Annotated in this window: 49 protein-coding genes (2 of these 49 only partly in view); 26 read left to right on the plus strand and 23 right to left on the minus strand. The window is 36.8% G+C overall.

The window, feature by feature from the left end:
* From ACWPWS_RS06695 to ACWPWS_RS06730, 8 genes are all read left to right on the plus strand, one after another.
* A protein-coding gene (locus tag ACWPWS_RS06695; protein ID WP_454045975.1) for a helix-turn-helix domain-containing protein crosses the window boundary here: on the plus strand, positions 1-270 show its 3' end. It extends 291 nt beyond the left edge of the window; only the last 270 of its 561 coding nucleotides appear in the window; its start codon lies beyond the left edge, outside the window; the stop codon is at positions 268-270.
* Positions 271-475: 205 nt separating this feature from the next.
* Positions 476-3,337 carry a heavy metal translocating P-type ATPase gene (locus ACWPWS_RS06700; protein ID WP_454045976.1) on the plus strand — a complete coding sequence of 954 codons (2,862 nt, stop codon included), beginning with the start codon at positions 476-478 and terminating at the stop codon, positions 3,335-3,337.
* Positions 3,338-3,341: 4 nt separating this feature from the next.
* A complete protein-coding gene (locus ACWPWS_RS06705; protein WP_454045977.1) occupies positions 3,342-4,070 on the plus strand; it encodes a DUF72 domain-containing protein in 729 nt (242 codons plus the stop codon).
* A gap of 296 nt (positions 4,071-4,366) precedes the next feature.
* Positions 4,367-5,233 carry a polysaccharide deacetylase family protein gene (locus ACWPWS_RS06710; protein ID WP_209784751.1) on the plus strand — a complete coding sequence of 289 codons (867 nt, stop codon included), beginning with the start codon at positions 4,367-4,369 and terminating at the stop codon, positions 5,231-5,233.
* Between the two features lie 73 nt (positions 5,234-5,306).
* Positions 5,307-5,966, plus strand: coding sequence for a YggS family pyridoxal phosphate-dependent enzyme (locus tag ACWPWS_RS06715; RefSeq protein WP_454045978.1), 660 nt, complete (start codon positions 5,307-5,309; stop codon positions 5,964-5,966).
* Between the two features lie 56 nt (positions 5,967-6,022).
* Positions 6,023-7,207, plus strand: coding sequence for a sigma-54-dependent transcriptional regulator (locus ACWPWS_RS06720; protein ID WP_209784753.1), 1,185 nt, complete (start codon positions 6,023-6,025; stop codon positions 7,205-7,207).
* 99 nt (positions 7,208-7,306) lie between these two features.
* A complete protein-coding gene (locus tag ACWPWS_RS06725) occupies positions 7,307-8,668 on the plus strand; it encodes an MATE family efflux transporter (RefSeq protein WP_454045979.1) in 1,362 nt (453 codons plus the stop codon).
* Positions 8,669-8,770: 102 nt separating this feature from the next.
* On the plus strand, positions 8,771-9,259 hold the full coding sequence (locus tag ACWPWS_RS06730; RefSeq protein ID WP_454045980.1) for a hypothetical protein: 489 nt from the start codon (positions 8,771-8,773) through the stop codon (positions 9,257-9,259).
* A 100-nt stretch (positions 9,260-9,359) separates the two neighbouring features.
* Here the strand turns inward: ACWPWS_RS06730 and ACWPWS_RS06735 are convergent, their stop codons facing one another.
* Complete coding sequence (locus ACWPWS_RS06735; protein ID WP_454045981.1) at positions 9,360-9,863, minus strand: N-acetyltransferase family protein; 504 nt, start codon at positions 9,861-9,863, stop codon at positions 9,360-9,362.
* Positions 9,864-10,355: 492 nt separating this feature from the next.
* Entirely contained in the window at positions 10,356-10,919 is a 564-nt protein-coding gene (locus ACWPWS_RS06740) for a Crp/Fnr family transcriptional regulator (RefSeq protein ID WP_454045982.1), read from the minus strand.
* 76 nt (positions 10,920-10,995) lie between these two features.
* On the opposite strand from ACWPWS_RS06740, the gene ACWPWS_RS06745 reads away from it, so the two are divergent.
* Positions 10,996-11,685: an HAD family hydrolase gene (locus ACWPWS_RS06745; protein ID WP_454045983.1), complete on the plus strand. Its 690-nt coding sequence runs from the start codon at positions 10,996-10,998 to the stop codon at positions 11,683-11,685.
* Positions 11,686-11,857: 172 nt separating this feature from the next.
* Here ACWPWS_RS06745 and ACWPWS_RS06750 read toward each other — a convergent pair whose 3' ends face one another.
* Entirely contained in the window at positions 11,858-14,260 is a 2,403-nt protein-coding gene (locus ACWPWS_RS06750; RefSeq protein ID WP_454045984.1) for a prolyl oligopeptidase family serine peptidase, read from the minus strand.
* 469 nt (positions 14,261-14,729) lie between these two features.
* On the opposite strand from ACWPWS_RS06750, the gene ACWPWS_RS06755 reads away from it, so the two are divergent.
* Both ACWPWS_RS06755 and ACWPWS_RS06760 read left to right on the plus strand, forming a co-directional pair.
* Positions 14,730-15,047: a hypothetical protein gene (locus tag ACWPWS_RS06755; protein ID WP_454045985.1), complete on the plus strand. Its 318-nt coding sequence runs from the start codon at positions 14,730-14,732 to the stop codon at positions 15,045-15,047.
* A 14-nt stretch (positions 15,048-15,061) separates the two neighbouring features.
* Positions 15,062-15,910 carry an IS3 family transposase gene (locus ACWPWS_RS06760; RefSeq protein ID WP_454045986.1) on the plus strand — a complete coding sequence of 283 codons (849 nt, stop codon included), beginning with the start codon at positions 15,062-15,064 and terminating at the stop codon, positions 15,908-15,910.
* A 72-nt stretch (positions 15,911-15,982) separates the two neighbouring features.
* Here the strand turns inward: ACWPWS_RS06760 and ACWPWS_RS06765 are convergent, their stop codons facing one another.
* Together ACWPWS_RS06765 and era are read right to left on the minus strand one after the other, a co-directional pair.
* Complete coding sequence (locus tag ACWPWS_RS06765; RefSeq protein ID WP_105682606.1) at positions 15,983-16,411, minus strand: DoxX family protein; 429 nt, start codon at positions 16,409-16,411, stop codon at positions 15,983-15,985.
* 66 nt (positions 16,412-16,477) lie between these two features.
* Positions 16,478-17,353: a GTPase Era gene (era, locus tag ACWPWS_RS06770; RefSeq protein ID WP_454045987.1), complete on the minus strand. Its 876-nt coding sequence runs from the start codon at positions 17,351-17,353 to the stop codon at positions 16,478-16,480.
* A 226-nt stretch (positions 17,354-17,579) separates the two neighbouring features.
* Between era and ACWPWS_RS06775 the strand changes: the two genes are divergently transcribed.
* The 3 genes from ACWPWS_RS06775 (at position 17,580) to ACWPWS_RS06785 (ending at position 19,573) form a co-directional block, all read left to right on the plus strand.
* Positions 17,580-18,143, plus strand: a complete 564-nt coding sequence (locus tag ACWPWS_RS06775; protein WP_454045988.1) for a Crp/Fnr family transcriptional regulator — start codon at positions 17,580-17,582, stop codon at positions 18,141-18,143.
* A 246-nt stretch (positions 18,144-18,389) separates the two neighbouring features.
* Positions 18,390-18,722 carry a DMT family transporter gene (locus tag ACWPWS_RS06780; RefSeq protein ID WP_045496196.1) on the plus strand — a complete coding sequence of 111 codons (333 nt, stop codon included), beginning with the start codon at positions 18,390-18,392 and terminating at the stop codon, positions 18,720-18,722.
* A gap of 140 nt (positions 18,723-18,862) precedes the next feature.
* Complete coding sequence (locus ACWPWS_RS06785) at positions 18,863-19,573, plus strand: T9SS type A sorting domain-containing protein (protein WP_454045989.1); 711 nt, start codon at positions 18,863-18,865, stop codon at positions 19,571-19,573.
* A gap of 54 nt (positions 19,574-19,627) precedes the next feature.
* Here the strand turns inward: ACWPWS_RS06785 and ACWPWS_RS06790 are convergent, their stop codons facing one another.
* The 5 genes from ACWPWS_RS06790 to gpmI all read right to left on the minus strand — a co-directional run bounded on the left by ACWPWS_RS06790 (position 19,628) and on the right by gpmI (position 24,568).
* The gene (locus ACWPWS_RS06790; RefSeq protein ID WP_209784761.1) at positions 19,628-20,395 is read right to left on the minus strand and encodes a class I SAM-dependent methyltransferase; all 768 of its coding nucleotides are present in this window, start codon (positions 20,393-20,395) and stop codon (positions 19,628-19,630) included.
* The gene (map, locus tag ACWPWS_RS06795; RefSeq protein ID WP_034696736.1) at positions 20,395-21,204 is read right to left on the minus strand and encodes a type I methionyl aminopeptidase; all 810 of its coding nucleotides are present in this window, start codon (positions 21,202-21,204) and stop codon (positions 20,395-20,397) included. The genes ACWPWS_RS06790 and map overlap by 1 nt, the downstream gene beginning before the upstream one ends.
* Before the next feature lie 163 nt (positions 21,205-21,367).
* A complete protein-coding gene (locus tag ACWPWS_RS06800; RefSeq protein ID WP_209784762.1) occupies positions 21,368-21,799 on the minus strand; it encodes a BT0820 family HAD-type phosphatase in 432 nt (143 codons plus the stop codon).
* A 99-nt stretch (positions 21,800-21,898) separates the two neighbouring features.
* Positions 21,899-22,876 (minus strand): acyl-ACP desaturase, encoded by a 978-nt coding sequence (locus ACWPWS_RS06805; protein ID WP_209784763.1) that lies wholly within the window; start codon positions 22,874-22,876, stop codon positions 21,899-21,901.
* 150 nt (positions 22,877-23,026) lie between these two features.
* Positions 23,027-24,568 carry a 2,3-bisphosphoglycerate-independent phosphoglycerate mutase gene (gene gpmI, locus ACWPWS_RS06810; RefSeq protein WP_309512321.1) on the minus strand — a complete coding sequence of 514 codons (1,542 nt, stop codon included), beginning with the start codon at positions 24,566-24,568 and terminating at the stop codon, positions 23,027-23,029.
* Positions 24,569-24,760: 192 nt separating this feature from the next.
* Here gpmI and ACWPWS_RS06815 point away from each other — a divergent pair, with 192 nt between their 5' ends.
* Positions 24,761-25,084 (plus strand): translation initiation factor, encoded by a 324-nt coding sequence (locus ACWPWS_RS06815; RefSeq protein WP_103293686.1) that lies wholly within the window; start codon positions 24,761-24,763, stop codon positions 25,082-25,084.
* 2 nt (positions 25,085-25,086) lie between these two features.
* On the opposite strand, the gene ACWPWS_RS06820 is transcribed toward ACWPWS_RS06815, so the two are convergent.
* Positions 25,087-25,986 (minus strand): leucine-rich repeat domain-containing protein, encoded by a 900-nt coding sequence (locus ACWPWS_RS06820; RefSeq protein WP_209784765.1) that lies wholly within the window; start codon positions 25,984-25,986, stop codon positions 25,087-25,089.
* A 58-nt stretch (positions 25,987-26,044) separates the two neighbouring features.
* Entirely contained in the window at positions 26,045-28,198 is a 2,154-nt protein-coding gene (locus ACWPWS_RS06825; protein ID WP_454045990.1) for an alkaline phosphatase PhoX, read from the minus strand.
* A gap of 378 nt (positions 28,199-28,576) precedes the next feature.
* On the opposite strand from ACWPWS_RS06825, the gene ACWPWS_RS06830 reads away from it, so the two are divergent.
* Positions 28,577-29,005: an XRE family transcriptional regulator gene (locus ACWPWS_RS06830; RefSeq protein WP_454045991.1), complete on the plus strand. Its 429-nt coding sequence runs from the start codon at positions 28,577-28,579 to the stop codon at positions 29,003-29,005.
* Between the two features lie 151 nt (positions 29,006-29,156).
* On the opposite strand, the gene ACWPWS_RS06835 is transcribed toward ACWPWS_RS06830, so the two are convergent.
* The gene (locus ACWPWS_RS06835; protein ID WP_454045992.1) at positions 29,157-30,986 is read right to left on the minus strand and encodes a cytochrome-c peroxidase; all 1,830 of its coding nucleotides are present in this window, start codon (positions 30,984-30,986) and stop codon (positions 29,157-29,159) included.
* Positions 30,987-31,215: 229 nt separating this feature from the next.
* On the opposite strand from ACWPWS_RS06835, the gene ACWPWS_RS06840 reads away from it, so the two are divergent.
* Positions 31,216-31,701, plus strand: a complete 486-nt coding sequence (locus ACWPWS_RS06840) for a hypothetical protein (protein ID WP_209784768.1) — start codon at positions 31,216-31,218, stop codon at positions 31,699-31,701.
* A gap of 27 nt (positions 31,702-31,728) precedes the next feature.
* Positions 31,729-32,583 (plus strand): nucleoside phosphorylase, encoded by an 855-nt coding sequence (locus tag ACWPWS_RS06845; protein ID WP_426478328.1) that lies wholly within the window; start codon positions 31,729-31,731, stop codon positions 32,581-32,583.
* A 797-nt stretch (positions 32,584-33,380) separates the two neighbouring features.
* On the opposite strand, the gene ACWPWS_RS06850 is transcribed toward ACWPWS_RS06845, so the two are convergent.
* Positions 33,381-34,142, minus strand: a complete 762-nt coding sequence (locus ACWPWS_RS06850; RefSeq protein ID WP_454045993.1) for an NAD-binding protein — start codon at positions 34,140-34,142, stop codon at positions 33,381-33,383.
* Positions 34,139-34,567: a MarR family winged helix-turn-helix transcriptional regulator gene (locus tag ACWPWS_RS06855; RefSeq protein ID WP_454045994.1), complete on the minus strand. Its 429-nt coding sequence runs from the start codon at positions 34,565-34,567 to the stop codon at positions 34,139-34,141. Before ACWPWS_RS06855 ends, ACWPWS_RS06850 begins: the two co-directional genes overlap by 4 nt.
* A gap of 163 nt (positions 34,568-34,730) precedes the next feature.
* Here ACWPWS_RS06855 and ACWPWS_RS06860 point away from each other — a divergent pair, with 163 nt between their 5' ends.
* Entirely contained in the window at positions 34,731-34,997 is a 267-nt protein-coding gene (locus ACWPWS_RS06860; RefSeq protein ID WP_454045995.1) for a hypothetical protein, read from the plus strand.
* A gap of 77 nt (positions 34,998-35,074) precedes the next feature.
* Here ACWPWS_RS06860 and ACWPWS_RS06865 read toward each other — a convergent pair whose 3' ends face one another.
* Positions 35,075-36,352, minus strand: coding sequence for a hypothetical protein (locus tag ACWPWS_RS06865; RefSeq protein WP_454045996.1), 1,278 nt, complete (start codon positions 36,350-36,352; stop codon positions 35,075-35,077).
* Between the two features lie 247 nt (positions 36,353-36,599).
* Entirely contained in the window at positions 36,600-37,163 is a 564-nt protein-coding gene (locus ACWPWS_RS06870; RefSeq protein WP_454045997.1) for a DNA-3-methyladenine glycosylase I, read from the minus strand.
* 139 nt (positions 37,164-37,302) lie between these two features.
* Here ACWPWS_RS06870 and ACWPWS_RS06875 point away from each other — a divergent pair, with 139 nt between their 5' ends.
* Both ACWPWS_RS06875 and ACWPWS_RS06880 read left to right on the plus strand, forming a co-directional pair.
* On the plus strand, positions 37,303-37,602 hold the full coding sequence (locus ACWPWS_RS06875; protein ID WP_149388702.1) for a hypothetical protein: 300 nt from the start codon (positions 37,303-37,305) through the stop codon (positions 37,600-37,602).
* A 120-nt stretch (positions 37,603-37,722) separates the two neighbouring features.
* On the plus strand, positions 37,723-38,532 hold the full coding sequence (locus ACWPWS_RS06880; RefSeq protein WP_034697597.1) for an enoyl-ACP reductase FabI: 810 nt from the start codon (positions 37,723-37,725) through the stop codon (positions 38,530-38,532).
* Positions 38,533-38,684: 152 nt separating this feature from the next.
* Here the strand turns inward: ACWPWS_RS06880 and ACWPWS_RS06885 are convergent, their stop codons facing one another.
* The 6 genes from ACWPWS_RS06885 to ACWPWS_RS06910 all read right to left on the minus strand — a co-directional run bounded on the left by ACWPWS_RS06885 (position 38,685) and on the right by ACWPWS_RS06910 (position 49,221).
* The gene (locus tag ACWPWS_RS06885) at positions 38,685-40,124 is read right to left on the minus strand and encodes a glycoside hydrolase family 30 protein (RefSeq protein ID WP_454045998.1); all 1,440 of its coding nucleotides are present in this window, start codon (positions 40,122-40,124) and stop codon (positions 38,685-38,687) included.
* 40 nt (positions 40,125-40,164) lie between these two features.
* The gene (locus ACWPWS_RS06890) at positions 40,165-40,974 is read right to left on the minus strand and encodes a glycoside hydrolase family 16 protein (protein ID WP_454045999.1); all 810 of its coding nucleotides are present in this window, start codon (positions 40,972-40,974) and stop codon (positions 40,165-40,167) included.
* A gap of 94 nt (positions 40,975-41,068) precedes the next feature.
* Positions 41,069-43,291 (minus strand): glycoside hydrolase family 3 N-terminal domain-containing protein, encoded by a 2,223-nt coding sequence (locus ACWPWS_RS06895; protein WP_454046000.1) that lies wholly within the window; start codon positions 43,289-43,291, stop codon positions 41,069-41,071.
* A gap of 9 nt (positions 43,292-43,300) precedes the next feature.
* Positions 43,301-44,725: a glycoside hydrolase family 30 protein gene (locus ACWPWS_RS06900; RefSeq protein ID WP_454046001.1), complete on the minus strand. Its 1,425-nt coding sequence runs from the start codon at positions 44,723-44,725 to the stop codon at positions 43,301-43,303.
* A gap of 3 nt (positions 44,726-44,728) precedes the next feature.
* A complete protein-coding gene (locus ACWPWS_RS06905) occupies positions 44,729-46,288 on the minus strand; it encodes a RagB/SusD family nutrient uptake outer membrane protein (RefSeq protein ID WP_454046002.1) in 1,560 nt (519 codons plus the stop codon).
* 11 nt (positions 46,289-46,299) lie between these two features.
* On the minus strand, positions 46,300-49,221 hold the full coding sequence (locus ACWPWS_RS06910) for a SusC/RagA family TonB-linked outer membrane protein (RefSeq protein WP_454046003.1): 2,922 nt from the start codon (positions 49,219-49,221) through the stop codon (positions 46,300-46,302).
* A 176-nt stretch (positions 49,222-49,397) separates the two neighbouring features.
* Here ACWPWS_RS06910 and ACWPWS_RS06915 point away from each other — a divergent pair, with 176 nt between their 5' ends.
* The 5 genes from ACWPWS_RS06915 to ACWPWS_RS06935 form a co-directional block, all read left to right on the plus strand.
* On the plus strand, positions 49,398-50,582 hold the full coding sequence (locus ACWPWS_RS06915; RefSeq protein WP_454046004.1) for an MFS transporter: 1,185 nt from the start codon (positions 49,398-49,400) through the stop codon (positions 50,580-50,582).
* 16 nt (positions 50,583-50,598) lie between these two features.
* The gene (locus ACWPWS_RS06920) at positions 50,599-51,387 is read left to right on the plus strand and encodes an NUDIX hydrolase (protein WP_309512331.1); all 789 of its coding nucleotides are present in this window, start codon (positions 50,599-50,601) and stop codon (positions 51,385-51,387) included.
* 128 nt (positions 51,388-51,515) lie between these two features.
* Positions 51,516-52,694, plus strand: a complete 1,179-nt coding sequence (locus tag ACWPWS_RS06925) for an acyl-CoA dehydrogenase family protein (protein ID WP_454046005.1) — start codon at positions 51,516-51,518, stop codon at positions 52,692-52,694.
* A gap of 158 nt (positions 52,695-52,852) precedes the next feature.
* Positions 52,853-54,814, plus strand: coding sequence for a T9SS type A sorting domain-containing protein (locus tag ACWPWS_RS06930; RefSeq protein ID WP_454046006.1), 1,962 nt, complete (start codon positions 52,853-52,855; stop codon positions 54,812-54,814).
* A 304-nt stretch (positions 54,815-55,118) separates the two neighbouring features.
* Positions 55,119-57,671: the 5' portion of a TonB-dependent receptor plug domain-containing protein gene (locus tag ACWPWS_RS06935; RefSeq protein ID WP_454046007.1), read on the plus strand. The gene runs 243 nt beyond the window's last position; 2,553 of the gene's 2,796 nt are visible here — the first part of the coding sequence; the start codon lies at positions 55,119-55,121; its stop codon lies off the right edge, out of view.

The following is a 57,671-nucleotide window of genomic DNA, read 5'->3' on the forward strand; positions in this document are numbered from 1 at the left end:
TCAAAACTCCATAAAGACTACAGTTCTCTTTCAAAAACGTTTTCACAAAACGAAAATATCACCTTAGAGCAGTTCTTCATCCTTCAGAAAATTGAAAAGGTAAAAGAACTTCTTCTATATAATGAATTCAACCTTACCGAAATTGCGGGAAAAATTGGTTATAAAAGTGTGCAGCATCTTTCTACCCAATTCCGTAATGTAACAGGATTCACTCCCACAGAGTTTAAAAAACTTAAAGAACACCATCGCAAAGCGCTTGACAATCTTTAATACGTTTGAGAGTTTGAGCGTTTACAGGTAACGGAGTTAAATATTCCAATCACACTTACAAACACTCAAACCCTTACACTCTTATACTCTCCCACTCTCCCACCCTCAAACTCTTTCACTCCACCTAATTTTATAACTATTATCCTTAAATTTATAACAGCCTTAGTTTTCCATTTTGGAAATTTGTACTATAAATTTAAGAATCATGGACCAACAGTATAAAATACTCGGAATGACCTGTTCCGGCTGCCAGAAAAAAATTTCAAATCAACTGAACAGTGTTGATGGGGTTACCGCCGATGTAAATCTGGAAACCAATACCGCAACAATCACCTCTGAGCATGGAGTAAAACTTTCAGTTTTAAATGATGCTTTGGCAGAAATAGGAAAATACAGACTTGAAGATCCCAATCATCCTGAGACAACCTTTGTAAAACCTCAGGACCGCGTATCACCGTCTTCAGTATACTATTGTCCAATGGAGTGCGAAGGAGATAAAGTATATTTCAAACAGGGCGAAAGATGTCCTGTCTGCAAAATGTATCTGGTTCCTATTGAAGAAAAACTGGCCAAAGACCCTAATCACAAACCGACCTATTCCTCAACCCATCTTCCGGAGAACTTTAAAGACAGTATCGGAAAACACTATTGTCCTATGTTTTGTGAAGGAGATAAAGTGTACGATGAAAAAGGTGATTGCCCGGTTTGCCACATGCATTTAGAACCCATCACAGAAGAGCTTATAGAAAAAGCAGGTTCGCATCAACATCATTCTCATTCCCACTCTCATCATGATCATAATCATAGTCACAATCATGAAGCTCCGAAAGTAACTGATGAAATGGCAGGCAGATATTACTGTCCGATGTATTGCGAAGGTGATAAAACCTACGATTCCAATGTAGGATGCCCTGTTTGCGGAATGGATCTTGTAAAGTATCCCGAAAAGAAAACTGCAAAATACACCTGCCCTATGCACCCGGAAATCATCCGTGATGAACCCGGAGACTGCCCGATCTGCGGGATGGATCTCGTAAGAATGCCAGATAGTGGTGAAGATGAAGAAGATGAAACTTATACTCTATTAAAAAAGAAATTCATTACATCATTAGCATTTACCATTCCCGTTTTCATTCTTTCCATGGGTGGAATGTTTATCAATTTCCCTTTTTCCCATCAGGTTCAGGGATTTATTGAACTTGCTTTAACGCTTCCGGTGATGTTTTATTCAGGCTGGTTTCTGTTAAAAAGAGGTTGGGTTTCTTTTAAGACCTGGAATCTTAACATGTTCAGTCTTATTGCTCTGGGTGTAGCTGCAGCATTTATTTTCAGTATTGTAGCATTAATTTTCCCGGATATCATTCCACATGAAATTCGTGGCCATAATCATGAAATCCCTTTATATTTTGAAGCGGTCTGTGTGATTTTAACCCTTGTTATTTTAGGGCAATTGATGGAGGCAGCAGCTCATAAAAAAACGGGAAATGCCATTAAAGAATTGATGAATCTTTCTCCCGATGAAGCCAATCTCATCGTAAATGGTGAGGAAAAGAAAGTTCTGCTTTCTCAGGTAAAAATAGGAGATTTATTAAAAGTAAAACCTGGTGAAAAAATTCCGGTGGACGGAAAAATCATTGAAGGTAATTCTATTGTTGACGAAAGTATGATCACGGGAGAACCTATTCCTGTTGAAAAAAATGTAGATGATAAAGTGTCTTCCGGAACCCTAAACGGCAATCAGGTATTCATTATGAAGGCGGAAAAAGTAGGTGATGAAACCCTGCTTTCACAAATCATTAAAATGGTCAATGAAGCGAGCCGCAGCAAAGCTCCAATCCAGAAGCTTACTGACAAAGTTTCAAAAGTTTTTGTTCCTGTGGTCATCCTTATCGCTGCCCTTACTTTTATTCTGTGGCAGTTTTTCGGTCCGGAAGGAAAAAGAAGTTTATTTGCCTTTGTGAATGCTGTGGCAGTTTTAATTGTAGCATGTCCCTGTGCCCTTGGGCTCGCCACTCCCATGTCTTTAATGGTAGGAATCGGGAAAGGTGCTAAAAACGGAATCCTGATCAAGAATGCAGAAGCCCTTGAACAAATGAATAAAGTGAATGTCCTGATCACTGATAAAACAGGAACCTTAACGGAAGGAAAACCTTCAGTAGAACACATTGAAACCGTAAATGGTGATCAGCATCAGATTTTACAGCTTGCTTTTTCTTTGAATCAGAATTCTGAACATCCCCTTTCCAATGCCGTTATAAAAAGAGCAAAAGAAGAGAATCTTACTGCTGAAAAGGTAGATCAGTTTGAAAACATTTCCGGAAAAGGAGTAAAAGGAAAAATCAATAATAAGACTGTTTACTTAGGAAATGAAAGCCTGTTGACTTCCCATCAGATTACAATTCCTGAAAATTTAAAAAAGAAAGCTGTCGAAGTGCAGTCAAAGGCACATACAATTTCTTACATCGCACAGGATCAGCAGGTGCTTGGATTCATAAGCTTTACAGATAAAATCAAAGAAAGCTCTAAAAAAGCAGTCAAACAGCTGATGAGTGAAGGAATAGACGTTATCATGATGACAGGAGACAACGAGCATACTGCAAAAGCTGTAGCAGATGAATTAGGAATTAAACATTTCAAAGCCAACTGCCTTCCTGAAGATAAACTCAACGAGGTAAAAAAACTACAACAACAGGGTAAAATTGTGGCCATGACCGGAGATGGCATCAATGACTCTCCTGCCCTAGCCCAATCCGATGTGGGAATTGCTATGGGAACAGGAACAGATGTTGCCATTGAAAGTGCTGAGATCACTTTATTAAAAGGAGATATCTTAGGCGTTGCAAAAGCAAAGTTACTGAGTGAAAAACTTCTCAAAAACATTAAAGAAAACCTGTTCTTTGCGTTCATCTATAATGTATTGGGAGTTCCGGTTGCGGCAGGATTATTGTATCCATTCTTTGGAATTCTTTTATCACCCATGATTGCAGCTGCAGCAATGAGCTTCAGTTCCTTGTCTGTGATACTGAATTCATTGAGGCTCAACTCCGTGGATCTGGATATAAAATAACATTATGACAAAAGAAAATCTTTACATAGGATGTTCGGGATTTTATAATAACGACTGGAAAGGGTCTTTATATCCTGAAAATGCCCAAAGTAAAGATTTTCTTTCTTTATATTCAACAACGTTCAATGCCGTAGAAATTAATTCTACATTTTATAGAAAACCAACTTCAAAAACATTATTGAAATGGTATGATGAAACCCCTGATGATTTCAGATTCTTCATTAAAATCCCAAAAGCCATCACCCATCAAAACCGGCTTGAAAATTCCAAAGATGAGATTACCCTATTCTGCGACCATATTCAGAACGGTCTGAAGGATAAACTTTCCGGATTTCTATATCAACTTCCTCCTTCCTTTAAAAACACAGCAGAAAATACAGAGCGGATCATGGACAATATGGATCATAGATTCCTGAACGTCATTGAATTCCGACACAACTCATGGTGGCAAAAAGAAGTATTTGATCTATTAAAAAAACATAATATTATTTTCTCGGGTGTAAGTTTTCCAGGCAATCTTCCCGAAGACCTTATTATTAATCATTCGGAGATACTTTATTATAGACTTCACGGGAAACCTGTTCTTTACAAATCAGAATATAGTAAAGATTTTATGGATGCATTGGCTGAAAAGATTAAAAATACCACCCAAATCTCATTTATTTTCTTCAACAATACCTGGGGAATAGCAGCTATTAAAAATTCCCTGTATTTAAAAAGCATCTTAAAATAAAGATTCTATAAAAATTATCTTTTTTTTGTTAAAATAAAATAATTCTCCATTCAATGAAGAATATTAAAACTTCAACATATATAGAGAAAAACTATTGGTTTCACATTTATAAATGTTAAAAAATAAGGAAAACAAAATCATAAGATTGCAATTCAATTCTTATTGGAAATCGCCTTTAAAATAAAGTTCTTAAAATAAACTTAAAAAGAAAATAAACTGCACAGCATGGCATATAATTTGTTAACTTTCAATTGTTATTTTTAACGATTTTTAACAATTTAATTTCCATTATCTTTATGAGAAAAATTTTTGCGGGAAAGTCAAAAAATGCGACTTTTCTCGGGATGTTTGCATTGATGAGTGCAACTTCGGCTTTATTGTATAGCTGTAATTTTAAAAATGAAGTGAATAACGACCCCGTCGTCAGTTCACAGGAACATCCTTCCGCAGAAATAGTCCCTAAAATGGATGATGAAAGTGTAGACCCGGATAAAAGAGTGATCTACCTTACCTTCGATGACGGCCCCAATCAGGGGACCGAAAATCTTTTAAAAATCCTGGACAAAAGAAATGTTTGTGCAACCGCCTTTCTGGTAGGGAAACATGCCTACGGAAGCAAAAAACAGAAAGATGATCTGCTGCTGCTGAAGCAAAACCCTCTTGTAGAACTTGCCAACCATAGCTTTAGTCATGCCCACAACAAATACACCGATTTTTATAAAAATGCTGAATCAGTAGTCCATGATTTTGATATTGCAAAAGACAGTCTGAAGCTTACTGATAAAATAGCAAGAACTCCCGGAAGAAATATCTGGAGACTCAACAATATTAACGTAACTGATATCAAAAGTTCTACTGCAGCAGCAGATGGCCTTAAGAAAGCAGGTTATAAAGTCATCGGCTGGGATCTCGAATGGAGACCTTCCCAGAAAATGACTTTGAAAGGAAGCCATGAAGCCATGATCAAGAAAGTGGACAGTATTTTCTTAAACGACCTTGAGAAAACTTCCAGACACCTTGTTTTCCTTACCCATGACCAATATCTGAGAGATGCAGACTCCATCAACGAGCTGGATCTGTTTATTGAAAAACTACAGAGAAGCAACAAGTTTGTTTTCAGAAAAATTTCTCAGTATCCTAAAATTAATGAGGTTTTGAATTAATTTCACTGTAAAAGTATAAGGGAAATGTATTCATGACTGGGAACTGTCAGGGAAATTTCGGAAATTTGCATCTATGAGTATTAAAGAAAATTACAACGCTATAAAAGATCAGCTGCCATCCGGTGTTCAGCTGGTTGCTGTTTCGAAAACACATCCGGCTTCTGCAGTTCAGGAAGTGTATGATCTCGGACAAAAAGTTTTTGGAGAGAATAAAGTACAGGAACTGATGGAGAAAGCACCGCTGCTTCCTCAGGATATCCAATGGCACCTGATTGGTCATTTACAAACCAACAAAGTAAAATACATAGCTCCTTTCATAGATACCATACAAAGTGTGGATTCCGAAAAATTATTGACCGAAATCAACAAAGAAGCAGGAAAGAACAACAGAGTCATTAAGGTTCTTTTACAGGTAAAAATTGCCGCAGAAGAAAGTAAATTCGGTCTTGAAATTTCTGAGGCTAAAGATGCTTACCAGCAATATCTTGAAGGTAAGTTTCCCCATGTTGAAATTACCGGCTTAATGGGAATGGCAACATTCACGGATGATGAGCAGCAGGTAAGAAATGAATTTTTAACCTTGAAGAGTCTTTTTAACGAATTAAATCAATTAAAAACTGTAAACACCTTATCAATGGGAATGAGCGATGATTTCCCTATAGCGATCGAGTGTGGTGCTAACTCTGTGAGGGTTGGATCTGCGATTTTTGGGAGAAGAGACTACTCAAAATAGAATATTTAGGTACAGTTTTTGCTAATAATTGAAACAAAAAATTTAAATTTGCAACTATGCAAAAAATCCTTATAGTAGAAGACGAAAAAGCAATCTCGGGAGTACTTCACAGTATTCTTTCGGATGAACTAACCGATTATGAATTTGTTATCGCCGAAGACGGCCTTGAAGGTTACAAACAGGTAGAAAAAGAAGATTTCGCTTTGGTGATTTCTGATATCAAGATGCCTAAACTTTCAGGAACCGAACTGTTGAAGCAAAGTCTTGCATTAAAACCAGAAACTACTTTTATCATGATTTCAGGCCACGCAGATATTGATTCTGCTGTTTCCTGTTTGAAGGACGGTGCATACGATTTTATTTCCAAACCAATTGATATCAACAGACTTATTACAAGTGTGAAAAATGCATTGGTTAAAGAAACTCTGAAGAAAGAAAACAAAAATCTTCAGACTGAAAATAAAACCTTAAAGAAAAAAGTAAGTAAAAAATACCAGATGATTGGTACCTCTCCTGCTCTCCAAAAGATTCAGGATATGATCGAAAAAGTAGCAGTTTCTGACGCCAGAGTTCTAATCACCGGGCCTAACGGTGCCGGAAAGGAATTGGTAGCCCATGCAATTCATAATCAAAGTGAACGTGCAAGAGGTCCTATGGTAGAGGTAAACTGTGCGGCTATTCCATCTGAACTTATTGAGTCTGAGCTTTTCGGACACGTAAAAGGATCTTTTACAGGTGCTATTAAAGATAAGCAGGGAAAATTTGAACAGGCTAACAATGGTACGATCTTCCTTGACGAGATTGGAGACATGAGTCTTATCGCTCAGGCTAAGGTATTGAGAGCTCTTCAGGAAAGCAAAGTTTCTCCTGTGGGAAGTGATAAAGAAATTAAAGTTGACGTAAGAGTAATTGCGGCAACCAATAAAAATATGCAGAAAGAAATTGAGGAAGGAAAATTCAGAGAAGACCTTTACCACAGACTTTCTGTAATTGAAATTTATGTTCCGCCTTTGGATGAAAGAAAAGAGGATATCAAATTGCTGGTTGAACATTTTTCAGGTATGATTGCTGATGAGCATGGTACAGCTACGAAAAAATTTGACGATAAAGCTATTGATGCTTTAAAAGCTCTTTCATGGACTGGAAATATCAGGGAATTAAGAAATGTTGTGGAAAGATTGATTATTCTTGGTGGAAACACTGTTTCTGAAGGTGACGTTGCAAGTTTTGTAAGGAAATAATAAAGTTATTATTTACCATATATAAAAATTTGCAGTGTTACCACTGCAAATTTTTTTTGTCCCTATTTTAATTATAAACTATATGAATCTTAAAATATTATGAACTTTTTAAACAAAAACTATACAAAAGAATGCCTGACTTTGGCTCTGCCTGTGATGCTTACCCAGGTAGGGCAGGTTTCAGTAAATTTATTCGATAATATTATTGTCGGAAAACTTTTGGGTGCCGATGCACTGGCATCCGTTTCATTAGGTAACGCTGTGTTTTTCTCCATATTTGTATTAGCCCTGGGCTTTTCATTTGCAATCCCGCCATTGGTTTCGGAAGCACACTCAAAAGAGGATCATACTACGATTAATTCCGTATTCAGCCACGGTTTCATTATCAATATGTCTGTTGGGATTATCCTTATGGTGGTTCTACTTTTGGGAATGCCACTACTCTATCACTCCGGACAACCAGCCAAGATCATTCCTGATACCGTAGGATTTTTAAGTATAATGGTGATCAGTATGATCCCGTTCATGGCATTTCAGACGCTTCGTGAAGTTTCTGAAGGACTGTCTTATACCATTGGTGTTACGAAAGCTACCATTATTGCCAACATCATCAATATTGCATTAAACTATGTCTTTATCAAAGGACTTTGGGGAATACCTGCAATGGGTGTACAAGGATCCGCTTTAGCAACCTTGATTTCCAGAGTTTTCATGGTGGTTTTCCTGTATTTTGTATTGCTTAAAGAAAAAAGAACAAGACGCTATATCAAGGATTTTTCTTTAAAAATTCAGGATTTCTCAAAGCAAATGTTTGATAAAATGGTAAGACTTGGATTGCCTACAGCTTTACAGATGTTCTTTGAAGTAACAGCATTTGCCGGGGCTGCATTTATCTGCGGACTGATTTCTGCTCATGATATTGCTTCTCACCAGATCGCTTTAAGTATGGCTTCCTTCACCTTCAACCTATGCGTTGGGTTTAGTGTTGCTTCTACAGTAATGATCGGAAGAAAAGTGGGCGAACAGAACTTTGTGGAACTGAGAAAAGTAGGAATCAACAACCTGAAGATTGCTTTTATTTTCATGTGTATCTGTGGATTGGTATTTATTCTAGGAAGAAATATACTCCCTACATTCTTCACGAAAAAAGAAGAAGTGGAAGTCATTACACTGGCCGCAAAACTTATGGTCATTGCAGCTTTATTCCAGCTTTCTGACGGAATTCAGGTGACGGCATTAGGAATGCTGAGAGGGCTTCAGGATGTGAAAATTCCATCTATCTATACCTTTATTGCTTATTGGGTGATTACCATTCCTTTGGGATATTTCTTCTGTGTAACATTGGAAATGGGAGCATTCGGAATGTGGATCGCACTTGGATTAGGACTGACCGTATCAGCCGTTTTCCTGGTGAAACGATTCCTGAATATGTCTGCGAAAAGAATTAAGCAGAATTCATAAATAAAAATATAAGTACATATTGACGCAGAGTTTTTTAGCTCTGCGTTTTTTATTGAATTTTATTATTTTTAATTTAGCAATGATGAAATAATAAAAAAACTGATGGATTTAACTATTGAACAACTTCGGAGTTCTTCAATTAATTTTGATATGGCAGCATCCAGACTGCAAATCATTATCAAAGGATTAAACGATGCTTTGGTATATCTAAGATGTGAGGAACAAGGTATTGACTGGTGGGGAACGATAGATGAAAAATATGAATATGAATCAATATATAATCTAGCAATTCTCGCTTTTGAACACTATCTAAAAACAACCATAGAAGATTATAAACTCGTTAACGAAGAGGACAACTCTCAACTCTACTATTCCGAGCCCAATATTTCATTGATTTTTATTCTGGCGAAGTATATAAAAAATGAGTTGGAGTTTCCGCAAAAAGCTTTAAGTCATTATAATTTAAATATTCATGATTACCCTGTATACAATGGTATTATTGCATTAAACCCTCAAAAAGATCTTGAGGAAATTATAAAACAAATGCAAAACTGGAGAACTAAAATTATTAATATATATTATCAGGAATAAGAACAAAGTAGCTCTAAAGAATACAATTAAAGTGTTTCAAATGCAAACCAGCATCTTTATACTTTCTCACATATCTTACTGGTTAAGCACTATAAGCGCATTAATCTATTCTCTTCCCTAAAATCTTCAGACTTCTCTCCACACCATCCAAGATTGCTACATTAGGAAGGCTTCCCCAATCCTCAAAGCCGAAGTATCTGAACAGCTTCAAACTGGGTTCATTATGAAGAAAAATAAGAGCGACAAGGTTTTTTACCCCAAACTTTCCAGCGTTATCAATACAATACTGAAGAATAGTTTTTCCATATCCTTTTCCTCTGCAGGTTTCATCCAGATAAATGCTTACTTCTACCGTTCCATTGTATGCCGCTCTTTCATGGAATGAACTGAAGCTCACCCACCCTACGGCTTCATTCTGCTCATCTTCAACTACCCAAAGTGGTCTTGTCTGTGGATTGTGCTCCTCAAACCATTTTAGTTTGCTTTCTACAGAAACTTCTTCCATATCTGCAGTCACCATCCTGGAGGCTATTGTTGAATTATATATGGCTACAATTTTATTTAAATCTGCTAGCTCAGCATTTCTGAACTTTAATTTTTCCATTTGACGAATATTCGACTTAATTTTATACAAAAATACTAAATTTCAAAAACACCCCATCAAAATCAACACTTAAATTATTAAATATTAAAATTTAAAACAAAACACCCCTTAAAAACATACCAAAATATCATTAGTAAAAAAAACGAAACTTTTTTTGATATACGCAAAGACGCAATGGAATTTGAAGATCAAATATTTTAAGGCACAAAGGTTTTATCTTCGATAAAATTGAATACTGGTTATTTTTTAATCACTTGAAGATTCTTTTAATTAAGCAAATTCTAATTAAAAAAGGACTAGCACAGTTTCCGCAACTTGCAGAAAAATTCATAGTCATCGCTTGATGAAAATCTTTGATTTTCTTGTGCCTTAAAATTATAAATAAGGATTAAAAAAACTTTGCGTCTTTGCGATTTTCCAACAAAAGAATGATGTTTAAAATTATAAATAAGCATTGAGAAAATCTTTACATCTTTTTGCTTGTCAACGAAATTATTTCAAATCCTTTAAAATTCTATTCAAACTTCTCACTGTAATGCCAAGATAGGCAGCCATATCTTCTTTAGAAATCTGAATACCTTGCTTTGACTGCATGTTCAGTAATTGTGTTACAGTATGTTCTACCGTATACAACTGTTGATAAGATGCCCTGCTGGAAGTATTGATAATTCTTTCCGCAAATGAATCCAATAATAAATGGTTAAGAGCGAGATCATTTTTAATCAAAGATTTGAAATAGGAAACATTGACTTCATAAACGGTCACTTCAGAGACTGCTTTTACCCCACATAAACAGCTGATATTCTTCATCAATTCTACTTCTCCAAGGATTTCCCCATTTCCCAGAAATTCGACAATATATTCTTTTCCGTTTTCTTCAGTAAGATAACATTTGGCAACACCTTCTTTAATCAACATAACCTTTGACAGTGGCTGATGCTGTATCAATATATTTTCTTCCCGGGAGAAATCCTTTACTACCACCTCTTCTCTACCCTCCTGCTTCATGTAAAGTTCTTCGAAATACTTTAGAAATTCCTGATTTGTTCGTAACATAGGTGTTCGGGACAAATGTCCTTTGTTTATTGAGTTTTTATACTGAATTTTGACACCAGAAAATTACAAAACAAAAATGAATAATCATATTACCACGATTGCCTTTGATGCTGATGATACCCTTTGGGTCAACGAACCTTATTTTCAGGAGGCAGAAAAAGAATTCTGTATGCTGCTTGAAGATTATCTTCCGCAACATTCTGTGTCACAGGAACTGTTTAAAACGGAAATGCAGAATCTTCATTTGTATGGGTATGGAGTAAAAGGATTTATGCTTTGCATGATTGAAACTATTGGCAGAGTTTCCAATAATACGGCGTCATTAGAATTAGTGAATAAAGCGATTCAGCTGGGTCAGGATCTTCTTCAGAAACCTATTGAAATGTTGGATGGGGTCACGGAAACCCTTGAAAGCTTAAAGGGAAAATACCGACTGGTTGTCGCGACAAAGGGAGATCTTCTGGATCAGGAGCGTAAATTAAAAAATTCAGGGTTACAGGACTATTTCCATCACATTGAAATCATGAGTGATAAAAAAGAAAATGATTACAAAAAGCTTCTGAAACATCTGGATTGTCAACCTGAAAACTTCCTTATGCTTGGCAATTCTATAAAATCAGATATTTTACCGGTGCTGGAAATTGGAGGTTCTGCCGCCCATATTCCTTATCATGTCACATGGACTCATGAACAGCATGAAGTTAACCTGAAGCATCCGAATTTTATGGAGCTTAAGAGTGTTGATGAAATCTTGAAACATCTTTAATATTTAAACCATTAAGGTCTGTTAAGAAAGTAAGATTATTAAGATGAGCTTCGCTTTAAGGAAAAGCCTAGTCTTATATTCTATAAAGTTTTATTTACTATCTTTTACTTCCTTATTATATTTTTTAATCAAACAAAAGAGACTGCTTATTACAAGCAGTCTCTTTTGTTGTTTATTTCTTCAAACATTTTTCAAGGAACTGATCCTGCTCCCATAAAAGATGTAAGATATTTTCTTTCGCCTGGTATCCGTGGGCTTCTTTTGGAAGAAGAACCATTTTTACCGGAGCTCCAAGGTTTTTCAATGCCTGAAAATATCTTTCAGTCTGCAAAGTAAATGTTCCCGGATTGTTATCCGCATCACCATGAATCAGAAGAAGAGGTGTTTTCATTTTGTCTGCATGCATGAATGGAGACATTGTATTGTAAATCTCCGGAACATCCCAATAGTTTCTCTGCTCGCTCTGGAATCCGAATGGCGTCAACGTTCTGTTGTAAGCACCACTTCTTGCAATTCCACATGCAAATAGGTTAGAATGTGTCAAAAGGTTTGCAGTCATAAATGCACCATAAGAATGCCCGCCTACTGCGACTTTCTTTTTGTCGATATATCCCAGATGATCAACGGCATCAATGGCAGCAGCAGCATTGGCTACCAACTGTGGAATAAAAGAGTCATTAGGCTCAGTTTTTCCTTCACCAATAATCGGGAAAGCAGCATCATCAAGAACAGCGTACCCTTTTGTTGTCCAGTATACAAAAGATCCGTAGTATGGGAATGTAAAATCGTTCGGGTTCTGAGTGTTCTGCCCTGCTGTATTTTTATCTTTATACTCTGTAGGATAAGCCCAAATTAGCAAAGGAAGCTTCTCTTTCTTCGCTTTTCTGTCATAATTAGCAGGAAGATAAAGGGTTCCGGTTAAGGTAACACCATCATTCCTCTTGTACGTAATCACTTCTTTATAAACGTCTTTAATACTTTCAAAAGGGTTTGCAAAGGAGGTTACAGCTTCTGCTTTATTAGATTTAATATTCTTTTTGAAGTAATTAGGATAAATGCTCGGCGATTGTTGAACTGTAAGAATTTCTCCTTTTGAAGCATTAAGAATATCAATAATTTCTTCTTTACCATTCTTCATATTCGAAGTGTAAAGTCTTTTCTTTTTCAGGGATTTTACATCCATTTCATCGATAAAAGGATGCTGTCCGTCTTTGGTGAAACCAGCTCCAATCAGATAGGCTTTTCCACCTTTCATATCGATAACATATCTTCCGTACTGATTTTTTGTTGTATTAAAATTCCCCGGATCACTGTAAACATCCTGATAATTTCTATCATCGAAAACTTTAGATTCCCCGTTATTAGTATCTATCAGGTAAGATTTTGTATTTCTGGTATCATACCAGCCTTCAGAAACAATGGCATAATGATCATTAGTCCAAACTACATCATCATATCTTTGTTTCGTTTTGAAGAAAGATTTAGGAGCTGCTGTAAACGGAGCTTCCCATGTAAATACCTCGTCTCTGTACTCGGCAGTTTTAGACTGGTCTCCTCCATCTAAAGCTTCGGCATAAGTAAGAGTCGCAGGTGCATCACTTCTCCAGGCCATATCTCTTTTTCCGGTTCTTACCGATGAGAATCCTTTCGGCATGATTTCATTCAAAGGAACATCATTTACTGTTTTTACAGTATTTCCTTTCATATCATACACTACTGTTGTGGATGGAAATCGGTTAAGTGGAACGATATAGGAAAATGGTTTTTTGATCAGTGTAGCCATCAGATAATTTCCGTCCGGAGAAAAACTTAAGCCGGCATACATATCCTGATCTTTCAGTTTCTTAAGATTACCGGTAAGATCTACAGTATAAATTTCAGAAGCCGTAAGGGTTTCAAAGTTTTTTTCATCCTGAGGATTTTTCAAAAGATCCTGGTAGGTTCTGTTCTGGGAAACTTTACCATCTGCTGTTGAAACAATAGGTCCTGTAGGAAGATCCTTGCTCGCATCTATAAGCGCAGCTCTGTTTTGTGGAATTGCTCTGATCAATAAGCTTTGAGAATCATTATACCACACATAAGGCATTCCTAAATTGGCATTCAGATTATCCGCTGTAATTTTTTTGGCAGAAGCCGTTTCCATATCTACAATCCAAAGTTCTACACCTTTATTGGTAGTATTGGTAAAAGCCAGTTTCTTTTCATCCGGAGAAAATGAAACATAGCCAATTTTTGGATTGGAAGGCAGGTTTTTTACCTGAATTTCATTTTTATCGTTGATTTTTCTGATCTTCAGATCATTAGAATAAGTGATACTGCTTGAAATATTAGTAACCGGATTGATTCTAAGTCCACCAAGCTTCATTTCATTCTGACTGAGATCTTCGAGTGTTTTATATGTTGGACGGTACGTAAAAACCACCCAGTCTTTTTTGCTGTTCATCAGAACACTTGGAGGCCTTTGATAATCTGCCAGTTTTAAAATCTCAGCAGAAGGTTTCTGATACGTAATATTTTCCTGTGCATCATAAAAATTGAGAAATGCCAAAAGGCAAATAGTCAGTTTTATCTTCATATAAATTCATTTTTTACGAATGTAGTGAATTTAAAAGACTTTTAACATTAAAAAATAAGACTCTTTTTGGTGTCATATTTATTTTTTCATTACATTTATCTTACAAATTAAAATAATATGATAAATTTAAGATAATTAACGAAGAAAAATCTAAAGACCGTTATGGGAGGAAGTGCTCCATTATGTGATCCGGGATTTATGGCTTGCAGAGTAAGAGACGAAAACGGAAATCTGATCTGGGAATGCTTACCTAACTGTAATTATTAATAAAGAAAGGCACTTCAAAAATGAAGTGCCTTTCTTTTATATTGTATTGTGTCTCGTCCTAACATAGCGTTACACAAAAAAAGTAATGTTATGGAATCATTTCACAATCAGTATGTAAAACGTAGCCAAAAGGATTACAGCGTCTCCTTTAAATTGGCGGTAGTAAAAGAAGTAGAGTGGCAGTATTGGCAATCGTGCAGCAATGCGTAAGTATGGTATTCAAGGTCACGGCACTATAACGGAATGGCGAAGAAAATATGGTACCTTTGATATAGACAACCGCTCCCAACATAAAGCTATGCAAACACCTGAACAAAAGATTAAAGAGCTGGAAGAGAAGTTAAAACGTCTGGAACGTCATAACGAATACCTTGAAACCCGTTTAACGGAGTCGGAAGACAAAGCCGCTATTTTGGATAAATTGATAGACCTGGCGGAGGAAGAATATTTGATTCCGATAAGAAAAAACTCCTTTCCCGATCAATCCAGCATCTCAGCAAAGAAACAAAAAAAACGATAAGTTATCTTTGTAGATTGGTCGGGATCAACCGACAGCACTATTATCGAAGCTTTTGGCTTAGAGATCAAAAACAAGCCCGGGCTGACCAAGTGATTACACTGGTCAATAACCTGCGTTTGATGATGCCTCGTGTGGGTACAAGAAAGATCTATCATATGCTGGCGGACTCTCTGCATACATTACATGTGGGACGAGATAAACTTTTCAGCATACTCAGAGCCAATCATATGCTCATAAAACCCAAAAGAAACTATCGAATAACCACCAATTCCCATCATCGATTCAGAAAGCATAAGAATCTAATAGAAAATATGCCATTGGAACAGCCGGAACAAGTATGGGTTTCAGATATCACTTATATTGGAGGGCGAGACAGGAATTGCTATCTGGCTTTGGTTACAGATGCTTATTCTAAGAAAATAATGGGATATGATCTTTCTAATAGTTTGGCAACTGAGGGATCTCTGCGGGCCCTGAATATGGCTATAAGGAGAAGAAATTATAAAAAAAGCTTAATTCATCATTCCGACAGAGGGTTACAATATTGCAGTCATGTTTATCAAAAAATATTGAAAAAGAAAAATATCAGACCCTCAATGACTGAAAGCTATGATCCTTATGCAAATGCTATTGCAGAAAGAGTAAACGGAATACTCAAACAAGAGTTCTTATTAGAAGATTATCAGGTAAATATACAGACAATGAAGTTATTGGTAGAAGATGCAGTTCACATTTATAATACCAAAAGACCACATTGGTCGTGTTATATGAAAACACCCGAGCAGATGCACAAACAAAATAGTGTAAAAATAAGAACGTATAAAAACAAATATAGTTGTCGGGAAAACCCAACAACTATATAATAAATATTAGTATTTTTATCCTATTAATATGTAACGCTTATTTAGGACTAGTCATTGTTCTTATTTGTAAAATTACCAGTCTGAAGCTCTTTTTCTTCTTTCAATCATATGATCTACCGAAACTTTTCCAGCTCCGATCACGATGAGCAAAAGATAAACAGAAAGATAAATAAGGCTCATTTCTCTTTTTTCAAAAGGGTCTGCACCATGTACAACAAAGCCGGCAATGATCATTGTAAAGATCAGAAATCCTAAAGAAACTCTTGTGAAAAGTCCTAATATAAGGAGTATTGAACACACAAATTCAGCAAAAACGGTAAGAATCAGTGATATCTGAGGACCAAGACCCATAAAATCGAAAAACTCGATTTTACCTCCTGCCAACAGCATCTGAAGCTTTGGAAAACCATGAGAAAGCATTGCAAAACCTACAAACACTCTCACAACTAATAAAATAATATCTTTAAGTATTGAGCTTGAATTTGAATTATTATAGTTCATTTACTAAAAAATTTATACTAAGGTAATAAAAATCTTTTAATACAACGGGATTCCGGCTGTTTTAGTTTATCGGTAACCGAAATTTTTAAGATCTCTGTCGTTCTTTCTCCAATCTTTTTTCACTTTTACAAATAAGTTTAAATGAATTTTTTTGGTAAAGAATTTCTCAAGATCCAATCTTGCTTCAGTTCCTACTTTTTTGATGGCTTCTCCTTTGTGCCCGATAATAATTCCCTTTTGAGTATCTCTTTCTACATAAATAATAGAGTCTATAAAGATAATCCCTTCTTTTTCCTTGAACTGTTCAGTCACCACTTCCACAGAGTATGGAATTTCTTTATCATAATTCAGAAGGATTTTCTCACGAATTGCCTCGTTTACAAAAAATCTTTCAGGCTTATCAGTGTACTGATCTTTATCGTAGTAAGGTGGGTTTTCAGGAAGTAAAGATTTTATTTTTGGTAAAATAACTTCTGTATTGAAAGCATTTAACGCAGAGATAGGCAGAATTTCAGCCTTTGGAATTCTATTGTGCCAGTCTTCTACTAATTTTTCAAGACCTGCCTGATCAGTCTGGTCTACTTTATTTAATAAAAGAAGAACGGGTACAGGAATTTTATTCAATTTATCAATTAAAAATTCTGAAGGTTCTGCTTTCTCGGTAACATCTACAATAAACAGGAACACATCGGCATCCTGCAGAGAGTCCTTTACAAAATCCATCATTTTTTCCTGCAGTCCGTATTTTGGATCCAATACTCCGGGAGTATCAGAAAATACGATCTGAAGATCATCTTCATTATAAATACCAAAAATTCTGTGACGGGTTGTCTGAGCTTTCTGCGTTACAATCGCCAATTTCTCACCCATTAATTGGTTTAGCAAGGTCGATTTTCCCGCATTGGGCTTTCCAACTATATTTACAAATCCAGCTTTGTGCATAAAAATAATATTACGAACTGCAAAGTTAGTAAAACAAAATTGGTCTTTACGGTTAATCTCAATATTTAAAAGAAAAAAGAGAGTTATACAGTCTTAAATGGCTGTAATAAAAGAAAATTAAAAGCTGCTACCATGCTCATGTCATTACAAGATTGCAAAAAAACATAGGATTATTTTGTATTGCATTACCTAAAACTGATATTTTTGAATATTAGAATTCATCTTTATGAATATAGACCAGATTCTTGACCAGGTTTACCTTCTTCCTGAAACATCAAAAAACAGTTTAAAAGAACATATCACTGAAGTTTCGCATCCTAAAGGCTTTTGCCTGATGGAAGCCGATAAAGTGATTCCTTATCTTTATTTTATAAGAAAAGGGATTGCGCGCGCCTATTCTTCAACTTCTGATAATGATATTACCTTCTGGTTCGGGAGTGAAGGACAATGTATCCTTTCCATGAAAAGCTATGTAGAAGACAAACCCGGCTATGAAAGCATCGAATTACTGGAAGACTGCGATCTTTACAGAATGGAAACAGAAAGTCTCAGAAAACTGTTTAATGAAGATATTCATATTGCTAATTGGGGAAGAAAACTGGCGGAAGCTGAAATGATAAAATCTGAAGAACTCATTATTTCCAGACAGTTCAAAACTTCTCTGGAGCGTTACAAAGACATCATCACCTACCAGCCGGAATTGCTTAAAAGAGTTCAGCTCGGTTATATTGCGTCTTATCTTGGGATTACGCAGGTGAGTTTAAGCAGGATACGGGCGGAAATCAAGTAGATTTTAATTGAAAGATTTAAAAATTCTATGATTTCCTAGTTTATGTTTTGGCTAAAGCCAATGGAATGATTGTTATATTGAAAGCGGACTAAAGTCCGCTCCTATTGATATGATAAACCATCTTCCTTCCATCCTCCATCTTCATTCTTCCTGCTCCCATCTTCCTTTCTTTAATTTCATTTTTTAACAATTGTAAAATTTTTTCTCCCGTTAAATGCTGAAATTTGCTGGAGAAAAATTTAAGAAATGAATTGGATCATATTAGTTATTGCAGGATTATTTGAAGTTGCCTTTGCATCATGCTTGGGAAAGGCAAAAGAAACATCAGGAACTGAAATGTACCTGTGGTATACCGGTTTCCTGATCACCATGACCATCAGTATGCTTTTGCTAATTAAAGCGACCCAAACCTTGCCTATCGGTACGGCTTATGCAGTATGGACAGGAATCGGAGCAGTAGGAACTGCCTTAATGGGAATTATTTTCTTTAAGGATCCAGTAAGCTTTTGGAGAGTTTTCTTTATTGTAACCCTTATTGGTTCTGTGGTAGGATTAAAGGCAGTGTCTTCCTCCCATTAAAAAGCGCATAAACTTCTATCTATATTTAAAAATGGAACCGTCTTCGTATTGAAGGCGGTTTTTGCATTTCTATTTTTATTTAATCTGATGGAATTGAGAAGGACGAAATTCTTTTATCTTTACGGGAAACTTTTTAACCTATGAAAAAAATTTTACTCCTTTTAGCAAGCAGTTTATTAACTGCCCAGCAAACCTCCGAATTACTTTCCAACAACTGGTATATTTCTAAAATGGTGACCAGCGGCGGCCAAACAACCAATACTCCTGTGATTGACAATGGAGTTCCTGCAACTACCTTTAATTCTGCGGGAGGAACAAGCTATGTGATTAACTCCAGGTATTATAACACCTCTATGATGAGTTTCGGGGTCATACCCGGAGGTAATAACCTCATCAAAACAGCAAGCTCGTGTACTCTTTTGTTTTATAACGGAGGAAATGCGGCACCTGTTCGTGCCTACGATCAGAAAAACTGTGATGCGTATGTTTTAGGAGCTTACGGATCTATATACAGCTATCAGATCACAAACAATGGCAATATTAAAACACTTACGATCACAGATCCTTCAGGGAACAAAATATACTATAACAATACTCCACAACTGAGCACTAAAGAAGTTCAAGCAGCCGCGAAAACCTTCAAAGCGTATCCAAACCCTGTAAAAGAGGTTTTATATCTTGAAAACATTGAGAGAAACCTTCCCCTTAAGATCTACGATTTATCAGGGAAACTGGTATTTGAAACTACAACCCATAGCAACAAAACCTCGATTGATACAAGCAGTCTGCAGAAAGGGCAGTACATGATAACGATAGAAAATTATAAGTCCTATCCTTTTGTCAAAGAATAAAAGAGAACATTTCATCATATAAAAACCCGCTTCAATGTTGAAACGGGTTTTATTTTATTTTTTATAGACTACAGGTAAAATTTCATTATGCCTTAGTCCGTATTTTTTAATTTCTTCTTCAGAGAATTTCTGGGAATAAAAGTTGGGTTCTATTTCAAAGCCTGCCTTTCTCAGGCGGTCAAAATAATCCATTCCGTACCAACGAACGTGATCATACTGACCGAAGTGTTTCTGACGTTCTTTTGGATCTTTAATGGTAAAATCTTCATAGGTTTTCTCCAATGAATTTTTCATCGGAACCTGAAGAATTCCCCATCCACCGGGTTTCATTACCCTGTAGAGCTCGCTCATTGCTTTTGCATCGTCTTCAATATGTTCCAGAACATGGTTACAGAAAACAATATCAAAGCTTTCATTTTCAAAAGGTAAATCCAGAATATCTGCTTTCACATCTACAATGGGAGAATATAAGTCTGCTGAAATATAATTCAGGTTACTCATTCTCTTGAATTTTCTTAAAAATTCCTGTTCGGGAGCGATATGCAGTACTTTATAATTTTTAATAAAAAAATCAGTTTCATTCTGAAGATAGAGCCACATCTGACGGTGTCTCTCCAAGCTTAAAGTTCCTGGCGAAAGAGCATTTTCTCTTTGTTTTCCATATCCATAGGGAAGGAATTTCCTGTAAGATCTTCCATCAATGGGATCCAAAAACTGATCTCCTTTGAAAAACTGATAAATAAGCGGTCTTGCCCAGATGCTCATTTTGATAAGCATCGGACGTGGAATTTTATTCAGTAAAAGCTTAGTTACCTTTTTCATTAAAAATCCAGTTGGAACTGCTTCTCTTCATCACTTACAATCCCTAAAGCTTCGTATACATAATCAAATGTAGAAAGCAATACCGGCTTACCGTTGATTACTGCTACATCATGTTCGAAGTGAGCAGATGGCATATTATCTAAAGTAGTTACCGTCCAGCCGTCATTATGAAACTTTACTTTTTCAGTACCCATATTCACCATTGGCTCGATAGCAATTGCCAAACCGTCTTTAATTACTTTTCCGCTTCCTTGTCTTCCGTAGTTAGGAACCTGTGGATCTTCGTGCATTTTTCTTCCCAATCCGTGTCCTACAAGCTCTCTTACCACTCCATATCCTTCTTTTTCACAATGTGCCTGGATTGCATGGGAGATATCTCCTATTCTCTTTCCTCTGACAACCTGCTCAATTCCTTTGTATAAAGATTCTTTGGTAACCTGTAGTAATTTTTTAACCTCAGGTTTCACTTCCCCGATTTCAAAAGTGTAGGCATGATCTCCTACGAAACCATTAAGGATCACTCCACAGTCAACAGAAAGAACATCTCCTTCTTTCACTACGTCGTTGTTAGGAAAACCATGAACTACCTGCTCATTCGGAGAGATACAAAGAGAATTTGGAAATCCTCCATACCCTAAGAATGCAGGTTCAGCGCCGTGATCTTTAATAAAATCATGAGCCAGTTTATCTAAATATAAAGTAGTAATCCCTGGTTTAATTTCTTTTGCCAACATTCCCAATGTTTTAGAAACCAATCGGGCACTCTCCTTCATGAGACGTAATTCGTCTATCGTTTTTAATTGAATCATTGTATATAGATATTAGATGTTAGATGTTAGAAGCTAAATTACAGCGTTATGCTTATTTTTACTTCCCACCATCTACTGAACTTTCTATTATAAATTATAAAAGACCAAAAGCATTTGATATTAAAAAACTAACCTCTAATATCTAGCTTCTAACTTCTATATCTTACCAGAAAAGTCCTTTTTTCTTTTCTTTTTTAAGTTTTGAATAAGCAAGAACTTCTTTTCCTTCTACACGGAATTCTATTCTTTCCTGAATAATATTGTAGATCTCACCCCATCCTGGAAATCCTCCTAAATTTCTGTCATCAATAAACCAGTCTGCATCTAATTTTCTGGACTGACTTTCAGGATCAAAAACTTCTCCTTCGAAGCTTGAGTTCACAGAATAAAATTCTATTCCGTTTTTTTTACAGAATTCTACCGCTTCATCTAAAGTTTTTCCGTGTCTGTATGTCCAAAGTATCAATCTGAATCCTTCAGCCTGAAGTCTCTTCAACGTTTCGAATGCAAAAGTTTTCGGTTTACCAATTGCCGGGTAAGCATCATCAACAATAGTCCCGTCAAAGTCAACAGCGATCTTTTTATTATTTAACATTTTGTCTTTTTTTAGCTTTGCAAAGATAAGAAATAAAAAGAGTGCCCAAAAGAAAGGCACTCAATTACTTTTATATTTTAAATAATAATATAGATCTTATTAGCTTTTCACCCAGCTAAACTGGAACTGAAGATCCGGAGTAGAAACCCGGTCTGTGATCTTCTGAAGTCTTGCAGGAAGCTTCATCAGATATTCCTGAGCTTTTTCCGCTTTTTCTGTAAGTCCTTTTACATGCTCAATTTTCCATTCATCTAAAAGGTCCTTCATAATATTGATATAATCCTGACCTGTATACACCATACATCTTTGTGCTGCATCTGAGAAATGTCCCCAAAGTTCACCAGCTTTTTGTCCTGACTGTCTCATTAAGTGAGCAGGCATTACAATTTTCTTACGCATCATATCTTCGAATGCAAGAATCATTTCTGAAGGGTCTACTTCAAGAATTTTTGCTACGAAATGTTTGTATGCTTTAGCGTGTCTTGCTTCATCTGCAGCAATTACCCCACACATTTTTGCTAATTTTCCGTTTCCTGATTGTTTTGCCAATGTACCCACTCTTCTGTGTGAGATATTGGTAGCTGTTTCCTGGAAGCTTGTATAAATGAAGTTTCTGTACGGGTCCATACTTGTTCCCAAATCGAATCCGTCATTGATAAGATATTGAGTAGTGATCTCAACTTCTCTCATGTTTACTCTTCCACACAGATAAAGATATTTGTTTAATAAATCTCCGTGTCTGTTTTCCTCAGCAGTCCATGCTCTTACCCAATTGGACCAGCCTAATCTTTCTTCCTGATTAATTCCGTCAACTCCCATCAACCAAGACTCATAGGAAGGAAGAGCTTCCTCTGTGATACAGTCTCCGATTAGTGTTACAAAAAGGTCATAAGGCATTTCACGGGCAAAAGTCTGAATTTCTTCTAAGTCGTGTTTAAATTCATCGCTTGAAGGATCTGGTAAATAATCGGAAGGCTGCCAGATTTTTTCAATTGGCGTTAAAAATTTATCAAGAAAAGAACCTACTTCCTTTTCCAATAATCCCATTACTTCTTTCCTAACAAGCTTTTGATACATTTTACTATTCAGTTTTAATTTACAAAGATATGATTTATTTATTATTTAGCGCATAATAAAGTATGCAAGTCATACCTTATCTGACATAAATCATAAAAAGAATGCCGCTATAAAGATATAACGGCATTCTTTTAACAATATTATTGCATATTAATTAACCAAAACATCTCCTGTCATTGCATCTGGTATTTCCACTCCCATTACTTTAAGAATGGTAGGTGCCACATCTCCCAGTTTTCCGGGTTTTAAATTCCAGGTTTGGTCTTTATCCATAACGATAAAAGGAACCAGATTTGTAGAATGCTGGGTATTAGGAGTTCCGTCCGGATTCATCATGACATCAGAGTTTCCATGGTCGGCAAGAATAAAAACAGCATATCCGTTTTCATAAGCAGCGGTAGCTACTTTTTCAATACACAGATCTACCACCTCAGCGGCTTTTACAGCTGCTTCAAAAACACCTGTATGCCCTACCATGTCTGTATTGGCAAAATTTAAACAAACAAAATCAGCTGTTCCCTGTTCCAGTTCCGGCACGATAGCATTGGTAATATCATATGCTGACATTTCCGGCTTCAGATCGTAAGTGGGAACATCTTTCGGGCTTGGACATAATAGTCTTCTTTCGCCTTTAAACTCTTCCTCTCTTCCTCCTGAAAAGAAGAAAGTAACGTGCGGATATTTCTCAGTTTCTGCGATTCTGATCTGGGTTCTTCCATTTTTCTCAAGAATTTCACCCATGGTTTCCGTTAATACGTTTTCATCAAAAACAACCTGTACATTCTGGAATGTTTTATCATAATTCGTTAATGTGATATAATAAAGGTTGAGTTTTTTCATATCATATTCCGGAAAATCTTTCTGGGAAAGTACTTCTGTAATTTCTCTCCCTCTGTCTGTACGGAAGTTGAAACAGATCACCACATCATTATCAATGATTTTTGCCACCGGTACTACATTTCCTGTAGCAGTAGTGTTCATTAGAATGATTGGTTTCAGGAATTCATCGGTAATATTATTATCATAAGAAGCTTTAATAGCTGCCAATGCATCTGTTGCAGGCTCTCCTACTCCTTCTACAAGGGCATCATAAGCCAGTTTTACACGCTCCCATCTTTTATCTCTGTCCATGGCATAATATCTTCCTACCACTGTTGCCAGCTTTCCTGTAGTTGCTTCCATATGTTTTTGAAGCTCATCGATAAATCCAAATCCAGAGTGTGGATCACAGTCTCTACCATCGGTAAATGCATGAACAAAAACGTTCTCATTCAATCCAAATTCTTTTGCAGCAGTCAGCAATCCTTTTAAGTGATTGATATGTGAGTGTACTCCTCCATTGGAAACCAATCCGATAAAGTGTATTTTTTTATTTTCTCTTTTGGCATATTCAAAAGCATCCTGAATCACTTTTTCCTGACCCAGTGTTCCGTTTTCCACTGCCATGTTCAGTTTCACCAGATTTTGGTATACTACTCTTCCGGCTCCCAGGTTCATGTGTCCTACTTCAGAATTCCCCATCTGTCCGGCAGGCAGACCAACAGCCAACCCACTTGCTTCAAGCGTAGTATGTGGAAATTTTTGGTAACAGCTGTCTATGAATGGAGTATTTGCTTTATCTATTGCAGAAACGTCAGGGTTTGTTCCCAATCCCCATCCGTCAAGAATGGCCAGTATTGCTTTTTTTGACATTTTGTAAAACTTTTGTAAGACAAATTTACCTAATTTCCTATGAATAGAAGAATTTGAAGACTCGAATTTTATGGACTGATGATGATAAGTCATCCAACCGTGTCATGGTTTTGAACCTTGACACGGTTTAAAAATTGAAATTTCGTTAATTATTTCCCTTCATTAATCGGTAAATCTTTTTAATTTTGCAGTATGGATTTACGAGATCAATTGAAGAATCTTTTTCCTGAGCATGAAGAGCAGGATTTTGAGATGCCTGAAGAGCAATTCAAGCAGAAAGAGCCTTTGGTATGCAAATTTGAGAAAAAAGGAAGAAATGGTAAGCCTGTAACAATTGTTGAAGGTTGGGAAGGCAGTGAGGAAGACCTCAAAAAAATCTCAAAGAAAATAAAAACCACCCTGGGTATAGGCGGCTCTGAGAAGGATGGAACGATTATCATTCAAGGGGATAACCGTGATAAAATAATGAATATCCTTAAAGAAATGGGATATAAAACCAAACGTGTTGGCGGATAGATTTAGAAATAGATCTGGGTTTCCGGCAGTAAGGTTTTTAAGTTTTCAATTTTAGATTTTTCTATAGGATTTCCTGTAAGAATCAACGTTTTCAGGTTTTTAAGCTGTTTGATTTCTTCAGGAATATCTTTCAGATTGTTGTTGGCCAGATTCATACTGACGATATCTTTCAACCCTTTTACTTTGGGTGAGATTTCTGTGATATTATTTCCACTGACATTTAAAAATTCAAGATGTTTGGCTTTGAAAAGGTTCTCAGGAAGTCTGATAATAGCATTCTGCTGCAGTTCAAGATATTTTAAATTTTCCGGAAAAGACAAATTTCCAAGATCATTGATCTGATTATCTGAAAGGTTCAGGAATTTCAGGTTTTTGATCTGCTTAAGTCTGTCTGCAATGAAGCTGATCTGATTTCCCTGCAGGTTAATTTCTTCCAGGGTCGGAATTTCCATTAAGGCTTCCGGAAAGGTATTCAGATTGTTGGCATCAAAATGCACTACTTTTAGGTTCTGAAGTTGTGCAAGATTAGGATTAATGCTTGTCAGACTATTCAGATTCATTGAAAAAGTGGTTAGCTTCTTAAGCTTGCTTACCTCATCGGGAATATATTTAATGCTGTTTTCATTCACATTTAAAATTTCCAGTCCTTTTAATTCAAAGAGTTCCTGATCCATTTTCTCAAGCTTATTGGCCATGATATTCAGAAAGAATAATGAATCCAGCTTCACGATCTGAGGGGGAAGATTGAACAATCCTTTTTCTCTGAAACTCATACTGTACACTGCTTTTTTACTGCTTAAAGCATCTTCAATATTGGTAAAAGTAGGATATTTCACCGGATCAATCTGTGCTTTGATCTGAGAAAGTGATAATATGGAAATAAGTAAGAAAAGCTTTTTCATAAACATAAAAGAGCCTGCCAGCAACAGAAGTCACTGACAGACAAGAATTATAAATAATTTATTTCTTTAAAAGTTTAACTGTTTTCTGGAAACCTCCTTCAGCTTCAATATTTAAAACTAAAACACGAGATCCTTCCAACTGTTGTGTGAAGTCAAGGTCCAATACTTTGTTGGTTCCATTAAACTTCTTTGTATAAACGATTTTTCCGTCCATGCTGTAAGCTGTTACAGAAATATCTTTCAATCCTTTAGCAGAATTGATTTTCACGATTCCTGAAGTTGGGTTTGGAGCTACTGTTACTGTATTTTCTTCAATTTTACTATCAATAGTTCCTAAAGTTCCTTCAATTCCCAGGTTGCTTTTAAGGGCAATAACAATTGTTGCTGATTTTCCTTTATAATCAATTGTATTCCCTGTTGCATCCACATCTGTAGAAATGGTTGAATCCGGATGCTGAATAGAGAAGAAACCGAATTTGTGATCAGGGGTAAATGTAAGTCCTGTAGGCTCTGAACCTGCCGGCATGGAAGCAAACAGTCTTACTTTAGGGTTTGCCTGTGTATGATCCGGAGCAATGACCCAGATATAGTTTTTACCACCATCCTGAAGTACCCAAAGGTTTCCAAGTTCATCAAAAGTAAGGTTGTCATTTCCGTCTCCCCAAGCTTCAGATTTCATTCCCTGAGCAGTATTGAAAGAATATACAGAAGAACCTCCTCCTACAAATGTTTCCACCTGAGAAGCGGTAGTTCCGTTATCCTGTAAACGGTATACTCTGTCTAATCCTTTTGCAGTAAAATAGATTCTGCCATCCAGAGGGCTGATATCAACATCTTCAACTCCATTGAATTTTGTACCTCCCACAGTCAGAGCATTATTATTGGTATTATTCTGATCTGCTTGTGTTTTGTTCGGAACCTGAATCCATGTCGCTGTAGTTCCTACCGGATCTCCTGCAGTTGTTAATCCCTGATCTAATTTTAATACATAAAGGTTTCCTGAAGAAAGATCATTTGGAGTATCCATTACATATTTGTATACCATGTGAGTTCCACCGTCTTCTCCATAATACGCTATAGTTCCTGCGTTATTGATCACTATGTTTTCGTGGTTCATGATTCCCATCTGCCACAGTTTCCCTTTGGTACCATTAGCATTTTTAGAAATAACCTGTGCTGTTGCAGGATCAATCTCCACTAACCAACCATAATCTTTGTACCCATCATTATTCACATCATTGGACGTAACCGATTCTTCCGCCGTCACTACAGTTCCCCAAGGCGTAATTCCTCCTGAACAGTTTCTGATGGTCTGTACTAAACTTGGATCTGAGAAACTTACCGCTCTTGATTTGGTCAGCTGCCAAAGTTTTGAAGCCGCGTTATAGTTGATCTCTGCCATGGTAACTCCTCCAGGATTGGTTTCATGGTTTACAGAAAGATATCCGTTGGTACTGCTTCCTGTTTTAGGAACATAAGCCGTAAAGTCATTCTGACCTCCTACCAGTCCGCCTCCTTCGGTATAGCTGTCTCCTTCTTTTAGAATAAGCTGGTATTTGTGTTCAGCAGGAATGATCAGTTTATTGGTCTGTGCTGTAGGAACAATGGAAGTAAAACAGCTGATATGTGTTCCGTTACAAGTTACAGGAGTTGTTGTATTGGTTGTTGTTTTCAGGTAAGCATCAATTCTTAAATCTGAACTGGTTGTACTTCTGTTATGCAGCTCAATAGAAAATCTGTTGACCCCGTTCACAAATTTTGACTTTGGAATAGAGAAAATATTATAAACGCTCTCTGCTGCCCCATCAATAGTAGTACTGGAGAAAGTATTGAATGTTACAGCACCCGCAGGCATATTATCTCTTACCACTTCTTCTCCGTTAAGGTATACAATGATACCGTCATCCCTCATTACTCCAAGTTCCATAGTATCGGAAAGCGTTGAAAGATCTACCGTAAAATCCTTAGCAAAATAAGCGGTAGTAAGCCCTGAATTGATTGTCGTTGTTACAGGATCTCCGTATCCTAGCGGACCGTTTCCTACTGCCCATGTTGAAATATCATAGGTCTGTGCATTCCAACCGGCTGGCTGCGCCTGATTGTTATCTTTATAGCTCCATGACGCATTCTTGTTGAATACAAGAGTCTGTGCCTGAATACCAGAACTGGCCAGTATAGCCAAAGCTCCCACTGTTAGTAGTTTTTTCTTCATTTTTTATTTGATTTATTAGACCTTGCAAAACTATTTTTTTAGAACTTCTCCTCTGTTAATAGGATTTTAAATCTAAATCGCTAAATATTAACTTATCAAAAACCTAATGTTAAGGGGATTAATTTTTTGTTAAATGATGCGCAGTGCGAGATTTGAGATGCGGGATTTCAGGGTACGGGGTTCAAATTGATAATTGATTGTTGTGGAATTTGTTTTTTGATGTATTGATACTTATCATATTGGTTGATTAATTCTAAAAATGCTTTGAGCAATAAGATAAAAAGAGAATTTTTTATTCAAAAACATGAGTATTTTAGAAGATAATTTATTTTCAAAACGAGCTTTACTCTTATCTCTTAAAACTTTATATTTGTTATTATGATTGACACAGCTATGCAAAACAAAAAAATACATCAGGGAAGAAATATTAAACGTTTCCGTGAAATGCTTGGTATCAAGCAGGAAGCCTTAGCTTTTGAATTAGGTGATGACTGGAATCAGAAGAAAGTCTCTCTTTTGGAACAAAAAGAAATTGTGGAGTCTGATGTTTTGGCACAGGTAGCTCAGATTCTGAAGGTTCCGACAGAAGCAATTGAGAATTTTGATGAAGAATCAGCAATTAATATCATTGCAAATACATTTAATAATCACGATCATTCATCTCCTCAATTTGCTACAATTATTAATAATTCACCAAGCTTCCATCCTCTCGACAAAATGGTTGAACTTTACGAGCGTATGCTAAAACAACAGCAAGAAATGATTGATAAACTGGAAAAGCTTATCCAAAATAAACAAACAGATTGATCCGATCTATAAAATAACTTTAGGCTAAATTCTGAAACCAGCGTAGGTCACGTTACACAAGTTTCAAAATTTAGCCTATTGTATTAAAAACATATCATTCCTACCGAACCCCGGTCCTCACAAACCCGAAATCCCGCATCCCGAAACTCGTCTACTTCGCTTTACTCACATCTGTAAGCGCATTCAGGAAGGCTATGATCTGTTTTATTTCTGTTTCGGTAAGGTTTAATTTATCCGGGGCAAGGGTTTGGTTTTTCATTTTTAATCCTAATCCTTCTCCACCTCCTTCGTTATAAAAATCAAGAACTTCTTCTAATGTGTTGAAAGCACCATTGTGAAAATAAGGTTTAGTAAGAGCAATATTTCTCACGGTTACTGTTTTGAAAGAGTAATCATAAATCCATGATTTTTCTTTTTTTACCGGGCTGTTTCCTCTTCCAAGATCCTGATCAAGCTCCACAGGAAGCTGGTTGATGGGCCTTGTGGGTATTCCCAGTACTTCAGATTCATTTTCATTAAAAAACGGAGGTACCAATCCTGAAAAGTGAGGGGCAAAATGACAGGTTGCACAATTGGCTTTTCCCATAAACAGATTGAATCCTTTTTTCACATCATCAGAAACATCCTTTTCATTCCTCATGAAACGGTCAAAATCACTGTCAAATGAATATAATGAAGCTACATAAGAACTTAATGCTTTGGAAAAATTCTCTTTACTGATCTTTCCATCTTTGAAAGCTGCACGGAAAGCCTTTTTATATTCAGGTTTTGTTTTTAGTTTCTGAATAATATTTTCATAGCTCGTATTGAATTCCTGCTCATTATAAATAACGTGTTCTGCCTGCTGTTCAAGATAAAAAGCACGAAGATCATAGAAAAACCTTTTGGCAAAAACAGCATTATATAAAGATGGAGAGTTTCTCAGAACCGTTTTCCCTTCCACATTGCTTTGTGATTTGGTGGTAAGGTCGGTAAAAGCATTTTCCTGAAGATGGCAGGTAGCACAACTCATTTTCCCGTTTCCACTTAAGTTCTGATCATAGAAAATAGATTTTCCAAGATTGCGGAGTTCCGGATTATCTTCTGAGGATTTTAGTAAGGTATAAAAGTAAGGATCTAAAAAATCACTGCTGAAAAAGTTCTTGTTTCCCACATTCCATCCTGAGAATTCTTTAAGATCATCAGGCCTTCCATCCCATTTTCCCAGCTCTTCATATAAAGGCTGTACATATTTTTTATAAAACCCGATCCTGTCGAAAGTTTCAAAATCTGTATTTTTTGAAAGGTAATGAATTGCTTCTGTTAAAATCTGATCAGCCTTCTGCGTATTATAATTTTTAAAATAAAGATCATCATTGATGTATTTCTGCATTCCGGAAAGAGCATGGCTTGTTTCTTCGGAAATATTCAGTGAACCCGGTGTATCAAAACCTGATACGCCAAGTGAATAGATCCTGATCAGTTCTATACGTAACGGTAATGTCTTATTATTCCCTTTACTCAGTCCATTTTTTAATGCACTTAAATAAAACCCTGAATAGCTGTTATACAAAAAAGTAGTAATGGTTTTAATCTTTTCCTTTTCATTTCCTGCTTCGTCTGAAAATATAAGTTCATCCAATACCTGCAATCCTTCAGGTGGAAGGGTGTATGATGATGTCCCTGCAGCTTCAATATGAAATAAAGGGGCTGCATTCAGATGGGTTTTCGTAAATTCAGGATAATGGTAGGCAACATAGAATTCTATTTCCTTGAATGAGTTTCTTGTACTGCTTAGTGATTTCTGTAATTCTTCCAGGGAAATACGGTCTTCGGAGAACTTATCGGCGTCTGATTTCAGCTGCTCAAGTTTGGTTTTAAAGTCGGACAATCCTTTATTGACAAATGTATTTTCGCTTTCTTTTCCTTTATAAACAGGATTAAAAGACATTACTGCAAATCCTATCAGAAGGACGATTACAAGCAGTGGATAAGATCTCATGAATTTTTAGCGGCAAAACTATTAATCTGATGTTATCTCAGTTTTAATAGCAGATTAAATAATGTTTATATTTCTGCTATTATATTTTTCACTAATTTTAAACCCCGAAATCAAATTCATTATTCTAAAGAAACGGTTCTTCGAAATACCGGTAAAAATAATGGCGGAAGATTATTGGGAGAGGATTTTTTAAACTAAATTCAACACATCAAAAAAACTAAATAGGAGTATGAAAACAAAACTATGGTTTGCTGTTATGGCAAGTTTCCTTTCGCTTACCGCATTTTCACAGAAAAAAAAGCAACCGGAAAAACAATCCGGAAAGCAGCAGGAAATGGCTGTATATGCCGAGAAAAGAGGTTCTGATTATTATTTGATCCGTCTGGAAAAGGATAAAAACATTCCTAATGTTTATCTGTATTCCAACGGAGTTACCAAGCGCTATAAAGATTATACTGATCTGAAGGATATTGTGATGGAATTCCCGGGAATGATGACTTCCAACAATTCAACGAAGGAAGAACTGATTTCTATTCTTAAAAAAGATGATCACTTCTACGAAATCACTTCCCAGAGGAAAGATCCTAAAAACATTGAAAAAACTGTTGTTACTGTATACGAGGTAATGAACGGCCAGAAAAGGATTGTAGAAGAATACAATGATATCTACGAGGTTATGGCTTCTCCTTATAAAGAAGCGATTATGATTAATTAAAAAACTTAAAAAAAATATATACCTATTATGCTAAACAAACTTGCAGCCTCAGAACTTGTTCTGAATGAAGACGGAAGTGTATATCACCTGAATCTTTTACCCGAAGACATTGCTGACAAAATCATCCTTGTAGGAGATCCTGACAGAGTGGCAAAAGTTTCAAAATACTTTGATACCGTAGAGATCAAAAAAAATAAAAGAGAATTCTATACGCATACAGGAACGCTTCGCGGGGAAAGAATCACAGTAATGTCTACCGGTATCGGAACAGAAAACATCGATATCGTAATGAACGAACTGGATGCCCTGGTGAACATCGATCTTAAAAATAAAGAATTTAAAACTGAGCATAAAGCTCTTGAACTATTCCGTATGGGAACTTGTGGAAGTGTAAACCCGGATGTACAGGTTGACAATATGCTGGTAACCCAGAATGTAGTAGGTTTAGACGGTCTGATGCATTTCTATCAGGACTACAACTTCGAAAATGAGTTTTCTAAAAGCTTTTTAGAAAAATTCCCTTACGAAAAAATCAAACCTATGCTTTATTTCTCAGACTGGGCAGCAGAAATGGGTGATTATTACAAAGATGCCAAATACCATGGAAATACCGCAACTTTCCCGGGATTCTATGCACCACAGGGAAGACAGCTTCGTTTAAAAGCAGTGGATGATCAATTCCTGGAAACGTTAAATGATCTTGGAATCACCAATTTTGAGATGGAAACATCAGCAATCTATGCCCTTTCAAAATTATTAGGACATAAAGCCATTACCGTCAATAACGTTATTGCCAACAGAAGACGTGGAGAATTCTCTGCAGACCACCATGCTTCTGAGAAAAACCTTATTGAATGGGTATTGGAAAGAATTATTAAGTAATCAATTCTGTTTACGATAAAATAAAAACCTCCGGAAGCTTTTCCGGAGGTTTTTTATAGGTTTTGGCTAAAGCCTATGGAATTTGATTTATTCTGAAAACGGGCTAAAGCCCGTTCCTATTGAATTTATATTATTGAATTTTGTTCCTTTCACCATGAATGAAGCTCATCACTCACCTTGTCATTCCGTAGGAATCTAAATACAAAACTTTAAAAATAAAGTAGAGATTCCTACGGAATGACAAAAGGTACCACCAGAAACTTTGTAAATAAAAACCTCCGAAAGCTTTTTCCGGAGGTTTTTTTATAGGTTTTGGCTAAAGCCTATGGAATTTGATTTATTCTGAAAACAGACTAAAGCCATTCCTATTGAATTTGTATTGTTGAGTTTTTGTTCGTTTTACCATGAATGAAGCTCATCACTCACCTTGTCATTCCGTAGGAATCTAAATACAAAACTTTAAAATAACGTAGAGATTCCTACGGAATGACAAAGGGTACCACCAGAAACTTTGTAAATAAAAACCTCCGGAAAAAGCTTCCGGAGGTTTTTTATAGGTTTTGGCTAAAGCCAATGGTATTTTGTTTATTTTTAAAAACGGGCTAAAGCCCGTTCCTATTGAATTTATACTATTGAATTTTGTTCCTTTCACCATGAATGAAGCTCATCACTCACCTTGTCATTCCGTAGGAATTTAAATACAAAACTTTAAAATAACGTAGAGATTCCTGCGGAATGACAAAGGTGTTAAAAGAAATCTCGTAAATAAAAATGGGTTAAAAACCGGAGGTCAATAATTACAAATGAAACGTTCTCGGATCCGGATACTGAAATACATAATCCAGCTCTGAAACCAGTTTTGAAGATAAAACCTTCTTACCTTTTACTTCGAAAACTCTTTCCTCAGGAATATTTTTCTGTGCATTAATCACCTGGCTTTTTGCAGGATGAATAGGGGCAGTAACATTATAAAGTTTAGCTTCAACTTTCTTTTCAATCATTTCCGAAATAATCCAACTGATATCAGCATAATGAATATGATTCACTGCGTGATCAAGATTCCCCACATTATAGTTTTTCAGAAGTCTGTTATCTCCCATCAGGCCTCCAAGCCTCAGAATATTAAGCTGCGGATATCTATTTCTCAGCATTCTTTCCCCTGATACTTTCTCCAAAGGAATATCTTCTTCTGTAAATTCTTTGGGAAGATCGGGATAAACCCCTGTGGAACTCATCAGGAACATCTGTCCTTTAAAATCTCCGATAAACGATGACAAATTCTGAATCCTGTTATATAGAGAACTTACACAACAGCTTTTTTCATTGACAGGAATGGTAATAATTAAAACATCAGCATTTTTAATCTCAGACCATTCATTATACGGTTCTGCCAGCTGATAGTCCGGGAAAGAAGCAAGTACAGCATGAATTCCTTTACTGTTCAGATCCTTTACTTTATTTTCTGTTGTAGTGGTTGCTGCTATGTCGTATTTTCCGGACAAGGAAGAGGCTATTCTTTCTCCCAACCAGCCACAGCCTATAATTCCTATTTTCTTCATATGCCAGAAACAGATTGTATTGTTAATATATTGTCTAAAGAAGCCATTAGCTGAGTCTTTACATCCTCACTCAGATTCATACAGCGCTGAACGGCTTTGGGGATATGTTTCGCTTTTTCTTTGAGGTTTGTTCCATTTTCGGTAAGATTAATCAATACAACTCTTTCATCTTCTGTACTGCGGGTTCGGATGATCAATCCGTTTTTTTCCATACGTTTCAATAACGGCGTTAATGTTCCGTTATCCAGATGAAGATGTTCACCGATCTTTCCGATCTTCATTCCGCCATGCTCCCATAAAACTGTCATCACAAGATACTGAGGATACGTTAATGAAATTTCATCCAGATAAGGCTTATATAAACCTGTAATATATCTGGAAACAGCATACGTTTTAAAGCATAAATGTTCTGATAAAGGGATCATCGTTTTTTTAGGAACAAATATAGCCTATTTATTTTGTGCACAATATTTTTGTTTAAAATATTTATTTTTTAATGAATTGGTAAAAATGAATTACCTATCAGATTCAGGTTGTGGTTATTTTATTATTTTAGCCCAAATAAAAAACAATAAACTAATTGTGAACATGAAAAACGATAATCAACCTGAAGACAATAAGCTTTCGGATCTCTCTATTGAAGAACTTACAAAAGAAGAAAAAAAACGTTCCGCGGCTCATATTTCCTTTTGTATTATCATGGGAATGTTGGTAGTAGCCTGCATCTATATGACAATTAAGAAAGGTTTCAATGGTATAACCCCGCTTCCATTAGCTTTTTTCCCACTCTATCTTATTATCAGGAAAAGCTGGCAAAATGCACGTAAGGAACTTCAGTCCCGTAAGTCTAGTTAAAATGGATAATGTATAAAAAAGGACTTCCAATCCGGAAGTCCTTTACACCATATCAACTATAATAAAAAACCTATTATTTAAAATTCATTGATCATCACATAAAAATGTCCGGAGTACAGGCTGTTGGCAGTTCCCGAAATATTAGTGAGATTAATTGTAATACTGGAAGCAGAAGCCATCCTTGGATTCGAGATGGAAAATGAGGAATTTCCCGGAAAGTCTCCTGCCGGAGAAACTACCACCACAGCTCTTGTAGAACCGGGCTGATATCCTGCCGGAACAGGAATATCAATTGTTGTCGATTTTCCCGGAGGCAAATTATTGATGGATATTCCCGGCCATACTTCAAAACTGATCTGATTTTTCTGCACACTGCCGTTCTCGCCCAATTTAAACTGTCCGTTTACATCAAGTTTTGCGGAGACATTCGGAGTACCAGTACCAATACCTACATTTGCATTATTATTTCCAAGAACAACAGCATTGGCCTGTGAAGTAACCGCCCCATATCCTACTGCAGTGGAATATTGTCCCAACGCATTGGCTTCTGAGCCTAGAGCCGTTGAGTTTTGGCTATTTGTTACCGCATTATATCCTAAAGCCGTTTCGCTATTTGTATTTGTTTTCGCATTGTATCCTAATGCTATGGACTGAAATCCATCCGCTGAAGAGTTATTTCCTATAGCTACAGATTCATTACTGCTGGTCTGGGCATGAAATCCTATGGCTGTAGATCTGAATCCTGCTGCTGTAGTTTTATTTCCTACCGCTAAAGCTTCATTCCCGGAAACAACTGTTGCGCTTCCAATAGCTATTCCCATAAATGCAGAGCTTGCGCTTCCTATAGCAATCCCATTCTGTCCGGCATTTGATCCTATTCCAAAGCTTACAGAATTATCAACTCCCAGTTTTCCTGCTGTTAGGGCATTTACTTTAAAAATCAGATCATCATATGTTTTTGTTCCCAAAGCCAGGGTTGTATTTGCTCCTCCATAATTTCCTACATTCGTACCTGTAAGGTTCCAGTTGGTTCCATCCTCTGTTTTAGTGGTATTCCCGCCGTTTGCTAAAATTTTATTCCATTTTGATTCGAACCAGTAATAGAAACCAATTTCCTTTAGAGTGGAGTTTCCATTGTTCCAAACGATAAGTCCGTCTGCCGGAGAAGGTACTGTAAGATTATCTGTTGTAGTGGTAAGCGCAATACTTGGAAGAAGTACACCCTTATTATTGGCGTTAATATGAAGCATCGCAGAAGGGTCCGGATTCGGTAAACCAATCCCAACCTGAGCAAATGTGAAAATACTTATAAAGAATAAGAGAAGTGTATATTGAGGTTTATAGTCTTTTTGCATTACTTGCATTTTTTGCAGGTGCAAATATACAAATTTTCAACAAAATAACAATTATACTGAAAATATCATAATTAAAAACACGACAAAGTGAATAATACAAAACTTACTCACGAAACAATGAAAAATGTTTAATATCAATCATTTACCAAAAGTAACATCCATTAGGCTTTGCAGTTATCTCCCATTTTGTGTTTAATTCTTTACATTATATAATTAACAATAAACTTCACTAAATTTTGAATAAAAGCTAACTATTTTTTCTGGTAAAGCAGTTTTTTAAGTGATCATTGATCATTCCGGTGGCTTGCATATGGGCATAAATTACTGTAGAACCTACGAATTTAAAACCTCTCTTTTTAAGTTCTTTGGATATAAGATCCGAAATTTCTGTAGTGGCAGGAACAACAGATAATGTTTCGGGACTGTTGTCAATGGGTTTTCCATCTATAAATCCCCAGATATATTTGGAGAAACTTCCAAATTCCTTCTGAACTTCTATAAATTTCTGAGCATTGGTGACAGCTGAAAGAATTTTAAGCCTGTTTCTGATAATTCCGGAATTATTCATCAATTCTTCAATCTTTTCGTCTGAATACGCTGCTACTTTTTTATAATCAAAATGATCAAAAGCTTTTCTGAAGTTTTCTCTTTTGGATAAAATAGTGTACCAGCTCAGCCCGGCCTGAAAACTCTCCAGAATCAGAAACTCAAATATAGTCTCATCATCGTAAACAGGTCTTCCCCACTCTTCATCATGATACTTTCGGTAGAGATCATCTTTTTCGCACCAGCCACAACGTATTTTTTCCATAATTATCAATTTTTGCTAGTTAAAGTTACTACTGATTTTGAAAAAGATAACAAAAGATTATGAAAAGTTTAACAGAGGCGTTCAGTTTTAGGAATGGTTATTGTTTAATTACTGATACCAAACTAAAATTTATACTATTATGAACAATTCAGAGTACAACAAAGCGGAAAATGCAGTAAACAATGTAGAAAATTCTTTACAAAATGCAACGGACAAAGCCAAATGGAAAATCAATGAATTGGCAGACAAGGCTAAAGATTATATTAATGAGAAAAGGGATAATGATCAGGAAGCCAGCCAGGAAGACTGGTTCGACAGGGTAAAAGCTAATGTATCCGATGCTTGGGAGGATATCAAAGATAAAGCAGATGAAGCATGGGAAAAAACCAAAGATGCGGCAGAGGATGTAAAGGCAGAATGGAATAAGAAAACCAATTAGTATTTCAGTCATATAAATATTTTCAATAAAATGGAGTCTTAAATTGATAAGGCTCCATTTTTTATTATGCCATAAGCACAATTATTGTTACATTTGTATTATAATAAACATTAAAAAATTATGTCATACGGTTTACTTAAAGGCAAAAAGGGAATTATTTTTGGAGCCCTTAATGAACAATCTATCGCATGGAAAGTTGCTGAAAGATGTCATGAAGAAGGTGCTGAATTTATCTTATCCAATGCTCCTATTGCTTTGAGAATGGGGGAACTTAATGGTTTAGCAGAAAAAACAGGTTCTGAAGTAATAGGTGCTGATGCAACTTCTATAGAAGATCTTGAAAAACTTTTTGATGCCGCTGTTGCAAAATTTGGAAAAATCGACTTTATCCTTCATTCTATCGGAATGTCTATCAACGTAAGAAAAGGAAAACATTATACAGAAATGAACTACGACTGGTTGGAAAAAGGCTGGGATATTTCCGCTGTTTCTTTCCATAAAGTAATGCGTGTGGCTTGGGAAAAAGACTGTATGAATGAATGGGGAAGTATTTTGGCACTTACTTATATTGCTGCTCAAAGAACATTCCCGGACTATAATGATATGTCTGATAATAAAGCTTATCTGGAAAGTATTGCAAGAACTTTCGGAAACTATTGGGGTGAAAGAAAAGTACGTGTTAATACTGTTTCTCAGTCTCCTACCATGACAACTGCCGGTAGCGGAGTGAAAGGTTTCGGAGGATTCCTTGGATATGCAGAAGATATGTCTCCACTAGGAAATGCTACGGCTCTTGAATGTGCAGACTACTGTGTAACATTATTCTCTGATCTTACGAAGAAAGTAACGATGCAGAATCTTTTCCATGATGGAGGTTTCAGCAGTTCAGGGGTTACTCAGAAAGTAATCAGCAAGTATGATGCTGAATAATTCATCTAAAAAATAACGAGCTACAGTTTCGTTTACAATAAATAAAACCCATGAAAAGATTTCATGGGTTTTTCTGTTTTATCATCGTTCACAAATAAATCCGGCGGCCTCTTCGGGCCGCCGGATTCGTCAAAAATAATATTAATATGCAATTATAAAATAACAGTCTGAATAGAATGCGCAGGTGCATTCAATTTTGCTGCTTTTCCTTCTATCCATAGATTGGTTTCGATATCATTGTCTGAGTCGTTCATAATAACGGTTACCAGCTGTCCGTTTTCGTTCATAAATGCAGAAGAGGTCAGGGCTGCTCTGTTGGAAGAACTTCCGATTCTCTGGGCATTCGGTTTGATATATTTTGAGACGTGTCCTATATAATAGTATTCATAGGTATAGAAAACTTCACCGGTTTTGGTGTCTGCAATAATCGGGGCAAAGCAGAAATTTCCTTTGTGATTAGGTCCGCCGGTTTCATCCAACAGAATATTCCAGTCGGTCCATAATGCGTTTCCTTTGTTGAAATCATTCAGCATATTTTTGCTGTAGAGTTCTCCCAGGCTTACATCGTAGATTTTATCCATATTGAATTGTTCTTTGCATCCTTCAGTAAAGGCAAGGAATTTATCCGGGAAAGCCCTGTGGGTTTCCGCTAAATTGTCAAAAAGCTGGGTTTTATTGTTCCATGTTTCATACCAGTGATACCCGATACCATGTGCATATTTTGATGTTTCAGGATCGCTTAATGTGGTGGTTGCTCTTTGGTAGATAAGATCTCTGTTATGATCCCAGATCATTACTTTTTTATCTTTATATCCGTTTTTCCAAAGGGTTGGTCCGAGATTGTTTTTCAGAAATTCACCTTCTTCTTCTGCAGTATAGATGCAAGATTCCCAGCTTTGAGTAGCCATAGGCTCGTTCTGAACGGTTAAACCCCAGATATTGATCCCTCTCTTTTCATATTCTTTAATGAATTTGATATAATAATCTGCCCACGTTTGATAGTACTGATTTTCCAATCTTCCCCCTTTATACAAACTTTTATTTGATTTCATCCAGGCTGGCGGGCTCCATGGGGAGAAATAAAATGTAAAATTATTTCCTATAGCCTTTTGAGCTTCTTTGATCATTGGAATTTTATATTTCTCATCGTGAGCAACATTAAAGGTCTTCAGAGAAGTATCATTATCCTCTACATAGGTATATGAATCACTGGAAAAGTCACAGGAATTCATATTGGTACGTACGACAGTGTATCCCAATCCGTTTTTCCCAAAATAGGCATCAAGAATTTCCTTTTGCTTATTCTTTGGCATCTTATAGAAAGTCTCTGCTGAAGCATCTGTAATAGCACCTCCTATTCCTATCAGTTTCTGATATTTAAAATTGGGCGCCACAAAAATACAGGCATCCGTTTCTTTAGGCTGTCCGAACTGCTCAAATTTGACGAGTCCTTTATCCGCCATCTTCTCATTGGCTTTCGAGTTGGTAAGGATTACTTTAGCTGTTTTCCCTGCATTTTTATTCCAATAATTCTGAGCATTGACATTGATAACAACGCCCACTACAAAACAACTTACAATTAGTTTTCTCATGATTTTTTCTGTTTCCGGATCTATCTGATCCTCATTTTCATTATTTATTTTGATAAACTCTTACATAATCTATATAATACTTCTGTGGAAAGACAGCATCATCAATACCTTCTTTTCCGCCCCAAAATCCTCCTACGGCAAGGTTTAAAATGATAAAATAAGGTCTGTCAAAAGGCCATGCTTCATTATTTTTCTCTTTATTTTCATAGGTGAAAAATTTATGGTCATCAATATAAACCTCTATCTTTTCCGGTGTCCAGTCTGCTTTATAGACATGAAACTTTTCGCTGGCATCTTTTACAAACAGGGTATCGGTCTTTTGTGTTCCCTGGATATGATTATATTTTTTAGTATGCACAGAAGCATGGATATAGCCCTGGTTATACCCCACATGTTCCATGATATCCAGCTCACCATCATCCGGCCATTTCTTCATGTTCTCACTCATCATCCAGATTGCCGGCCAGGTTCCCCGACCTTTAGGAAGTTTCGCCCTGACTTCAATTGATCCATATTGGAAAGCAAATTTCCCTTTGGTTAAAAGCCTAGCAGAAGTGTATTTATTATTTTCCCAATTTTCTTTTTTAGCCTCAATGATGAGGTTTCCTTTTTCCATTCTGGCATTCTCAAGCCTGTTTTTGGTATAAAATTGTGCTTCTTCATTTCCGAAACCGCTTCCTCCGGTATCATAATTCCATTTTAATGAATCCGGAAGCCCTTTGCCATTAAATTCATCACTCCAAATCAGTGTCCTGCGGGAATCAGGTTTGTGTGAGGCACAGTTGAGAACAGCAAGGAAGAAAGCTCCAGCTGCACAAATTCTGATGAGATTTTTAGCTTTGAGATTCATATATATAAGGTTTTAAGTTTTGGCTAAAGCCATTTTTCTGACGTTTTAATGAGCGGATTAAAACCCGCTCCTATTGAATTGAACTGAATTGAATTTATTTCGTCCAGTTGATTCTTTTGGTCTGCACATTTTGAGAATTGGTTCCCACCATAATATCAAACGCTCCACCTTCCCAGTCAAAATTCAAATCGTCATCAAAGAATTTCAGATCTTCAGGTGTCAGTTTAAAATCTACTTTTTTGCTTTCTCCTTTTTTGATGAATACTTTCTGGAAACCTTTCAGCTCTTTTACGGGTCTCACTACTTTTCCGAAAAGATCTCTGATATAAAGCTGTACAACTTCTTCCCCATCATACTTCCCTGTATTGGAAACAGTAACACTGATGTTCAGGGTCTGATTTCCTGTAAGGGCTGCAGAATTTAAAACGATATCAGAATAGGTAAAATCAGTATAGCTTAGGCCATATCCAAACGGATATTTCGGATCATTATCAAGATCTATATAGGCTGAAACATAGTTTCTGTCCGTATTATTTTTGGCTGGTCTTCCCGTATTGTAATGATTGTAATACACAGGAATCTGACCTTCTGTTCTCGGAAAACTCATAGGGAGTTTCCCACCAGGATTTACAGTACCAAACAGAACATCTGCAATAGAATTTCCAGCTTCTGTTCCCAGCCACCATGTGTACATAATGGCAGGAATATTGTCTGATGCCCAGTTGAAAATCAAAGGTCTTCCGGCATTGATCATCAGAATAATCGGCTTGCCTGTTTTGGCAATTTCTTTCAGTAAATCTTCCTGAACTCCTGTAAATCCGATATTGCTTCTACTTTTCGCCTCTCCACTCATCGCATGGCCTTCTCCCAATGTCATAATAACAACATCTGATTTTCTTGCCGTTTCTATTGCTTCTGCAAACTGACTTTTGTCCTGATCATCAACATTACAGCCTTTAGCATATAATAAAGTGGCATTTTTATCCAGTTGATTTTTAATTCCATCGAATTGTGAAACGATTCTTTGGTTATCATCTTTGAAAGCAATAGACCAGAAACCGTGGTTCGCTACAGTCTCTTTACCGAAAGGACCAATCAGAGCAACCGTTTTTACCGTTTTGGAAAGTGGAAGAATATTTCCCTGATTTTTAAGAAGAACAATACTTTTTGATCCGAATTCTCTTCCGAATTTTCTGTTATCCTGATTATCGGTCTGTTCTTTTTGTCTTTTCTCATTACTGAATCTGTAAGGATCATCGAAAAGTCCCATTTCGAATTTCTTTGTTAAAATTCGTCCCGTTGCGTCATCTACCAGTTTGGGATCTACTTTTCCTTCTTTCACCAGTTTTGGCAGTTCTGCCATATAAACACGGCTTTCCATATCCATATCACTTCCGCCTTGTATAGCTCTTTCTGCCGCTTCGCTGGCATCTTTGGCATAACCGTGTGGAACCATTTCCCCAATACTTCCCCAGTCTGAAACCACAAAACCTTTATAGTTCCATTTTCCTTTTAAAAGGTTTCTCTGAATATATTTATTAGCAGTAGCCGGAATTCCGTTAATATCATTGAAGGAATTCATGAAAGTAGCAACACCTGCTTCTGCCGCCGCTTTGAATGGGGGAAGATACGTTTCATTCAGCTGTCTGAGACTCATATCTACGGAATTATAATCTCTTCCGCCCACAGCTGCTCCATAGGCTGCAAAGTGTTTTGCACAAGCCATCACTGCATCAAGACTTCCTAAACCTCTGCCCTGAAATCCTTTGATCCTTGCCAGTCCGATTTTTGTTCCCAGGTAGGTATCTTCTCCGGAACCTTCCATTACTCTTCCCCATCTCGGATCTCTGGCGATATCCACCATTGGAGCAAACGTCCAGTGAATACCGTAAGCGGCAGCTTCTGTAGCGGCTATTCTTTCTGATTTTTCTATCATCCCAAGATCCCAGCTTGCTGCCTGTCCCAGATTCACAGGGAATGTGGTACGATAACCATGAATAACATCCTGCCCGAACAATAAAGGAATTTTCAGTCTAGACTGCATCGCCAGTTTCTGAAATGCTCTGGTTTCTTCTGATCCTGCAACGTTCAGCATTGAACCTACTTTTCCTCTTTTTATTTCTTCCAAAACAGCAGCTGAATTGGAATGCTGAGGCCCTGTAGCGTATTCAAACCCGCTGTACTGAACCATTTGCCCTACTTTTTCTTCCAGGGTCATTTTAGACAGCAGCTCTGCTACTTTCTGATCAGTTGTCTTTTGTCCGTAGGCATTCAGTCCAAAAGCAGAAAATGCCAGTAAGAAATACACTCTTTTCATAGTATCAAATTAAAAAATATAAGTTGCTGTAGAACGTCCAGAAATTGTTACAGCAGCGGTTTTACCGGCAAATTTAATATTAAAATTTTCATCTGCTTCATTATCGTTCTGCACAATTAACACTATTTTCCCAAATTGAGTCTTAAAAGCAACAGTGGACAATTTATCAGTCTGTGTAGAAGTGATACGCTGAGATCCGGCAGGAACAAATTTTGAAGCGTGGGCTATAATATAATAGGCAACATTTCTTGTAAAATTTTCACTGTCAGAAACAGTAATTGCTCCTTTACATTCCGTGCATCCACCTTCTGTATGGGGAGCAAATTTCGGATTGTTGGCAAGGTTCCATTCCAGCGCAATTTTACTCCAGTTTCTCATCGAGCCGATGATTACATTTTTCGAATGCCAGTTCAGGTCTTCGGTAAAGGTTCCTTTTGAGCCTGTCCATTGTTCGGTAAAGTATAGATTTTTGTCTGGAAAAGCATTATGTATGGTGCTTAGAGCAGAAATATCTCCTTCGTACAAATGAAAAGCAGATCCGTCTATATATTTATTTGCTTCAGAATCTTTTAAAATATCAATAGCATATTCAGGTTTATTGCAATTGTGATCGTATACAACAATTTTAGTGGTAATTCCATTGGCTTTAAAAACCGGGCCCAGATGATTTTTAATAAAATTCCCCTGCTGCTCAGACGGCATATACAGACTAGGATTATTTCCCGGATGGAGTGGTTCATTCTGAGGCGTTACAGCATCAATGGTGATGCCTTCTTTTTTCATTCCCCGGATGTATTTTACAAAATATTGTGCATATGTTCCGTAGAATTCAGGTTTCAGACTTCCTCCTTTTGATTTTCCGTTGTCTTTCATCCAAACCGGAGGTGACCATGGCGCAGCAATGATTTTAATGGAAGGATTGATCGCCAGAATCTCTTTCAACATAGCAATTAACGCTTTATCTTTTGCAAGACTGAAATTTGAAAGAGAAGGATCAGTCTGTCCTGCCGGCAGATCATCGTAAGAAAAAACTTCACCATCAAGATCTGAAGCGCCTATACTCAATCTTAAATAGCTAATGGAAATTGAATTTTTGTCATTTCCAAAAAGTTCGTTAAGCAATGCTTTTCTTTTGGCAGATGACAATCGGTTGATTACCTCAACACTTCCTCCTGTTAATGTATATCCAAAGCCATCAACATATTGAAACTTTTGAGAATCATCAATTTCAATATTCTGAAAGCTGTTGGAAGTATTTACAAATTTAACAGAAGTCTGCTGCTGTAATTTTACGCTTTCATCACCTTTTGTCAGCCAGTACTGTACTTCATTTCCTTTATGGGATGCAAGTGATGTACAGGATAAAGGAAAAAGGGCCACACCACTAAGTAGTGCGGCACCTCTAAAGAAACTATATAAGTTGTGAAACTTCATGGGTTAGTATCCAGGATTTTGTTTTAAAGCTGTATTCGGCAATTCATTGAAAGGAATAGGAAGAATTTCATTTTTATTGGCTTTAAATCCTTTGAAGGCAAGCTTAGAAGGAGCATCACCCCATCTGACAAGGTCAAACCATCTGTGTCCTTCTCCTGCAAGCTCTCTTCTTCTTTCATCTTTAATAGCCTGTAAAGAAACAGGAACTGATGCCAATCCAACTCTTGCTCTTACGGCATCTAATAATGCCTGAGCTCTTGCTCCTGAAGCTCCTAAAGCTTCAGCTTCCATGAGATAAGTATCAGCTAATCTTATCGCAATGTAATTTTGTCTGAAATTAAGCTCTGCCGGACCTGGAAGTGAGGTTTTTAAAGCATTGGTAGGTAAATATTTATTAAGGAAATATCCTGTATCTGCAAAAGCGGGCCCATAAATGACTTTACCTTCCGCCACCAGTTTTTTAGCATTGAAAACAGTCACATTCAGTCTTGGATCTCCCTGCATAAAACTGACATAATTCTCTGTTACAGTATTAAATGCCCAACCGGAATAGATATCTGGCGCATCATTATTTGGAACGCTTTTTAGTGAATAAGAACGAGGCCCCACCATCACATTGATAGAATTCCCTTCATCCTTACCCTGTCCCCAGAATCCCCAATCAGAGCTTCCTTTGTTGGTATGCATTATCTCAAGAATGGATTCTGATAAAAACTTGTATTTGTTTGGCTCCGGATCACTTTCCAAAGCAACTTTAAATAAATCTGCATAGTTTGCGACAAGCTTGTATCCATACTGACTGGTTCCTCCAGGTGTACCGTTTACCTGGGCAAATTGTGCAGCAGCTTCAGGCATTTTTTTATCATAAAGATAAATTTTACCCAATATAGCTCTTGCTGTTCCCTGTGTAATTCGTCCTTTATCACTGCTGGCAGGTGTCATCATCAGATCGGGAATAGCAGCAATCACATCATTTTCTATTTGCGCATAAACATCACCTGGTTTTGCTTGTGGTATATTCCAATAATCATCTGAAACAGTAATGCTCTTAAGAATCAAAGGGATATTCCCAAACATTCTTACGAGTTCAAAATAATATAAAGAGCGAAGAACTCTGGCTTCTGCAATATATCTCTTCTTAAGATCTTCATTCATTGAAGCACCCGGAACTTTTTCTATTACAAGATTGGCACGTGCGATTCCCTGATAGTAATCTTTCCAGTAGCTGGCCGGCATTGTATTCGGGTTGATCATATAATTATTCATTCCCTGAATACCTGCTCCATCACTAGAGCTTCCTCCACCGGAATAAAAGTCATCAGATCCTGCATTAAAGAAAGTAACTGTATTCTCAAATCCTGCAGAATATTTTCTTAAAACATCATATACGGAAATCAGCGCACTAAAAGACTGCTGTTCATTTTTAAAATATGAATCAGTACTAAATGCCCCGGAATTCTGTACTTCATCCAGATAGGAATTACTACAGCCTATATTGGTAAAACTCAGACCTGTCAGAAACGCAACGGCAAGTCCTTTATATATAAGATTTTTATTTTTCATTTTGTTGGTCATTAAAATTGAATATTAGCTCCTATAAGGAATGTTCTGGCTTGTGGATAGTAAGCTCTGTCTACACCGATAATATCCTGCTCAGAATTATTTCTTCCCGCAATTTCAGGGTCATATCCTGTATACTTTGTGAAAGTAAGCAGGTTTTCTCCCGTGATATATAGTCTTACCTTGCTCATTCCAAAACGTTTGGTAACATCCTGAGGAATAGTATATCCCAGCTGAACAATTTTCAGACGCACATAATCTCCTTTCTGAAGGTAGTAGTTAGACATCCATGAATAGTTGTGGTTAGAATCAAGGCGGGTAAGTCTTGGATTATCATTGGTAGATCCCTCACCTGTCCATCGGTCTAAGATTCTTGTCTGATAGTTGGCATCAGGCAAATCCAATCTTCTTAGCCCCTGGAAAATCTTGTTACCAGCCTGTCCTTGCGCAAACATCATCAGATCAAAATTCTTATAGCTCATATTCACAGTAAGTCCAAAAGTATATTTTGGTATAGAGCTTCCTAAGTTTACTTTATCATTGTCATCAATTTTACCATCTCCATTATTATCCTGCCACATAAAGTCTCCTGGTTTTGCATCCGGTAATAATTTTACACCATTGGCATTTACATAATTGTCAATTTGTGCCTGATTTTGGAAAACGCCGCTATATGTTTGTCCGTAAAATGATCCGTAAGGCTGCCCTACTGCTACTCTGGATACTGCTCCCATAGTCTGGAAAGAAGCCAGGTTGAAGTATTCAATATCATCTTCTAGTCTAAGAACTTTGTTCTTTATGGTAGCAAAGTTACCATTCACCGAGATGCTGAAATCCTGCCAATTCTTTTTGTACCCCAATTCAAGCTCTATCCCGGTATTCTCCATATCCCCTACGTTTGACCAAGGTAAATTAGGAACTCCTACATAACCTGGGATATTGATTTGTCTAAGAATGTCTGTTGTTTTCTTTTTGTACCAGTCTGCTGTAAGGGTAAAATTGTTGAATAATTTCAAATCCGCAGCAATATTCAGCTGGCTGGTTTGCTCCCACTTCAGGTTTGGATTTTCAAGCGTACTTGGTGCATAACCAATAATGATATTATTACTGGAGTTGGTATAATTACTTCCGGAAACCATGAAACTTGCATATCTGAAGTTATCCATTTCATCATTTCCTAATACTCCGTAACCTCCTCTTACTTTTAAATTATTTACTACTTTATTCTCCGGCCAGAAGTTTTCCTTATGTACATTCCATCCCAGGGACATCGATGGAAAAGTTCCCCAATGCTGATTGGTAGCAAATTTTGAAGAACCATCTCTACGAATCGTTCCTGTGAATAAATATTTGTCTGCATAATCATAAATAATTCTACCGAAATAAGATGCTTTACGGGTTTCAATTCCATCCCATCCTTTCGCAATAATATTATCCGGAGAAGTATCGAAGTTGAAGGAAGCATCCTGCCAGTTATCAATAGGTAGATTACTGTAAGTCAAGCTGGTTCCCCCTGCAATATTGTATCGGTAAACTCCCTGACCAACCATAATGTTGATATTATGATCACCAAATTTATTCTGGTATGTCAGCGTATTTTCCATACTCCACTCGAATTTATTTTCCTCCACCTTATTCAAACTGTTGAAGTTGGTATTGTTGAAGTTAGGACTTAAATAATATTTTGGTGTGAAAGTACGGCTTCCCCAATAGGATTTCTTACCATTTAAACTTGTTTTGAAAGTGAAGTGATCAAGAAACTTAAGCTCTGCAAAAACATTCCCCACAAAATCATCAGACCAGTTATTATTCCCCTGCTGTATATGACGGAAAGCCTGAGGATTGGTCATTTCATTATTTACATATCGGGAAATTCCATAAGGGCGTCCTTCAGAATCACGGATGATATAAGGATTGGTATAACCACCCGGGTCCACCATAGACCAGTCTGTAACCACAACCGGAGTGGTAGGGTCCAGGTTAACTGCTGAAGCCAACGGCCCTCCAAATTCTTCATTCGCGCTTATCCCCTGAGACTTCACATGGGTATAGGCAAAGGTTTGACCTATCGTCAGATAGTCTGTCACTTTATGGGTTGAGTTAAATCTAGCATTGATTCTTTTGTAGTAAGAAATATCACTCAATACAATACCCGACTGATCAAAATATCCGAATGATGTATAGTAGGTTGATTTTTCATTACCACCCGTAATGCTTACTTCATGAGACGATTTTTCCCCTGTTCCGAAAATAGCATCCTGCCAGTTGGTTCCTTTTCCAAATGATTCAGGATTAGTAAATCTGGGAGCTTGTCCATCATTGACAAAACCTTCATTGATAATTTTTGCATATTGTGTGGCATCTAAGAGATCCAGTTTTTTAGAAGCATTGGAAAAACCATAGAATCCATTATACGAAAGGGTCAGTTTTCCTTTTTTTCCTTTTTTGGTGGTAACCAGGATTACTCCTTTCGCCGCAGAGACTCCATAGATTGCAGATGAAGCTCCATCTTTTAAAACTTCTATACTTTCTATATCCGACTGGTTAAGCCATCCGATATTATCTACCACAATACCGTCTACTACCCATAGCGGACTGTTACTTCCCGCTCCAAAACTGGTAATCCCCCTTACACGCACGGTGGCAGCAGCTCCAGGCTGTCCTGAATTCGTAACAACAGAAACACCGGCTGCCCTTCCCTGTAAAACCTGTTCCGGCTTACCAGATGGAATGTTTTCTATGTCACTGGCTTTAATACTCGCTATAGCTCCTGTTACATTACTCTTTTTCTGAGTACCGTACCCAATGACTACCACTTCGTCTATTTTGTTTTCTTTCGCAAGTGTGTCCTTCGCCTTGCTGGTCTGGGCACTGAAGTTGGCCGTAAAATAGAGGACGGCAACCACTCCTACGCTTCTTGATATTCTTACATTCATATACAGTTATTGTTTAATTCTCAAATTGAGACAATAAAAATATATTTTTTTTTAATTAATTAACATTCTATTCATAAATATTTTAATTTTTCTTTTATTTTTCAGGGTTAGAAGCCCTATCTTCGCATCAATATTTCATAAAATTTCATAAAAAATTAATAAAGTTATCTCCCAAAATGATCGTCAAGCCATCCAAAATTTCTCTTCCACTAAAACTTACCTTTCTCATTTTTTCAATGGTTTTAAACTGTATGGGATTGGTGATTCTGCAGTTGTCAGAAGAGAAAATCACCTATGGGGAACTGGGGCTTTTAGAATCTTTTAAAGATTTACCCATTGCTTTTATTTCGCTTTTTGCCGTGAGCTTTATCAATAAAACCGGACCTAAAAAAGCATTGATTCTGGCCCTGGCTATTGTTGGATTCTGTTCCTGCCTTCTTCCTTTTGTAAAAGTTTTCTGGTTTTATAAATTGTGGTTTGCTATTATAGGAGCCTGTTTCGCTATTGGCAAGATCTGTGTTTTTGGAATTATCAGGAATAATATTTCGGATGAAAAATCTCTGGCAAAGACCATGAATAATGTAGAAGCCTCTTTTATGATCGGAATTTTCGTAGTAAATACAGGTTTTGGATGGGTGATTTCCAGTCAGTATTCGGAATTCTGGAAGTTTGGTTTCTTGCTGATTGCTTTATTATCTGTATTGACTATTTTTCTGCTTTCGAAGATAGAAATAGTAGAGTCCAGGCCTATGGAAAGCAAAAGTATTCTCTCAGAACTGTCAGGGTTTACCACCCCTACAGTAGCTTTGTTTTTAGGAGTGGTCTTTTTTATTGTCTTCGTAGAGCAAGGATTCAATTCATGGCTTCCTTCTTTTTATAAAAACCACCTGAAAGTCAATTCATTTTTTGCGCTTCAGGCCACTTCTTTTCTATCCATTTTTTCATATGCCGGGCGAACGGTTACTGCCAATATTATCAAAAGGTTTTCATTACCCAGATATTATATTACTTGTATGACTTTTATTGTCACCTTACTGGTCATTATACTGGGGGTACAATATTTTGAATCTGAAGATTCCAGATTCTTACTTTTTTTATTTCCGGTTATTGGCTTGTTCCTTTCACCCCTCTACCCTGTGATCAACTCAAGAATGATTGCACAGGTGGATAAAGATAAAATTAATCTTTTCACCTCTCTTATTGTGATTTTTTCTTCTCTGGGTAGCTCTGTAAGCTCTATTATTATGGCTGTTTTGTTTGAAAAGCAATTGTTGAATTATTATCCATTATACATCTTATCTTCTGTAATTCTGCTTTTTGTGATTAGTTTTATATATTTTACTGTCACAAATAGAAAATAGTTTTATTTTTACTGCCATGAAAATCAAAGACACAAAAAGTAAAGAAACGCTACGGGAACTCATTGACACAAAAGATTTCGTAGCACATATTTCTGTAGACTGCACCATATTCGGCTTTCATAATAACATTCTGAAAGTTCTGCTTTTAAAATATCATGATCTGGATCTATGGTCACTTCCTGGTGGTTTTGTTTTCAATGATGAAGACCTTAGAGAAGCTGCTGAAAGGGTTTTGTTTGAAAGAACCCATCTGAAAGGATTATTTTTAAAACAGTTTCACACCTTTGGAAGGATAGACCGTACAGAGAACAACGTTCATCAGATTCTCCTTAAAAATAAAGGAATAACCGTTCCTGAAGATCACTGGATTTTCCAGCGGTTTGTTACAGTAGGATACTGCAGCCTTATCGATTTTTCACTAACTGATACTTTCCCTGATGCTTTCAATGAAAGCTGTGAATGGTTTGAAGTAAACAATCTTCCTAAAATGGCATTCGACCATGACAGAATTATAGAGACAGGTCTTGAATATCTGAGAATGAATATCAATACAGAGGTTGCAGCAAGTAACCTGCTTCCTGAAAAATTTACAATGAAGGACCTTCAGGCTCTTTATGAAACTATTTTAGGACAGAAATTCAGAAGAAATAATTTTCAGCGAAAAATTCTAAGTTTAAATATTCTGGACAGAATGGAAAAACTGTATGACGGTTCAGCGAATAAAGCCCCCTATCTGTATAAATTTAAAAGTAAGGTTCACAACTCTACCAATCAGTATCCTATCTCCAATGATGAGGAGTCATAAAATAAAGAATTTATCTTATAAATAAAGAAAAAGGGCATTATCTGTCTGAAAACCAACTGAAATATAAGTTTTCAAAAAAATTTTCATGACACCACGAAAAATGTTACTTTTAACCAAATCAAAAAATCATGTCATATTATCCTCTTACAAGCATCCCTGATTATTATGGAATTGATGCTTTACTTACCGAAGAACACAAACTAATCCGCCAATCTGTAAGAGACTGGGTTGAAAGTTTTGTAATGCCGCAGATAGATCAGGCCGCTCAAAATCATACAGATATCCCTAATCTTATGAGAGAATTGGGGAAAATCGGAGCGCTGGGACCTTATATCCCGGTTCAGTATGGCGGTTCAGGATTAGACCAGATTTCTTATGGTCTGATTATGCAGGAATTGGAAAGAGGAGATTCTGCAGTACGTTCTGCTGCTTCAGTACAGAGCTCATTGGTGATGTTTCCTATCAATGAATTCGGTTCTGAGGAACAGAAAATGAAATATCTTCCTAAGCTTGCTGCCGGAGAAATGATCGGGTCTTTTGGATTAACAGAGCCCAACCACGGTTCTGATCCTGGTTCTATGGAAACGTATTTTAAAGATATGGGCGACCATTATCTTTTAAATGGGGCTAAAATGTGGATCACCAACTCTCCTCTATGCGATATCGCTGTGGTATGGGCAAAAAATGAGGAAGGAAAAGTACAGGGATTAATCGTTGAAAGAGGAATGGAAGGTTTCACCACGCCTGAAACTCACAATAAATGGAGCTTAAGAGCTTCCAAAACCGGAGAACTGGTATTCAATAATGTAAAAGTACCGAAAGAAAACCTTCTTCCGGGAGTAACCGGACTGAAAGGTCCTTTATCTTGTCTGAATTCTGCGAGATACGGAATTTCATGGGGTGTAATTGGTGCTGCTATCGACTGCCACTGTACTGCAGTTCAGTATTCTAAGGAAAGAAAACAGTTTGGGAAACCAATCGGTTCTTACCAGCTTCAGCAGAAAAAACTGGCTGAATTCTTAACAGAGATTACAAAAGCTCAGTTATTATGCCTTCAGTTAGGAAATCTTAAGAATGCTCATAAGGCAACTCCGGCTCAGATTTCTATGGCTAAGCGTAATAATGTCAATATGGCTATTGAAATTGCCAGAGAATCAAGACAGATTCTTGGCGGTATGGGAATTATGGGTGAATTCCCGATGATGAGACACGCTGCTAACCTGGAGTCTGTGATTACTTACGAAGGAACACATGATGTTCATTTACTGATCACTGGTTTAGATATTACAGGAATCAACGCTTTCTAAAAAAGATAAAATAGAAATAAAGAGTCTGGCCAATGGTCAGACTCTTTTATTTTACTCACTTTGCAGAGAATTGATATTCACTGAATAATTATTGATACTCTAAAGTTTTTGTTGTTTTATTGAAATTATTACCTTAATACCAAACAAAAACAAACAATATGAAAAAAATCACAACTTTTTTACTAAGTCTTACAGCACCATTTTATTTTGCCCAACAAGCTGGTGATGTTGTAAGTGCCGAACAGAAACTGGATTTAACCCCACAGGGAGTCGTCAATTTTATAGCCAATAATCTTGGAGACCAGAATGCCCCGGAATTTTCCAACTATCTCAATAGTTTTAATATCGGCCTAAAAGGTTATAAGATTACCTATTACACCAAAAACGAAAATAATGTTCTTGTAAAAGCCACCGGATTGCTTATGTACCCTAATGTACCCTTCAAACTCTCAACAGTTGTGTCGGATCATGGAACCACAGACAGCAGAAATAATGTTCCTTCTAATTTCAAAGGAGCTTTAACAGCAGGGTTTGTGGTTGAACTATCCTATGTACTTAATGGATATATTTTAATGGCACCCGACTACGTAGGGATGGGAACTGGAGAAGGAACTCACCCTTATGTAGATTACGCTACAGAAGCCGGAGCTACCATTGATTTTATCACAGCAGCAAATAAAGTATTGGCACAACTGAACATTAAACGTTATGATGAATATTTCTTAGCCGGATATTCCCAGGGCGCTCATGCTGCAATGTCAACATTAAAAAGATTAAGTATTTCGAATCCCAACAATATCAAATTCAAATATGCCTATATGGGAGACGGGCCTTATGATTTCTCAGGAGTTACTTTAAATAAAGGAGTCTTGGAGAAGGATATTTATCCGTTTACCTCATTTCTGGCCAATGTTCTTCATACCTGCAACAATACAGGATATAAAACCTATAATAATGACATTTCAGAAGTTATTTCTGCAGAATATCTCGATAAGTACAACTACCATGTTATTCAGGATAACGGAGGTTTGTTATGGGGCCCTGTTTTATGGAGAAAACTCTTTACCACCAGCTTTGTTAATGATGTCACCAATAATCTCAATAATAAGCTCAGACTATGTATGAAACCAAAGGATGTGTATGATTGGTACAATAAAACTCCCATGACATTAGGACATTCTACGATAGATCTTGCTATTCCACCTGAAAATACTTCTAAAACCATTGATGTTCAACGTGGATATTATCCATGGTGGGATCTGAATAAGTATAAACTGGATTCTTTTTACTGGGGGCCACTCGGTCATGTAGGGGGAATTCTGCCATTTACATTAGCCTCCAATGCTAAGTTCAATACGCTGAGAAGCGGCGGTCTTCTTAATGAGTGGGCTATTGCAGGATCAATTTTCGGTAAACAGTCGGTAGAAACAACCACTGAAAAACCTTCCTTCCTGTCTTCGCAAATCAAACCGGAGCTGGGAACCATGCAGCTGGTAGAAATTACAGATTTCAATAAAGAAAAAGCACAAAGCAGAATGGCTGGTGACTACAGCAGTTTATCAAGTCTAAAAGACGGAGTTTATCTGCTTAAAGTATCGGAAAACAATGAAAATACCATAATTCCGTACATCAAAAATACGCCTAAGGAAGTTGCTGAAAACGAGATCGTACAATCTATGAATGCATCGGTTTTACAATTAAAAGTAAATCAGGATGAACTTACTGCTGTGAATATTTTTGATGAAAATAAAACTCTTGTTAAAAGTATTTCTCAAAAACAATATCATGAAGCCGGAGGAATTAACATTCAGGACCTGGAAAACAAAAACTATACGTTTGAGGTGGTTACTCCTTACTACAATCTTCAGTTCAGTAAAGCGGTTGGAGGTACATTATCACCGGAAAACAGTACTGATATTTATACTCAAAGGCAACAAATTGTAGCTAAATCCAGCAATGATATTAAAAACATCAGCATCTATAGTATTTCCGGCGCCCTGATCATTCAGCAGGAGGTTAATAAACCAGTATTTGAATCCAGAAACCTTGATCCTGGTGTATACCTGGTACAAATCACGCTTTCCAATGGAAAAGTCATTAATAAAAAAGTAAAACTGTAAAATCAATCACTCTTCTATATCTCATTTCAAGTTAATTTTTGGCACTTCAGCAATGAAGTGCTTTTTTTATATCATAACAATCCCGATAACTCCACAAAAAATAATTGGAGATAAAGCAGTTTCAAAATAACATAAAATTATGTAATTCGCTATTAACAATCATTTTACATTATCCAATTTTAATTTTTCGCAAAAAACTTCTCACAATGGCATAAATGATTCTTGTCATTTATTTTAAATTATTCTAAATAAAATTAGCAATCTTATACTGAGCCTGCTACTTTTGCCGAAAGAATAATGCCAGATGGTACATAATGACTCCCGATTCCCTTTGAGGCTCCGATTTTTCAGTTTTCTTATTTTTATCATTACGATTACAGCAGTCAAGTCCCAAAATCTACAGTTCGCAATCAATTTTGAAATAAAAATCAAGGATCAGCCTTTAGAAAAAGGTTCTGAAATCAAGATTTTCGCTCATGAAAATACCTATTCAATAGCTACTGACGAAAAAGGAACAGCCTCAATCCTTCTTTCTCCTGGAAATTATCAAGTTGAAATATGGAAAAATGGGGTTCTGGGACATTCGGGTAAAATATCTGTGACAAAGGCTGAGACCTTTACGCTGCCATTTCTGGAGAAAGTCAATACCATTGAAGAAGTAGTGATTACTGCTAAAGAAGGAAAAGGACTTACCTCCTCCTCTATCATCAATCAGCAGGCAATGCAGCATTTGCAGCCGTCAAGTTTTTCTGATCTTCTGGAACTTATTCCCGGTGGAAGATCAAATGATCCGCTTCTTAATCAGGTCAACAGCATTAGTCTCCGTGAAACCGGAAGACCTGGTACAGATTACAATACGTCCTCAATGGGAACTACTTTTTTGGTTAATGGAGCTCCTTTAAATTCCAATGCCAATCTGCAGTATTCTTATGATTTTTTAGACAAAACCAATAACGGACTCAAGCGAAGGCTTAGCATAACCAGCGGTGTAGATATGCGAACAATTTCTACAGATCAGATTGAGAGTGTGGAGATTCTTCGTGGAATCCCATCTGTAATCTATGGAAATCTGACTTCAGGAATTGTAAAAATCACCAATAAATCCGGATATACAAAGTGGAAAGCCAGATTTAAAGCAGACGGCTACAGTAAACTTTTTGCAGTGAGTAAAGGTTTTGAAAATAAAGAAAGTGACCTGAAAATCAATGCAGGTCTGGACTATCTGAATGCAAAAACCGACCCAAGAGACCGCCTTGAAAGCTATAAAAGGATAACCGCTCATCTCGCAGTCATAAAAGAGAAAAAATGGGATCACGGAATTGCTACGTGGCAAAGCAACCTTAGTTATACAGGTTCACTGGATGGTTCAAAGTCGGATCCTGATATAGACTTGTCTGAACTCAATTCTTATGAGGTGAATAATCACTTTTTGAGTCTTTCCAACTTATTCACTTACACTAAAAATGAACCGTCATTTTATCGTTCAACGGAAATTCAGGCAACCGCCAACCAAAGATTCGACAAAATAAAGCAGACCAAATTTATTCAGCTGGAAAACGCAATGGCCTTTCCTTTATCCACACACGAAGGAGAATACGATGGTTATTACCCTGAACCCCGTTACATCTCAAATTATACAGTAGACGGAAAACCTCTCGATCTGTTTGTCAAAATGGTTAATAACTTCCAGATTAATTATAAATCGGTAACGCATGAGTTTAATGCAGGATTTGACTGGCAAATGAGTAAAAACTGGGGCAAAGGACAATTATTTGACATCTACAGACCGATTGATCCCAAAGCCACATTCAGACCGCGGGCTTACCACGATATTCCGGCCTATATGACTTCTGCATTGTTTCTGGAATCTGTAAACTCATTACATGCGGGCCGACATACCCTTATACTGGCACTGGGATTAAGAGGAAATACAATGATGAACCTGCCTTCCTACTTCAAAATGAACGGAAAATTATACGCAGACCCAAGAGCTAACTTCCAGTGGGAGCTTCCCTCTTTTGATTGGATGGATAAAAAAGCAACCTTAGCATTAACATTAGGATATGGTAAGCAGAGTCTCTTCCCTGATCTTAATCTCCTGTATCCTGAACTTATTTACAAAGATATCCAGCAGCTGAATTATTTTCACAATAATCCTGACTACAGAAGAATTAATTATAAAACCCTGATTTACAACCCTCAGAATCCGAACATAGAACCAGCTGTAAATGAAAAATTTGAAGCAAGAGTTGATTTCAGTCTGGGAGCACATCAGCTGTCTGTTACGGTGTTTAAGGAAAATATGCGCAATGCATTCCGTTCCATGAATGAATATGCTTTGTATCAGTATAAAAAATATGATACTTCAGGACTGAATCATGATGCTATCACTTCTCCGCCGGATGTGAATACCCTTCCTTACCAGACAGTGAATGAAAACTTTCTTTATGCCACCCAACGAAATGGAAGCAAAGTAGACAAAGAAGGTGTTGAATTTCAATATTCCTCCAACCGAATCCCCGTGATCAACACAAGGTTTACTTTAAACGGAGCCTGGTTCCGCACAAAATATGGAAACAGTCAGCCCGTATACAGAGGAAGAGACCTATTGATCAACGGAAGACCTTATCCTTATCTTGGATTATACGAAGGAATGGAACCTAATTCGGTGAATGAAGTTTTGAATACCAATCTGATGATGGATACCTATATTCCGCGTCTGGATCTTGTTTTTTCTTCTTCATTCCAGTTTTCATGGTATTCTATGAGAAAAGTACTTCCTATGAACGGAATTCCCAGTCATTATGTGGATCAGAATGGTACTGTTCTCCCTTATAACCCGGATTCTGTAAAAGGA

It is taken from the genome of Chryseobacterium sp. Marseille-Q8038, assembly GCF_965111995.1.

Excerpts from the sequence above, each read along its gene's own strand:
- ACWPWS_RS06700 (WP_454045976.1), top strand. The coding sequence starts at position 476 with ATGGACCAACAGTATAAAATACTCGGAATGACCTGTTCCGGCTGCCAG.
- ACWPWS_RS06705 (WP_454045977.1), top strand. The coding sequence starts at position 3,342 with ATGACAAAAGAAAATCTTTACATAGGATGTTCGGGATTTTATAATAAC.
- ACWPWS_RS06710 (WP_209784751.1), top strand. The coding sequence starts at position 4,367 with ATGAGAAAAATTTTTGCGGGAAAGTCAAAAAATGCGACTTTTCTCGGG.
- ACWPWS_RS06715 (WP_454045978.1), top strand. The coding sequence starts at position 5,307 with ATGAGTATTAAAGAAAATTACAACGCTATAAAAGATCAGCTGCCATCC.
- ACWPWS_RS06720 (WP_209784753.1), top strand. The coding sequence starts at position 6,023 with ATGCAAAAAATCCTTATAGTAGAAGACGAAAAAGCAATCTCGGGAGTA.
- ACWPWS_RS06725 (WP_454045979.1), top strand. The coding sequence starts at position 7,307 with ATGAACTTTTTAAACAAAAACTATACAAAAGAATGCCTGACTTTGGCT.
- ACWPWS_RS06730 (WP_454045980.1), top strand. The coding sequence starts at position 8,771 with ATGGATTTAACTATTGAACAACTTCGGAGTTCTTCAATTAATTTTGAT.
- ACWPWS_RS06735 (WP_454045981.1), bottom strand. The coding sequence starts at position 9,863 with ATGGAAAAATTAAAGTTCAGAAATGCTGAGCTAGCAGATTTAAATAAA.
- ACWPWS_RS06740 (WP_454045982.1), bottom strand. The coding sequence starts at position 10,919 with ATGTTACGAACAAATCAGGAATTTCTAAAGTATTTCGAAGAACTTTAC.
- ACWPWS_RS06745 (WP_454045983.1), top strand. The coding sequence starts at position 10,996 with ATGAATAATCATATTACCACGATTGCCTTTGATGCTGATGATACCCTT.
- ACWPWS_RS06750 (WP_454045984.1), bottom strand. The coding sequence starts at position 14,260 with ATGAAGATAAAACTGACTATTTGCCTTTTGGCATTTCTCAATTTTTAT.
- ACWPWS_RS06755 (WP_454045985.1), top strand. The coding sequence starts at position 14,730 with ATGCGTAAGTATGGTATTCAAGGTCACGGCACTATAACGGAATGGCGA.
- ACWPWS_RS06765 (WP_105682606.1), bottom strand. The coding sequence starts at position 16,411 with ATGAACTATAATAATTCAAATTCAAGCTCAATACTTAAAGATATTATT.
- era (WP_454045987.1), bottom strand. The coding sequence starts at position 17,353 with ATGCACAAAGCTGGATTTGTAAATATAGTTGGAAAGCCCAATGCGGGA.
- ACWPWS_RS06775 (WP_454045988.1), top strand. The coding sequence starts at position 17,580 with ATGAATATAGACCAGATTCTTGACCAGGTTTACCTTCTTCCTGAAACA.
- ACWPWS_RS06780 (WP_045496196.1), top strand. The coding sequence starts at position 18,390 with ATGAATTGGATCATATTAGTTATTGCAGGATTATTTGAAGTTGCCTTT.
- ACWPWS_RS06785 (WP_454045989.1), top strand. The coding sequence starts at position 18,863 with ATGAAAAAAATTTTACTCCTTTTAGCAAGCAGTTTATTAACTGCCCAG.
- ACWPWS_RS06790 (WP_209784761.1), bottom strand. The coding sequence starts at position 20,395 with ATGAAAAAGGTAACTAAGCTTTTACTGAATAAAATTCCACGTCCGATG.
- map (WP_034696736.1), bottom strand. The coding sequence starts at position 21,204 with ATGATTCAATTAAAAACGATAGACGAATTACGTCTCATGAAGGAGAGT.
- ACWPWS_RS06800 (WP_209784762.1), bottom strand. The coding sequence starts at position 21,799 with ATGTTAAATAATAAAAAGATCGCTGTTGACTTTGACGGGACTATTGTT.
- ACWPWS_RS06805 (WP_209784763.1), bottom strand. The coding sequence starts at position 22,876 with ATGTATCAAAAGCTTGTTAGGAAAGAAGTAATGGGATTATTGGAAAAG.
- gpmI (WP_309512321.1), bottom strand. The coding sequence starts at position 24,568 with ATGTCAAAAAAAGCAATACTGGCCATTCTTGACGGATGGGGATTGGGA.
- ACWPWS_RS06815 (WP_103293686.1), top strand. The coding sequence starts at position 24,761 with ATGGATTTACGAGATCAATTGAAGAATCTTTTTCCTGAGCATGAAGAG.
- ACWPWS_RS06820 (WP_209784765.1), bottom strand. The coding sequence starts at position 25,986 with ATGAAAAAGCTTTTCTTACTTATTTCCATATTATCACTTTCTCAGATC.
- ACWPWS_RS06825 (WP_454045990.1), bottom strand. The coding sequence starts at position 28,198 with ATGAAGAAAAAACTACTAACAGTGGGAGCTTTGGCTATACTGGCCAGT.
- ACWPWS_RS06830 (WP_454045991.1), top strand. The coding sequence starts at position 28,577 with ATGATTGACACAGCTATGCAAAACAAAAAAATACATCAGGGAAGAAAT.
- ACWPWS_RS06835 (WP_454045992.1), bottom strand. The coding sequence starts at position 30,986 with ATGAGATCTTATCCACTGCTTGTAATCGTCCTTCTGATAGGATTTGCA.
- ACWPWS_RS06840 (WP_209784768.1), top strand. The coding sequence starts at position 31,216 with ATGAAAACAAAACTATGGTTTGCTGTTATGGCAAGTTTCCTTTCGCTT.
- ACWPWS_RS06845 (WP_426478328.1), top strand. The coding sequence starts at position 31,729 with ATGCTAAACAAACTTGCAGCCTCAGAACTTGTTCTGAATGAAGACGGA.
- ACWPWS_RS06850 (WP_454045993.1), bottom strand. The coding sequence starts at position 34,142 with ATGAAGAAAATAGGAATTATAGGCTGTGGCTGGTTGGGAGAAAGAATA.
- ACWPWS_RS06855 (WP_454045994.1), bottom strand. The coding sequence starts at position 34,567 with ATGATCCCTTTATCAGAACATTTATGCTTTAAAACGTATGCTGTTTCC.
- ACWPWS_RS06860 (WP_454045995.1), top strand. The coding sequence starts at position 34,731 with ATGAAAAACGATAATCAACCTGAAGACAATAAGCTTTCGGATCTCTCT.
- ACWPWS_RS06865 (WP_454045996.1), bottom strand. The coding sequence starts at position 36,352 with ATGCAAAAAGACTATAAACCTCAATATACACTTCTCTTATTCTTTATA.
- ACWPWS_RS06870 (WP_454045997.1), bottom strand. The coding sequence starts at position 37,163 with ATGGAAAAAATACGTTGTGGCTGGTGCGAAAAAGATGATCTCTACCGA.
- ACWPWS_RS06875 (WP_149388702.1), top strand. The coding sequence starts at position 37,303 with ATGAACAATTCAGAGTACAACAAAGCGGAAAATGCAGTAAACAATGTA.
- ACWPWS_RS06880 (WP_034697597.1), top strand. The coding sequence starts at position 37,723 with ATGTCATACGGTTTACTTAAAGGCAAAAAGGGAATTATTTTTGGAGCC.
- ACWPWS_RS06885 (WP_454045998.1), bottom strand. The coding sequence starts at position 40,124 with ATGAGAAAACTAATTGTAAGTTGTTTTGTAGTGGGCGTTGTTATCAAT.
- ACWPWS_RS06890 (WP_454045999.1), bottom strand. The coding sequence starts at position 40,974 with ATGAATCTCAAAGCTAAAAATCTCATCAGAATTTGTGCAGCTGGAGCT.
- ACWPWS_RS06895 (WP_454046000.1), bottom strand. The coding sequence starts at position 43,291 with ATGAAAAGAGTGTATTTCTTACTGGCATTTTCTGCTTTTGGACTGAAT.
- ACWPWS_RS06900 (WP_454046001.1), bottom strand. The coding sequence starts at position 44,725 with ATGAAGTTTCACAACTTATATAGTTTCTTTAGAGGTGCCGCACTACTT.
- ACWPWS_RS06905 (WP_454046002.1), bottom strand. The coding sequence starts at position 46,288 with ATGAAAAATAAAAATCTTATATATAAAGGACTTGCCGTTGCGTTTCTG.
- ACWPWS_RS06910 (WP_454046003.1), bottom strand. The coding sequence starts at position 49,221 with ATGAATGTAAGAATATCAAGAAGCGTAGGAGTGGTTGCCGTCCTCTAT.
- ACWPWS_RS06915 (WP_454046004.1), top strand. The coding sequence starts at position 49,398 with ATGATCGTCAAGCCATCCAAAATTTCTCTTCCACTAAAACTTACCTTT.
- ACWPWS_RS06920 (WP_309512331.1), top strand. The coding sequence starts at position 50,599 with ATGAAAATCAAAGACACAAAAAGTAAAGAAACGCTACGGGAACTCATT.
- ACWPWS_RS06925 (WP_454046005.1), top strand. The coding sequence starts at position 51,516 with ATGTCATATTATCCTCTTACAAGCATCCCTGATTATTATGGAATTGAT.
- ACWPWS_RS06930 (WP_454046006.1), top strand. The coding sequence starts at position 52,853 with ATGAAAAAAATCACAACTTTTTTACTAAGTCTTACAGCACCATTTTAT.